The sequence below is a fragment of the Neobacillus sp. 19 genome, assembly GCF_049463095.1.
In the GTDB taxonomy this organism is placed as follows: Bacteria; Bacillota; Bacilli; order Bacillales; family Cytobacillaceae; genus Neobacillus.
Map to the genome: position 1 here is coordinate 1 of NZ_JBMPZU010000027.1, position 57,671 is coordinate 57,671.

The window sequence follows — 57,671 nt, forward strand, 5'->3', positions numbered from 1 at the left end:
TGTTATGTACTTCGTTCAGTTATCAGCCAGCCGATATTAACCCCAAGCCCAACGACACCGATGGCGAACTCGCATTTATCGTGAAACGCTTTCGCGTTTTTCGTGCGCCGCTTCATTCATCCTGTGCCAGGCCATAATCAGCCACAATGCCAGGTTCCAATCTGCTCGGAATATATAATGTAAACGTACTGCCCTTAGCCACTTCGCTCGCCACCTCAAGCGCGCCGCCAAGCAGCCGCGTAAATTCACGGCAAATCGATAGCCCGAGGCCCGTTCCGCCGTATTGACGATTCGTCGTGCCGTCCACCTGTTGAAAGGCTTCAAAAATAATTTGCTGCTTTTCGCGCGGAATCCCGATCCCGGTATCGGTGACAGAAATCGCCAGCACCGTCTCGTTCTCGTCCGCTGGATAGCCGCCGCTTTTTCCGGTGGCGCCAAGTCAATCTGAACAGATACCGAGCCTCTTTCCGTAAATTTGAAGGCATTGGATAGCAGATTTTTCCAAATTTGCTGCAATCGTTGCCCATCCGTCGAGATAACTGCCGGAACACACGGATCAATCACCACGTCAAACGCCAGATTCTTATTGGCCGCTACAGGAGCGAATAAATTCCGCATCATTTGTGGAATTTCGGTCACATTGACTTCATCTGTCAGGATTTCAATTTTTCCTGCTTCAATCTTCGATAAATCGAGAATATCATCAATCAGCCGCAGCAAATCTGCACCGGACGTATTGACGACGCGGGCGTATTCACCGACTTCCGCCCTGTCCATTTCCGCATGATTCTCCATCATCATTTGCGAGAGTATGAGAATGCTATTCAGCGGGGTCCGCAGCTCATGCGACATATTTGCAAGAAAATCCGTCTTGTATTGCGAACTCGCTTGGAGTTTGACTGAATAATCTTCGAGCTCATCCTTCGCAATCTTGAGTTCATGTGCCCGCTGCTCGGCATACTGCTTCTGTTCCTCCAAAAAGTCGTTGGAAATTCTGAGCTGCTCTTGCTGCATTTGCAATTCTTCCGATTGCGCCTGCAGTTCTTCCGATTGCGCCTGCAATTCTTCTGTTAAAATTTGCGATTCGCCAAGCAGCCTTTCCACTTCCATCCGCCCATTCACACTGGAAATGGCCGAACCAAACTTGTCCTGAAGCTGGTCGAGCAATGTCAGATGCTGCGAAAGGAACGGCTGCAGTGCAGCGAATTCCACCACCGCTTCTACCCGGCCCTCAAAAAGAATCGGCGCAACTAATAAATTCGTCGGGGAAGAATCCCCTAAGCCTGACGTCACCTTAAAGTGCTCTTCCGGCAGCTGATCAATCAGAAAGATTCTTTGATCAAGGGCCGCCTGACCGATCAGCCCTTCTCCCAGACGGAAGCTCATCGCCGCGTGGTCCTCATCGGCAATCGCATAGCCGGCTACTTTCACAAAGTCGACATTACCACCTTGCGTTCTGCGCAGATAAACAACCCCAAAAGCCGCGTTAAGCAATGGGGCGAGCTTGGTCACAAACGCCTTCGACAGTTCGGTAATATCGGTCATTCCTTGATACATCATCGAAATCTCTGTCATGCTGTTTTGTACCCAGCTCTGTTTTTCAAGGCTGCTCAAAAGATCGTTCATCGCCTCGGCCAACTCGCGGGTCTCGTCGCGTGTGTTCACTTTCATTCTTGTTGTCAGGTCGACCTCTGAATCTGAATCGGTAATCCCCTTAATCGTCTTAATGACTTGTTTAATCGTATTCACGATAGAATTCGACAGGAACAAAGCAGTGGCTAGCGTAATCACCGTCACCAAAAGGATAATGGTATACAACGTTATTTTTAAATTGGTATTGTTTTGATTCAGCTTTTCAATCCGTTCAGCCGATAATTTTTTCTCAATGGCGAGGAAGGAATCCAATTGTGTACGCAGCTGGTCGGTTATTTTCTTCCCAATGTTTTTATCAAAGTGTTCATTCAGTGCTTTCGTATTGTCCGCCTTTTTTAGATTAATGACGTTCTCTCCGGCATTCGCCTGCCAGTTCATAATCAGCGGTTTAATCTCCTCCAGATTCCGCTGCTGCCGGCCATTGTCCGCTAACATGGAATGGAGTTTATTGTAATTGTCAAGCCAGCTGCGGCTCGCCAGATTGTATGGCTCGAGATAGTCGGCATTGCCTGTGATCACGTAGCCTCGCATGCCGGTTTCCATTTCTAGCACATTTTTTTGAATTAGATTCGCGAGGTCGTGGACTTCAATATCATGCTGTGATACAAAATCAACCTCATTCTGCAAAGCTGTCATTCTATTCATCACGATTAGCAAGGATACCACCAAGCAAATCAGAATCGTTAAATATCCGATAATAATTTTGGCATGGATACTGTACTTCCAACCCTTGATTGTCATCGCCCCCTCGTTATGGCTCTAGTAAATAACCTTATTCTACCATAACCCTATATCCTTTTGAATGAAGGGGACAGCTTTACCTACTATTTACCCATTTTTATAGAATTCCAGAAAACAGGCGGGCAAATGATTCCTTGCTTTTCACCGCCATGTTGCGTTTATAAAACTCCACAGGGCGGATCCGCCGGCAATCCTTTAGGTCCTCCTCAAATTGGTCCACTAAATCACCAATCGAAGTCGTTCCCGTTAAAAACAAATTCACTTCAAAGTTTAAGTGAAAGCTGCGCATATCAACATTCGCCGTTCCAATCGAGGCAAGATCTCCGTCAACAATCACGACTTTTTTATGCAAAAAACCTTTTTCATAGGAATACACTTCAATTCCCGCCCGAAGCAACTCTGGAAAATAGGACTGGGTCGCATATTGCGTGAGAAAACCGTCATTGGTTTCAGGCACCATCAAACGAACTTGAATTCCTTTCCGGGCGGCAACGCGCAGCGCTGTTTGTATCGCTTGATCCGGGATAAAATAGGGGGTAGCAATCCAAATCGACTTTGTGGCACAGGTGCACAGCGCATAATAATGGTCACTCATGTTATCACTTGTTTCCGGGCCTGTCGCCACCACATGAACCAAGCCATCACCATCAACGGGATGTTCCTTGATATAGCGGTCCTGGTCAAACAATGTCTCGCCGCTCACATACTTCCAATCCAAGATAAATATCGCATGGAGGGTCTGCACCGCTTCCCCTTCAAGAACGACATGGGTATCACACCAATAGCCGTAGTCATCATCCTCCCCAAGATATTCAATCCCCACATTGAGGCCGCCGACAAACCCCACTTTGCCGTCAATAATAATAATTTTTCGATGATTGCGGAAGTTAAACTTCTGATTATACCAAGCGGTTTTGATCGGTAAAAAGGGGTATACCTGAATGCCTGCTGCTTCCATTTCTTTCGTGACGGCACGTGATAAAGAATAACTGCCGACTGCATCCACCATTAGCCGAACCTCAACGCCTTCTTGTACCTTGGCAAGTAAAATGTCAATTATCTCCTGCCCAAGACGGTCAGAGCGGAAAATATAATATTCCAAATGGATAAAATCCTTCGCGGCCATCAGGCGCCGCTTAATTTCCTCAAAGGTTTCCGTTCCGTTATGTAACACGGTGGTCGTCGTGTTCTGATTTTGATCAGTTAAGGTCACCCGGTCTAAATATTCGGCAAAACAGCGCTGGTGGTCATTCAGCTGCGACACATCCAGTGCGCGCTGTTTATTACTGAGGGCCTCTAATAATTCCCGGTCACTCCTCCGCTTTGATTTGAACAATTCCCCCTTCACGAGCAGCTGACCGGAGTAGACATAGAAAATATAGCCAATTACCGGCAATAACACTAAGATATAGGTCCATAGTAATGTGTTTTGCGGCGGCCGGTTTTCGAGCCATAATGCCTGCACGGTGGATAGAATAATCAAGCCATAAAGGCCGATCAACAACCCTTTCCACTTAAACGGCAGGCCGGTAAACAAAACCACGCAGCATAAAATAAGCATGACGATAACAAAGAAAAATTCCAGGCGTTTACGTTTCATCACGACGTTCTCCCTACATCTTTTTTAAGATGAAATACCCTTTGTTTAGCATGATGAAACAAAAGTGCCTGACCCCCGATGCATTTTCATTCGCATCAGGGGTCAGGCACTATTCTTTATTTTTTCCGATAGATTCGTTCCGGCCCATTAAATTCTTCGTAGTTCAATCCTTGTGGCATAAACAGAATCGATTCTTTGCTGCCGAGGGCCATGAAGCCGTGGTCTGCCAAGCTATTGTACAGTAAGCGATGGACCTGCTGCTGCAGCTCATTATCAAAATAAATCAGCACATTGCGGCAGAGAATTACATGAAATTCATTAAACGAACCGTCCGTCACCAGATTATGCTGGGCAAAAATCAGCCGTTCCACCAAACACGGCTGAAAATAGGCAGATTGATGATCGGCCGTGTAATATTCTGAAAAGGCTTTTTCCCCGCCGGCTTTCAAATAATTCTTCGTATATTGCTGCATTTTCTTCAGCGGAAATGCTCCCTTTTGGGCAGCTTCCAATGCCTTTTCATTCATATCGGTCGCGTAAATCGTCGTTTTGTCCGCCAGTCCCTCCTCCAGCATCAGGATGGCCATCGAATAAACCTCCTCGCCGGTCGCACAGCCGGCATGCCAAATACGAATTTCCGGCAGCTCCCGTAACAGCGGCACGACTTCCTTGCGGAAGGCAGCGAAAAAGCCGGGGTCCCGGTACATTTCCGTCATTCGAATCGACAAATCATTCAATAAGCGTTCCAAATAGCCTTTCTCGTGCAGCACTTTATCCAATAGGGCCGTGATAGTTGGCAGCCGCTCCGCCCGCAGCCGATTCAGAATCCGTCTGCCGAGCGAAGCCCGCACGTACCCACGGAAATCATAGCCATATGCCTGATATAAACCTTCAAGCAGCAGATTGATTTCCATTTCCTGCAGCTCGCTCAAGCCTTCTTCCTCTATTCCATAGGTAAAGATTTTGTTCACTGTGCTTTCACCTGCTCTGTCAGCCATACCCGCATTAAGGAGAACAACTGATCAATATTTAATGGTTTCATAATATAATCAGACGCACCCGCTTCCATACATTTATCGCGTTCGCCCTTCATCGCTTTCGCAGTCAAGGCGATAATTGGCAGATCATGCATACCAAGGTCAGCACGGATTGCCCGCATCGCCTCATAACCGCCCATAACCGGCATCATAATATCCATAAACACCAAGTCATAATCGGCCTCTTGAAGCATGCGAAGGGCCTGCTTTCCGTTTGCGGCCACTTCCACGACGATTCCTTTACTCACAAGTGCTGTTTCAATGGCAAAAACATTTCGGCCATCGTCCTCCACTAAAAGCACTTTCTTACCTTTAAATATGTGATCACCGGAAACTTCCATTTCACTTTCTTCGAACTCGACTAAAGTCCCCTCTGTTTCCGTTTCCTCTAGCATGTCCTCCACACTTGCGGCTACTTCATCAAAGGCCAAATAGTCAGTTACACATCCATAATCATCCGACTTCTGTCTACTTGGAATATAGACAGTAAACGTGCTTCCCTTATTTGGCTTACTTTGCACCTCAATCGCGCCGCCGAGCAGTTGTGTAAATTCACGGCAAATCGATAATCCTAAGCCGGTTCCGCCAAATTGACGGTTCGTTTTGCCATCGACCTGTTGAAAGGCATCGAAGATAATTTGCTGTTTATCATGTGGAATTCCAATACCCGTATCGGTTACTTCAATGGCCAGCACCACTTCCTCTGTTCCCGGGCCGGCAATTTTTTCAGCAGGCGCCTGGATCACACGAACGGTCACCCCGCCTGTTTCCGTAAATTTAAAGGCATTGGACAGAAGATTCTTCCAAATTTGCTGCAATCGCTGTCCATCGGTAAAAATCACCGCTGGCAGACCTTGATCCAAACGGACATCGAAGGTCAAATTCTTATTTTTTGCCACCGGGTCAAACAGACTGTGCATCATTTGCGGAATTTCTGTCACATTGACCTCATCAATGAGGATTTCAATTTTTCCAGCTTCCACCTTTGACAAATCAAGGATATCATCAATCAACCGCAGTAAATCGCCGCCAGAGCTGTTAACCACTCGTGCATAATCCGCCACTTCCGTTTTGTCCATTTCTTCAATATTCTCCGTCATCATTTGCGAAAGAATGAGGATACTGTTCAATGGTGTCCGCAGCTCATGCGACATATTTGCCAGAAAATCGGTTTTGTATTGCGAACTCAATTTTAGTTTCTCTGAATAATCTTCGAGTTCATCCTTTGCTTGTTTCAGATCAAAGGCACGTTGCTCCGCATATTTCTTTTGCTCTTCCAAAATTTCATTGGAGATCCGCAGCTGTTCTTGCTGCATTTGCAATTCTTCTGATTGCGCTTGGAGTTCTTCTGATTGTGCCTGCAGCTCCTCGGTTAACATTTGCGATTCGCCGAGCAGCCTTTCGACCTCCATTCGTCCTTTCACACTGGTAATCGCTAAGCCAAACTTGTCCTGAAGCTGATTGATTAAGATCACGTGCTCGGGCAAGTTCGGCTGAAAGGAAGCCAGTTCCACTACCGCTTCCACCTGACCTTCAAAAGAGAACGGGGCAATTAAAAGGTTCGTTGGTGAAGAGGCCCCAAAGCCTGAGGTCACTTTATAATGCTCCTCCGGTACCTGATCAAGCTGAAGCAATCGTTGATTCAGTGCTGCCTGGCCAATCAATCCTTCACCTAAGCCAAAACTTTTTTTCACAGAATCTTCATCTGCTATCGCGTAACCGGCCACTTTCACAAAATCTGTCACCCCTTCTTTCGTGCGGCGAAGATAGACGACACCGTAAGATGCACCAAACAACTGCGCCAGCCTAGTCACAAACGATTGCGCGAGGACATTGATATCCGTTATTCCCTGGAACATCATCGAGATCTCAATCCGGCTTTTTTGCACCCAGTTGTGTTTCTCAAGCGTGCCTAATAGATCGTTCATCGCCTCCGCAAGCTCCCTTGTTTCATCCCGGGTATGGACATGAATCCTTGCGGTCAGGTCCACCTCGGATTCGGAATCAGAATCAGTAATATTTTTGATCGCCCCAATGACTTCTTTAATCGTTTTAACGATGGAATTGGAGAGAATAATCGCTGTTGCAAGAGTAATGATTGTCACCAGCACAATGAGGGCATATAAGGTGATTTTTAAATTATTGTTACTTGCGTCTAATTGCCCAATCCGATCAGCTGTTACTTTCTTTTCAGTTGCTAGAAAGGATTCTAGTAGTGTGCGCAGCTGATCGGTTACTTTTTTTCCGGTGTTTTTGTCAAAGTGCTCGTTCAAAGCAGCTGTGTTATCCGCCTTTTTGTGATTGATGACATATTCACCGGAATTCGCCAACCAGCTTATAATAAGCGGTTTCATCTCTTCTAAATTCCGTTGCTGTGCACTGTTAGCTGCTAACATCGAATGCAGTTTATTGTAATTGTCAAGCCAGGTACGGCTTGCTAGATTATACGGCTCCAAATAAGATTCATCGCCGGTAAGGGCGTACCCCCGCATCCCCGTTTCCATATCGAGTATATTTCTCTGAATTTGATTAGCCAAATCATGGACTTCAATATCGTGCTTTGAGACGAAATCGACCTCATCCTGCAAAGCTGTCATTCTATTAAGGACGATGAGCAAGGCTAGCACCAAGCAAACCAAGATTGTTAAATAACCTGTAATGATTTTTGCATGAATATTGAATTTAAACCCTTTGATCGCGACCGCCCCCCTAGTTTTATAAATCTAGTAAATATACCTTATTCTACCATACCCTTTCACTAGCAACCCAACTTTTCCCTCAATTTCCCTTTCAGTTATTCATTTTGGGAAAAAATCCCTAGGTTTCAACCCGGGCAGATGCGGGTACATATTACATATCAAACAATTTTGATGGAGGTATTTACATGGCAAAAACAAAGGAAAAGGAAAAAACCGTTTCATCGTCCGAGCTTCTTGATAAGCAGGTGGCTAATTTCTCTGTATTGTATATGAAGCTGCACCATTTTCATTGGTATGTGAAAGGTGAGAACTTCTTCACGCTGCATGTGAAATTCGAGGAATTGTATACAGAAGCTGGCCTCCATCTGGATACCATCGCGGAACGAATGCTGTCCATTGGCGCCAAACCAACTGCCACGTTGAAGGAACATTTAAAAATGGCCTCAATTCAAGAGGCGGATGGAGATGAATCGGCACGTGAGATGGTCCAGGCATTAACGGATGACTTCGAGACGGTCTGTAACGAGTTGACAGAGGGCATTACGACAGCCGAAGATAATAACGATCAGCCAACAGCCGATATGTTTATAGCGATTCGGACGTCATTAGAAAAACACAGATGGATGCTGAAAGCGTATTTGGCGGAGTAATCGTTAAGATGAAAGTACCAGCAGCGATGCTGCTGGTACTTTTTTGTACGTTTTCCAGTGGACACGAAAAAAAGCACGTAGAATGATTCTACGCTACCTTTTTTGTACCCCATCACTTCGTCGTAATCATTACTAAACAAATATCGTCCTTTTGTGCATCAAGACGTTCCGTACTCAGCTTAAGATTTTGGAATAACACTCCAGGGTCGTCCATCCCGTCCTCGCGCATACAGTTCACAAGCATCCCTTCCACATCCTCATACTCTTCTTCCAGGGATTCTGATAATCCATCGGTATACAGCAAGATCCGCGCATCCTTTTTATAAGGAATAACCCCTTTCGTTACTTCAATTTCATCAAAAAAGCCAACAGCACAGCAGCCTTCCTCGAGCAGCTTCACTTCATCATCGACAATGACAATTCCCGGCGGATGTCCGGCATTCACATACTCGATCGTCTGCTTTTCGGTATCGAGCACCATATAAATCGCTGTAAAATAATAATTAATCAAACTATCAATATGAAGCTGATCCATCCGCCGGTTCAGTTCTTTCAGAACGGCCTCCGGATCACCTATTTCAGTAATTGAATCCTTTAACGCAGAATATATGTACATACAGACAAGGGAGGAAGATATCCCGTGGCCCATCATATCCAACAAAATAATCCCATAGCGGTGCGGACTAATCTTATACCAGGCATACAAATCCCCCGCCAGCTCAAACGAAGGCTTATAGACGGCAGAAATGGTGACATCCTCTTCCTTAAGCGGATCAGAAAGCACACTCAACTGCACCTGCTTGGCCAAATCCATCTCATATTGAATCCGCTTATCCCGTTCCTTCCGCATATCCTTCTCCACTTTTAAGCGCAAAACAGAGCGGATCCGGGCAAGCAGTTCAATCTTATTAATCGGTTTCATCACATAATCAAGGGCACCGGCATCCATCGCCTCGGCCATTTTATTGGAATCACCCATGGCGGTGACAAAAATAATCGGAAGATCTTTATAATGCTCATGAGAAAGGATCCTTCGACAAGCCTCCATGCCATCAATTTCCGGCATCATCAAATCCATGAGGATTAAATCAATGTCATGTTCTGGAGGATTTGGATTATCAAGCTGCAAATAGTCATATAACTCCATGGCGGATGTCATCGGCACCAATCGTTTATAGCCAGCCATTTGCAGGATTTTCCCCACAATCATTAGATTCGTTTTATTATCATCGACAATGATAATTTTCATAGCCATCCTAAATGCCAACCCCTTTTATTGAAAAGGCGCAAGCGCCCTTGTTCCAAGAGCCAGACCCCCACTGTGTTAACGTAATAACGCATTAGTTGCCTAACCGCCAATGTATTTCCTCAGGTAAGGCAGCATTGGCCTACCTGCCAATTGATTAACGCAATAACGCATCGGGGGTCTGACCCCTGATTGCTTTCCGCAGCTTTTCAATCGCTTTCTTCTGCAGCCTTGAAACATGCATCTGAGAGATTCCCAGTTTCTCCCCTGTTTCCTTTTGACTTTTATTCGCGATAAACGTGCAATGGATGATTTCCCTCTCTTTATCTGTTAAAACATGAAGGGCGCTCTCCAGCAACAGTTTTTGATCGACTTTTTCAAAGCCCTCATCATAGGTTCCCACGATATCTAACGTTGTTACTGTGCTACCCTCAGAACCTGTTTCAATCGGAAGATCGACCGATGCAGCCTGATAGCTTTTCCCCATCTCCATCGCTTCCAATACTTCTTCTTCGGAAATCTCCATATAATCGGCAATTTCATGAATTTGGGGTGACCGCTGCAATTGATTCGTCAGCTCGTCGACAACCGTTTTGATCTTTGGCCATGTCTCCTTGATCCGCCTTGGTACATGGACACTCCACGTTTTATCCCGCAAAAACCGCTTGATTTCCCCGATGACAGTCGGAATTAAATACGATTCAAACGACTTCCCCATGCCGGCATCATACCTTCTAATCGCCGACAATAAACCAATCATCGCGACCTGCATGATATCCTCATGGAAACTTTTCCCCTTCGAATATTTTCGCGCCAGGCTCCCAACCAGAGCGGTGTAATGCTCGACCAGGGTCGTTTGCGCTTCCTCGTTCTCATCCTGCTGGAACGCGTTAATCAGGGCATCAATTTCTTCCTTAGTTCGTTTCACGGTTTGAGATGGTTGTGTCATGATTTTCACGCTCCCCACTTCGCTTCTTCACCATGAAGACCGTTACTCCGGATTGATTCAACACCCGGACTTCATCCATTAGCGTTTCTATTAAATATAAACCTAACCCTCCCTCTGAAAGCTGCTCCACCGTACTAGATTCCGTATAAGGGCCTAATTCTTCTTTTGTTTGATAAAAATTAAAGCTTTTTCCGTTGTCGGCAACAACGATTTCCAGCTTGTCATGATAAACTCCAAAGCCGATAACCACTTCGCCGCCCTCGTCCTTGTTGTAGGCGTGCTGGACAGCGTTGGTGCACGCCTCACTTACAGCGATTTTCATATCCTCAATTTCCTCATATGTATACCCCATGCGGCTGGCCACACCTGATAACGTCAATCTGATAACACCGACATAATCCGGCTTGGCCGGAATCTTCATTTCAATATAATCCATCACTTTGCTCATCTTCCCCCACCCTCTGCATTTACAGAAATATTCATGATATGACTTAAACCGGTAATTTGAAACAGCCGCTTCAGCCGATCCGATAACTCTACCAACTGTAATTCGCCGCCATTCTTCTTCATCTGCTTGAACACGCCGACAAAGACACCCAGTCCGGTACTGTCTAAATAGGACACATCCTTCAGATTGACGATGATTGTTTGATTTTCCCCTTCAGCAAGCGAAGCCAATTCGTCTCTTAGCTTCGGCGCCGTAAACGCGTCAATTTCGCCGCCAACCCGCACCACGATTTCCTCACCATTCTGCTGTTTATCTATTTTAATATTCATATCCTCACACCTTTGACATTTTAATTTGTACATACCCACACTATTAAAGAGTTAAACCTCTTTTTTTAAAAAAATATTTTCTCTATTATACCAAAATATGCTAGTTGGCCGAATAGATCTTATGTCCCACTCGGAAACGAGGTTTTATTTTACAATAAATAGGGTACTTCCTATAGAAAAGATCATTCTAAAGGAGTGAGGTTCAATGGATAAAAAGCAGTTTGAGGCGTTAAAAAAGAGCAGTGGTTCAACGAAAGCCGACCGCGAACTCGATGTGAAGGTGGCGACGTCTGACAATAGCTCGATGGCCCAGAATTTAGATGAAGTAAAAGAACTCGGCAAGCAAATGAAAAAGGCCAAAACCGGCACCGAATTGAAGGAAGAACGAAACAAAACGCAGGATCCGCTGCAATAACTAGAAAGTGACCCCGCCAGGCTATTTGCCTGGTTTTTTAGTGGGGAAGGGGGAAGTTATTGATAGAGGTGGAAAAGTTGTTGATAAACTGGTGAAAGTCGTCGATAGACAAGCGGAAGTCGTTGATAAAAGTGCAAAACCGGTTGATAAAAATGTAAGAAAGAAGCTTGCGTTGTTGGCGCAAGCTTCTTCTTTTAAAAGTATATAGCTGGATCGTCAACCTTAATCATCCCTACGTTGTTTACTTCTTGCTTCTCCGCCTTTTTCGCCGATCTCTTGATAAAATTCTTTATCATGATTTTTAGATGTGGCCTCTCCGCCTTTTCGGCCGATCTCTTGATAAAACTCTTTATCATGATTCTCGGCTGTGGCCTCTCCGCCCTTTTGGCCGATCTCTTGATAAAACTCTTTATCATGATTCTCGGCTGTGGCCTCTCCGCCCTTTTGGCCGATCTCTTGATAAAACTCTTTATCATGATTTTCGGCTGTGGCTTCGCCGCCTTTTTGGCCGATCTCTTGATAAAACTCTTTATCATGATTTTCGGCTGTGGCCTCTCCGCCTTTTCGGCCGATTTCTTGATAAAAATCCTTATCATGATTCTTAGCTGTGGCTTCGCCGCCTTTTCGTCCTGCTTCTTCCAAAGTCATTTTCCCGTCATTTTTGTTGTTAGCCATGTCAAATTCCTCCCTAAATTTTTTTAGTGCATGCCTGTCCAACTCGTGACTACACTTTGATTGGCATCATGGTTACGTGTCTCCCATTATCGTTTAGGTCGACTCGTTGTAACCTTAGTTATGTAGTACCACCATCCTGTGCCGCTAAAACTTCTTTTTGCCCATTTAATCGTTTTGAAATAGTTTGTAATAATAAATACAAAAAAACGCGGCAGGCAGCCTAATAAGCTGACGCCCCGTTTCTAATGACTGTTGGTTGTACCCATCACTCTAAAGCCGGCTGCTCTTCGTACATTCTAAATAGCAAAACGTATAACAAAATACTGATTAGTGCAAATGCTAAAATGATACTGAAGACCCCCATCGGCGGCACCCACCCTGACAGGAACACCATCAATGGTGCTAAAAATTTGCCGATTGTGTACTGCAGGCTGTCAGCCCCCATGTACTGTCCTCTGGCATGGTCCGGGGCATAGCGGCTGATGAAGCTCTGTGTCACCGGCGAGCGGACCATTTCGCCAAAGGTGAAGATGATGGTGATAAAAAACAAATACCATATATTCGTGTTCAATCCGACGAAAAAGGTGCCAAATCCGGAAAGCAGCGAGGAAAGAATGAAGACATTGCGCTCCCTCCATTTGCCGAACCATTTCGTGACGGGCAAAACGAACAAGACAAACAACAGACCGTTAAATCCGACGAGCCAGCCAAATACTTCCTTGCTGGACAGCATCAAAGGAGAACCATTCCATGTAAATAGCGCTTGTGTTGGAACATGATTGATGACAAACACCGGCAAATAGAGATCCAGCTGCATAATTGGAATCAGCGCACAGATGCCTGCCAAAATGTAAACCAGGAACACTTTATCACGAAAAATAATGCCATATCCCTTCCATTGTTCCTTCAATACTTCGGTCATTTTTATCGTTGTCCCTTTCGCCGAATTCGGCAATGTTTCATGGACCATGAAATAAATGGCGATGAAATAGACCAGCAGGACCCCTGCGCAGGTCCACAGCAACTCCTGACGGTAATGGAAAAAGAATATCGCTCCAAGTGCCGGCCCAAGCACCGCACCAATGTTATTGGCCGTCGTGAAGGTGGCGAATACCTCGCGAAGGCTTTGTGCCGGAACGAGGTCGGCCACCATCGCGGAGCTTGCGGGCCGGTAGATGGCTCCGCCAATTCCAATCCCAATAAAGGCGGCGTAATCCATCCAAGGGGATGGCGACACCGCAAACATCACAAACATCAACGTTTGGAGCGAAGCCCCCATGAGCATGACGGGCCGCCGTCCTAACCGGTCCGTTAATGCCCCCCCTAGCAAACTCCCAAACATACTGAAGATCGGTGGGACCGTCATCAAGAGACCGGCCATCCCGCTGCCCAACGCCTCACTAAAATAAACCGTAATAAATGGGAAATACATCCAAAACAACATGTTATACAGACCCTCGCCCATTAACCGCACCTTCAAATTGTTATCCCACAAACGAATCTGCATCTGATCCCCCCTTTTCACTGCGCTTTTTCCCCGGCCGGGTATAAAAACTATAAAACAAATTTTTCAAAAAATATAGACTTATAAATTCGAATAGTTTATACTAATAATATGAAGGTCGAGTATAGACCCGTCTATTTGAATTGTCCCACAAAACGAACGTATGTTCCAAAACAGTAATAAAGACGCTCCCATTGGAAGCGTCTTTTTTGGTATACAGCTATTAGGGACAAATTATCCCCCAACCATTAATGGCTGGCCCGTCATCCTTCTACCCCTTCACCAAATCCTCACGGTCATCTGCCTGCGGCGGCTCCTCCAGCCAGCCGTGTTTGATCATGATATTGGCTCCATCCTCCGCGTAAAGGGAAATTTCCGGGATTAATGACGCATATTTCGCACCTAAATCCCTTCTAGGACTTGCAGCCATTGCCAAGCCAAAATTACCGATCCCTGCTGCAATCATTGCTGATACATGAAACATGATCAGCTTGTCGGAAAAAACACGTGTGGTACTATCTGTGACAGCCGAATCCCAACTCATTGGCGCCGGTAAGTCCTCTTTACCCGTGGATTGACATTCTCCTCTGTAAATCCAATCGGTATAGGGAACTTTTCCTTTGTAAAAATGTCTCTCATAATGGAAAGATTGTTATTTGCTGTATCTTTCTTGGATTCGCTCACTGAATGGCAAAATCCGCTCATTAAACATTGAAATGCGCCCATTGAAACTGTAAATTCGCTCATTGAACACCACAATTCGCTCATAGACCGGTTTGACCGTTAAATATATAATGGTTAAAGTATAAATTTACATCGAAAACGAAACATTTATGAGTTTGAATTTGTAAAATGACAACAATGTTTACGAAAACAGCCTTTCTAATAAGCTTTTCTATGCACCATAATAATAAAACGTATGATACAATACCGCAGCTAGTGCTGCAATTTCCTCTGTTATTCCGGTTACTATAATTGTACCTTTTTTAGCCAGAATTTTCGTACCATTCGGCATTGACACAGTGGCTAATTGTTTATTATTGCATTTTAAATAGCCAGCATTTGTATAATCTTTCTCAAAATAATATTCTTGGTTATCCAATCTAAACGAATACGCTTTTTCGATTAATTGAACTCTATGCGAGACAATTGGCACTGTGCTTTGTGATATATATTCAAGCAATTTATAGCGAACGCCAGGAAACGCAGAGTCTATACTGTAAAGGCGCTGCCCGTTCACCTTGGAAATTCGATAACAATAGGGTAAACCATAACGTAATGACGAGTCGATGATGTTGGCAAGAAAACGATGCGGCTGTTTTTGTATCTCAAAAACAGGGTCACCCTGTTTGTTTATCATTGGTATTTTTGTTGTCTTAGCTACCGTGAACGGTACTTGGTAAGTAAACTGTTGCAAAGAAATCCTCCTACATATTTCATCCTTCAAATATTTTGTTATATACTGTGATTTATATACTCCTATTGCGCCGAAGTCACTTTCTACCCTGCGCCTACAGATCCCCCACTCTATTTTTTACTAATTAAGAGCCAGCCTGGGAAAAATAAAAAAATAAAATCCCCAAAAGGCTGTTGATTACATGAAAATAAAGTGGTGTTTCTCCGTCATTATTTTGCTATTGATTACCGTTGTTCCTGTTACTTTTGCTGCGGCTCCATTTAAGGTGTTTGTCAATGGGCAGCCCATCTTCGGCACTTCCATTTACGATACTTCTTCCATCGTCCGGATCATCGGCGGGGCGCCCTTTGTTGCCCTTGAATCGATCAGCAGCGAGCTGAAACTGGATGTAGAATATGATGAGAAAAACAAGACGCTTCATGTTTCGAACAAAGGAGAACCGCAATCAGAAGTGGTCGCCACGCTAAAGAAAGCAAAAGCGGCTCTTTATGCAACAAAAAGAGAAGGACACTTAGAAAAATTCAGGCTGCAGACGGATGAAGGAATCAGATGGTTCCCTTACTGGAGAAGTTCCGATGCTCCTTCGTATGGCCCGAGGTTTTTTTTCGAAGATATCAACCAGGACAGAAAAGAAGAGTTGGTGGTCATCCTAACCACTGAACATGGCACAGGAATACTCGTTACCGAAGCACACGTCCTCCAGAAAACGAAAACAAATATTGGCGAAGTATATGAGGAAATGTTAATTGACGATCCGGAGGCGATTATCAAAAAGAATGTACATACGAAAAAAGTATCCAATGACCAAGTCGAAATCACCATTGGCAAGAAGAAAACCATTGCTACTCTTTATGACTATTTGAAACATGAGGTCATTGATTTTTCTATCTATAAGGGCAAACTAGTAGTTTATATGAGCGGCCAGCTTTCTCCCCCTACCGAGGGCGGCATCCTAATAACTTATCAGTTCAAGGATCATATGTACCAAGCGAAAAAAATTGAATACCTCAAAAAACGGCCGGATTTTATCATGGAGAGCTCGTTTCAATAACATGCTACCCTAACAAGGGCGGCTTTTAAAAAAACCAGGGTTTTAAAAGGGAGAATGTACATGCCGATTATTAAACACGAACTATTTATCGAAGCCCCTTTAGATCTCTGCTTTGACCTTGCCAGAAATGTGAATATCCATACAAAAACCACAAGCAAAACAAAAGAAAAGGCCGTAGATGGAGTGACAGAAGGGTTATTAGAGATAGGAGATACGGTCACTTGGGAAGCCATTCATTTTGGGATACAACAACGCTTAACGGCAAAAGTGACCCAAATGGAAAAGCCGCATGAATTTGTAGATATTATGGTAAAAGGTGCCTTCCATTCTTTCACGCACACACATCAATTTGTAGAAAAAGAGGGCGGGACCATCATGAAAGATACATTTGCATACAGGTCCCCCTTCGGCCTAATCGGCATAGCAGCGGACAAATTATTTTTGGAAAAATATATGAGGAAATTCATCATTACTCGTGCGATCGAACTGAAAAGAATTGCAGAAAACATGTCTTCATGATGTAAAATACGAAAAATCAACGCCCAGAGCACGTCCGGGCGTTGATTTATTATTTTAAATTATGATCCATCGAGACGAACCAGCTTTCAGCTTCATTCCCTGTCTACTTCTTGCCGTTCTCTTTCCTCATGTTTGGCGGGGAATTCTTCTTCCCGATGTCCATATAATTGTTCGATTTCACGTTCCATTGGAATGCCCTCTGGATCCTTTTGCTGCTGACGCTTTATATCGCCCTGCATGGACGTGCCGTCTTCGTACCCTTGCCCGTTTTGCTGCTGGCGCTCAGCTTGACGCTGCCTATCTTGCTGCAGCTCCGGGTCAGCATTCTTAGAAATTTCGTCTCCGTATCTTTGTCCGTTCTGCTGTGTATCATCTCTGTTCCTGGAAGGACCATCCTCTTTGGCTTGCCTATCAGGTTCATTGTTGTTACTTTTGGAAAATGGCGCTTCCTTTTTCAGCTGTTCTTCCATTTCCTTCTGGTCTGCAACATTCTTAGCCATGATTGTTTCCTCCTCCTGAGATTGCTGTCTTTCATCCTTTGCCTAAACACAGGTTTATCGAACAGGCAACCACATATTTACACCACCCTCTTTCTAGTAAAAAGCTGGATTCTTCAGTCAGGTTATCTAATTTATAACCTTAATAGTGTTATACCACGCCCCCCTCCTTCTAAACCTCTATTTGAAAAATGAACCCTTCTTTTTCCCTTTCAACAGGTCGCCGGTCCAGCCCTTGTATCTCAAATAGCCATATAAAAGCAGCGTGGAGATGATGATCATTACAATCGAAAAAATATAGCCGAACCGCCACTCGAGTTCCGGCATTTGTTTGAAATTCATCCCCCATAACGCCCCAAAGGCCATAACCGGGGTAAAGATCGTCGTCATCACCGTCAAAGTTTTCATTATCTCGTTGCCGCGATGAGAAGAAATGACCTCCTCTAAATTGATAATCGAATCGAGCTCATGTTCATACTCGTTCAGCAGCACCATCGCCCGCTCAATCCGTTTGGAGGTACTATTGTAAATTTCCTCACTGCCGCTGCCGTGCAGATTGATTTCCTCAATCGCCATTTTGACCTCTTTAATCGGAATCAACAGATTCTTACACACCAAAAGCTCATGCCTTCGTGTATAGACAAGCTCAAGAATGCTCGTTTCATTCCGCTTACGCACGCTCCAAATCAGCGTTTTGAGGGCCTTCTCAAACTGATCAATCTCCACCAGCATCTCATTCATCAGCTCCCCGAGGAAAAATAAAAAGCCGTCAACGGCATTTTTCGTACGGGCTAATTGTTGAGCAAGCACTTGCTGATCCGTTTGCAATTCAAGATTAATCGTCACCAGCTTTTCCGTCGTCAAATAAAAATGAAATATTTTATTATCCTCCTCCCTGGCAAAATGTTGTTTATAGATAATCGACCCTTTTACCGCCTTTTCCCCATTCTCCAAGCAGTCCACCCGAAGGCAGTTGGTCGTATTCGCCTGAACATGCTCTAGCCAGGATTCCGTATAGTCATCCTGCTCAACCTCCCGCTCGAGATGGTTCATGTCCGTTGGGTTCAGCTGCACCCATTTCCATTTGTTCGTCCCAATCCATTTTTCCATTCCTATCTCTCCCTCTTGTTTACTAGCTGATTCCCCGAAAATATTCGAATTGAAACGTTTAATGACAATGGAGGCAGGGTATTTATAGGGTTAAGGAGGGATTGTGATGAAAGTTTTAAGTATGAACACCTTGTTAGCTGTAGGTGTTGGCGCATCAGCTGCCATGTGGTTATCAAAAAAACCGAATCGCATCAAGGCGGAAAGCTTTTTAAGAGACTTAAAAAGCAAAGTAAAACCGACTGTTTTTGAAAAAACCGAGGAGCTTCCGATTGAAAAGGGCGGCCATCCCCACCCTCACGACTTAGAAGACAACAACATGGTCAGCGAGGGCGCGGGCTATTCTGTTCAGTTTTATAATGAGAAAATGCAATAATGGTTGGGGCGCTTTAGCCCCGGCTATTTTTGTGAAGAGGTGAAATATGCTTCTCTTTTTAAGCATCTATTCGGTTATCATTTGGGCCGTCATTGAAATCTTTGTGATTTTATTTCGCTTAACAGGGCTGAAAGTGGAGGTCTCCCGCTTCCAGGTCATTTCGATGATGACCGGAACCGGCTTTACGACCGGTGAATCCGAGCTGATCTTGGGTCACCCGGTTCGCCGAAGGCTGGCGAGCTTTCTCATTCTGTTTGGCGCCTTTTCCCTCGCGGTAATCATCTCGTCGATTAGTCAGTTTCTTTCCGAAGGGCTTCGGACGAAGGAAATTTTATCAGCCGCCGCCATTGCCATCGCTGTTTTTGCCATTCTAAAGCTGCGCGGCGTCCAACGATTGTTAGAGCGGGGTTTTACAGGAAAAATCACGCGAAAGATCGAGCTTGCCGACCTGCCAATGCGGGATGTTTTTTTGAAAAATAAAGAAGATACCTTACTCGATTTGCATATTTATGAAGATTCAGAGCTTGCTAATCGTACATTAAATGAAGTCGCTGAGGATCATGACAACCTGGGGCTAATCGCCTTGTTGATCAAACGCGGAGATGTGAGGATTGTAAAAAATATCTATGACACCCCCATCCAGGAAGGCGATCAGATTTTGTTATTTGGACCCGAAAAGGTCATTTCCAAAACGTTTGTGCACGATATTCAGCTGATGGAGGAAAAACAGAAAAAGCTGCATCATTCTTCCGAGGAATTGCCTTAGGATGCAGTTTAAAGGGTTTATCGACGACTTTTAATTGTTTATCAACAACTCTCATAATCTTATCAACCCCTTCCCCTCCCCCATAGCCAAAATGCGTATCTAAGCACAGAAACAAGCCCCATCGTGAGGCTTGTTTTCAATCTTTTTTAATTTCCAGATACATAATGTGATAGCCGTCCGCTTCATGGATTTTGAAGGAATACCCTTCCGCATCCACTAACTCCCCCAATTGACTTGCGGTGTTTTGTGTCAGGAACCAGCCTCCGATGGTATCGACATCATCGGCAGTTAACTGCGTGCCGAGCAGCTGGTTTACCTCCGAAATGCTCACTTTCGCATCAACGATATAGTGCTTACCCGCCTCTACAATCCCAGATCCAGCAGTGGAAACCTTGCGAATCTCAGGCACTTCGTCAGCATCAAATTCATCCCGCACCTCGCCGACAATTTCTTCGATGATATCTTCGACCGTCACCAGCCCGGATGTGCCGCCATATTCATCGAGCAGGATCGCCATATGGGTCCGCTCCATTTGCATTCGAATCAACAGGTCGTGAATCGGGATGGTTTCGATGACCCGAATGACAGGCTGGATATAGGATTTAATTTTCCAATTTTGATAGGCACCCTTGTTCATCAGTTTGGAGGTTAAAAACATTTTCACGTTCATTACGCCTATAATATGATCTTTATCCCCCTCCATCACCGGATAGCGGGTGAATTTTTCCTCCTTCATCGTTTGCACGACGTCCTGAATCGAATCTTTAACTGAGAGGCAGCTCATTTCCGTGCGCGGCACCATGATTTCTTTAGCGACGCGCTCGTCAAATTCAAAAATATTGTTGACATATTTCCACTCATTTTTGTTAATCTCCCCGCTTTGATAGCTTTCTGCCAGGAGAATCCGCAGCTCTTCCTCCGAGTGCGCCAATTCATGCTCAGACGCCGGCTTTATACCGAACAGACCGACGAGCACGCGGGCCGAATTGTTTAACGCCCAAATAAACGGATACATGATTTTGTAAAAGAAGATGATCGGTTTGGCGAACAGCAGCGTAATCATTTCCGCTCTCTGGATCGCTACCGTTTTTGGCGCCAATTCTCCGGCGACGACATGGATAAAGGTCACGATGGCGAAGGCTAGCAAAAACGAGACAAGATGAGTAACCGCTTCATTCATTCGCAGTGCTGCAAGCAGCGGATGAAACAATTTTTCCACCGTCGGCTCCCCGAGCCAGCCAAGTCCCAAAGCTGTCACCGTGATGCCAAGCTGGCAGGCTGATAAATATTCATCAAGGTGGGTCACGACCTTTTTCGCCGCGGCAGCGCCCTTCTTCCCTTCCGCAATCAATTGGTCAATTCGCGATGTCCGCACTTTGACAATCGCAAATTCTATCGCAACAAAGAAACCCGTAAAGACAATCAACAATACAATCGCCAGTAAATTGATTAGCAGCAACCTGACAACCTCCTTTCTAAAAATAACAATCCGAAATCAGGTGAGGATTTCGGATTGCTTAGTCTATCAATTTTCCTCTTCTATTTTCTCATCTAATTTGCCTAAATATTTTCGGGCAAACTCTGTTCCGCCGAGACCGAATGCCAGACCAAATGCCAGGGTCAATCCGCCAAGGACGAGGACGAAGGCTGCATTCACGATCGAATGGGCGACACCCAATTGATCTAATGCCATAAATAGCGTAATCGTAAAGATCGCATATTTTGCGATCGCCGCCAAGGTGCGGGAGTAGCGCTGTTTTAAGATATTTTGCAGCATGCGCTCCACTAATTGCCCTAAATATAAGCCAATTCCGAGAATGACAATTGCCGCTAAAAGCATTGGCAGGTATGCGATTACCCCTGTTGCTAACGTAACTAAGAAGTGTAAATGAACAATCTGTAAGGCTTCTGCGGTAAATAAAAGAACCACAATGATTTTTGCCAGCAAGCCGACTAGCTGTGACAGACTATATTTCGATTGCTCCGGCGTTAAGGAACCGATTCCCATGTGGTGGAAAATATTATCGAATCGTAGACGCCATAGCATTTGCGTGACCATTTTTTCAATCCATTTTCCAAGCCATACCCCTGCTAAAATGAATAGAATCGCAGCGATGATGTTTGGAATCAGTGTGACAATTTGCTGAAGCATCGCAATTGCCGGCTCCGAAATGCCTTTTAAGTCTAATTTTTCTAATGCGGTAATAATGGTTGGAATTAAAATCAAGATGAATACGATATTTCCAATCATCGCGGAAATATTGGCTCCTTCAGCCGATTTCATCAGGCCAAAGCGTTCACCGAGCCGGTCTGTCCCAATACTTTTTAAAAAGTTGGTTAAAATATCGCGGACGATTTTCGCAATCAGCCAGCCGATAAACACAATAAGTGCGGCGGCAAATAGCTTCGGAATGAAGCCTATCATCGTTGTTAAGGCATGTGTAAACGGTTCTGAAATTCCTTCAAGCTGCAAAGCCCCCAATACCGCCGGTAAAAACAGCAGAAGTACCAGATAGAAGATGGCTTGAGCCAAGCTGTTCACTGTGCTTGTTGTATTCGCTTCACTGCTCGAAATGTTCCATTTTCCGAGGCGTTGATCTAAATGGAGCATAGCTGCTCCTTTTTTAAAGGCCATTCTTGCTAGGTAAGCAACGACCCATGCTAATAGGAGAATAAGTGCTGCTTTTAATAGATTAGGAATCGCTGCAGTCAATGTCGAAACCATTTGAACAAGCGGTTCGGCTATTAAGCTGAGGTGAAGCATGTTGAAAAAGATAATCCAGACGACCACCAATAACATATAGTAGACAATTTTTCCGACAATTACTTCTGATGGGTATCTTCTTCTTCCAACATTTGAAAACAGCTTATTATCGAGGTTTGTTTTCGATAAAGCCTTTTCGACTGCCTTGCCAATTGCTTTCGCTGCCAGCCAGCCGACAAGTAATACGAGAAGCGCCAGCAGCAGATGAGGAATTTGGTCGGTATATATGTACCAGCCTCTCAGCATATTGTTGAATGTCATGTAACATCTCTCCTTTTCAGTAAGTTTGATAGATGGTTTCCCTCGTTCCTTTCCGTTTAAACATTTTTTATAGATTGTTGTTTTGTTAGATTCGCTCATTGAATGGGGAAATTCGCTCATTAATCGTCGGAATTCGCTCATTAACTTATGAAATTCGCTCATTGAAGCCAGAAATTCGCTCATTGAATGAAAAAGTCCGTAATGATAGAAGAATTCGCGGATGTATAAGAGGTGATTTTTCACAATGTTGAGTTTCCTTGTGGAAAAATAAGTTTCAGCCACCTATTTGGCGGGAATACAGTCACCAGATCGAATCACAAAAAAGGAGGAGTTAACATGAATAAGAAAACACTTCTAACAGGCGGTTTGGCGGCGATTCTGACATTTGGCGGTTTGGCCGGCTGCGGCGACGGGGTCGACCAGGATAACGGCATTAGCGATGGCGAGCAAAAAGATCAGGTTGATAATGATACAAAGAAGGAAGCGAATGACAGCTTCAAAGATGCAAAGGACAATATGGAAGATATCAAGAATGATGTCGAGGATAAATTGAAAGATGAAGGTGTCGGCGATGGCGTCGATCAGGATAACGGTGTCAATGATGGTGAAAACAAGGATGCACCGGATAATCCTTAAAAAGAAGTTTAGCTTGCTATAAATAGGGAAAATACAAAAGTAGAACAAACATTCATAGATTGATAGGAGGAACTAGACATGAACAAGGACAAATTAAAAGGCGGACTGGATCAGGTGAAAGGCGAAGCGAAAGAGCAATGGGGCAAATTAACGGACGACCGTTCAACAGAAGCGGAAGGTAAATGGGATAAAGCAAAGGGTAAAGTGAAGGAAGGCGTCGGGGAAGTGAAGGATAAGGTCAAGGATGAACTCGACTAATCCCGCCCTAAAAACATAAAAACAATGACCTTGCCAGGCTATTCGCCTGGCTTTTAAGCTTGAAAATGGGAACTTGTTGATAAAGGCAGAAAAGTTGTTGATAAACCATCCAAAATTGTCGATAAAACTTCGAAAGTCGTCGATTAACGACAAAAAGACGAGGCTCCCCCAAGCCTCGTCTTTTTTAAAATTACCCCTATTGACCACGAAATTTTTTCCCAAATAATTACTTCAAATTGTTCAAGAAGTCCAGCGCGATGTTTGGCATGATGCCGAACAATACGGAGCCGACGACTGCGACGAGCAGGACGACGACGATGCCGAATGGAATGTTCAGCTTGCGGTCATCAGTTGCCGGACGGAAGAACATTTGCGTCATGACACCGAAGTAATAGAAGTAGGATACGACGGTGGTCGCGATCATAATCGATGCCAGCACATAGTGCGGCGTGCCGTAAAAGGCGCCGACAAAGATGTTTAATTTGCCGATGAAGCCTGCTGTGCCCGGGAAGCCTGCCAAGGAAACAAGTAGAATTCCCATCAGCACGGCAAGGATCGGTGAGCGGCGGTAAAGGCCGGCAAAGTCTGCAATCTTCGCCCCGCCGGAATGCTCGGATACCACTTGGATGATCGCGAATGCACCAAGGTTCATTAACATGTAAGCGAGCAGGTAGAACCAGATGGAATACACCATGTTCGAGCTCATCGTCGTCAATGCGACAAGGATATACCCGGCATGGGCGATGCTGGAGTACGCGAACATTCGTTTAATATTCGATTGCTTCAAGGCAACGACGTTACCGACAATCATTGTCACCGCGGCAATAACCGCGAGATAATCATGCATTTTGAACAGGATGCCCTGTCCAGTAGCCTCTGGTGCCGCATTGTAAAAAACAGCAACAAGGATACGGATGACGATCACAAAGCCGGCTGTCTTCGAAATGACACTTAAGAAAGCCGTAACCGGTGTCGGCGCTCCTTGGTAGACGTCAGGCGCCCACATGTGAAACGGTGCCGCTGCCAATTTGAATGACAAGCCGACGAAAATCATCAAGAACGCAAGGCCGATCAAGTAAGACTGCTGACCGTCAGTAATCGCCGCTAAGGTAGTCGCGATTTCGAACAAGTTGGTCGAGCCGGTCAAGCCGTACACATAGCTCATCCCAAACAAAGTGATCGCTGTGGCAATACTGCCGTTAATGACGTATTTCATCGCGGATTCGTTCGATTGTAAATTGTGCTTGCGGATACCCGCTAATATATAAGAAGAAATAGATAACAATTCTAACCCGATAAATAACGTGATTAAGTCGCCGCTTGACGTCATAATCATTGCACCCAGCAAGGCGGTTAAGAACAAGTAATAAAACTCGCCGCGGTACTCTTCAAGTCCATCCTTTGCCTTATAGCTGATGGCTAAAAACAGGACAAGCCCCGAGCCGGCAAGCAAGATGACTTTAAACGCCTTCCCAAACGCATCAAGCGTGAAGGTATCCTCTAAAATCGACGTCGGCTCCGTGCCAAGCAGGCTGAATACTGCAACGATTGCTGCAGCAACCCCGGCAATGGCAATCCAGCCAAGGATGCGGCGATCTGTTTTTTTCGGCAAAAATAAATCTAACAATGTCAGTAGTGCGGTGACACCAAGGATGATGAACTCTGGTGTCATGACACTCCAGTTAAATGATGTCAATGTCTTTAAATCCATCCTTCATCACCCTCCTAACCCTAGCATGATGGTTTCCAGTGTAGTTTGCAGCGGAGAGCTTAGAACACTTGGATAAACACCGATTAACACGATTAAAACCATAAGAACAACGACAGGCACGAATTCCACACCTTTTAAGTCAAGCACGCCGGTGAATTCACGGTGCGACTTGCCATAGGTGATGCCGAGAACGGCGCGCAGCAAGTAGGCAGCTGTCATAATAATTCCGATCGTTCCGACAGCGGCAACCCACGGCAATTCCTGGAACAAGCCAAGGAAGGCCATAAATTCGCTGACGAATCCGGACATACCAGGAAGTCCGAGTGACGCCATCCCGCCTGCAAGCAGGAAGCCTGCGGCAATCGGCATCCCTTTTGCCATTCCGCCCAGGTTTTCGATTAAAGATGTATCGGTCCGCTCGTACAAGATGCCGACAAGGAAGAACAATAACGCCGAAATCAAGCCATGCGACACCACTTGAAAAATCGCCCCCTGCACCCCGGCCTCGTTTAACGCCGCAAGTCCGATGAGCACAATGCCCATGTGGGAAATCGATGAATAAGCCAAAACCATTTTAAAATCTGTTTGAATGAACGCCAGGAACGCCCCGTAGAGTAGGTTGATGACTCCAAGAATCGCGATCAGCGTCGCAAGGGTTCCAAACTGCTCGGGAAAAATCCCCATTCCAAAACGAATTAAGCCGTACGCACCAATTTTTAATAGAATCCCAGAGTGGATCATAACAACGGATGGCGGTGCCTGAACGTGCACCTTCAGCATCCAGCTGTGCAATGGGAAAATTGGCAGTTTCACACCGAAAGCGATGAGTAAACCGATGAGCAGACCAAGTTTCAGGTCGCTCGAAAGCGGTGCGCTTGGGTCGGCCATCATTTGTGTCAATAAGTCAATATTTGTTGTACCTGTTTTCGCGAACAGAATCATGATCACGATCAAGAGCACAGCGGATCCTAAACCGTTATAAATTAAGAAGCTGTAAGCCGCTTTTTCTTTTTCAAAATAGCCCCATTTTCCGATCAAGAAGAAGGTTGGGATTAATGTTACCTCGAAAAAGATGAAGAACAGGATTAAGTTTTCAGCGGTAAAGACGCCGAGCATGCCGATTTCTAATAGAAGGAAGAGCATAAAGTAGCCTTTCCATTCTTTTTTCACAAATCGTGCAGCGGCAATCGCTGAAAGTGTCGCGACGATGGCTGTCAGCACCACAAGCAGCAGTTGAAAGCCGCTGAGGCCTAGCTCATAATTCACCGCAAAAAATGGCTCTTGAACGCCTAGCCCGCGAAATTGGATCCACGCTTTTGAGACCGTAAAGTCAGCGAGGTCCTTGCCCCATTGGAAATGGAGATAGGCCGCAAGCGCCAAGAATAATGCCGGCAGCGTCGCAAGGAAGCCGACTAGTTTGATTGCCTTTTCTGATTGTTTCGGCATGAAGGCCAAAACGATGATTCCGAGTATTGGGGAGAATACTAGGATTGATAGAACGGAATGTAAATTCATCGTAAGTACCCCCCTGTTAACGCAAAGATGACGGCGAGCAGTGCAAGTCCGATGAAGGCGACTGCCCCATACGTTTGAACCTGGCCGCTCTGCATTTTCGAACCGGTCTGGCCAAGCCCTTGAACAATGCCGACAACGCCTTTGACAAGTCCTTCAACGATGAAGACATCGATGAATTTAGCCAAATAGCTGATCGCTGTCGTTGCTGCGATGACGGTCATTTTATAAAACTCGTCGACATAATATTTGTTCAGTAAAATCGTGTGCAGCGTATCACCCGTGCCGCTCAACCAGTTGCGGGCGATGCTGCGTTTGCTGTACATCAAGTAAGCAAGGTAGATTCCCGCTAAGGAAACAACGGTTGCGGCGATCATAATCCACACCGGTCCTTCAACATGGCCGTGTCCGAGTGCAGGGTTGCCATCGACAAGCCAGTCGCCAAGGAACGAACCGAACCATGGTGTGTTCACATAACCGGCGATGACAGCTAAGATGCCGAGCAGAATCATCGGGTAGGTCATATTGCTTGGTGATTCGTGTACATTTTTGTGCGTGCCTCTTGCTTCTCCGGTAAATACCATGAAGAACAAGCGGAACATATAGAATGCTGTCATGAATGCTGCAATCAGTGCGAGCAGGAAGAGAACAGGATGTCCGCCTTCCCAGGCAGCGATTAAAATTTCATCTTTACTGAAGAATCCGGAAAGCCCCGGCACACCGCTGATGGCGAGTGTTCCGATTAAGAATAGCGGTCCGGTCAGTTTTAATTTTTTCCAAAGTCCGCCCATTTCCTCGATGTTCTGCGTATGGACCGCATGGATCACGGAACCGGCAGCAAGGAACAGGAGCGCCTTAAAGAATGCGTGTGTCATTAAGTGGAACACACCGGCAACATATCCGGCGGAACCGAGTGCCAGCATCATGTAGCCGAGCTGTGAAACCGTTGAGTAAGCGAGTACTCGTTTAATATCCGTTTGCACAAGGCCAATGCTTGCAGCAAAGATAGCGGTGACCGCGCCGATGACGGCGATGGTTAACAGTGCCGTTTTGCTTGCTGCGAACAGCGGGAATAAGGCAGCGACTAAATATACACCGGCAGCAACCATTGTCGCGGCGTGGATGAGGGCCGAAACAGGTGTCGGACCTTCCATCGCATCTGGAAGCCATGTGTGGAGCGGGAACTGACCTGATTTTCCGACGGCTCCGATAAAAATTAAGATGGCCGTTAAGGTAATCATTGTTTGCGATACAGCACCGGCGGCAACAGCTTGGAAAATTTCGCTGTATTCAAATGATTTCGTTTGCCAGAAGAGCAGGATCATGCCGATGAAGAGGCCCACGTCCCCGATACGGGTCATAATGAACGCCTTTTTGGCAGCAGCTTTTGCTTCTTCTTTGTAATAATAAAAACCGATTAATAGGAAGGAACCAACACCAACAAGCTCCCAGAAAATGTAGGTTTGCAAAAGGTTAGGCGAAATCACCAGGCCGAGCATTGCAAACGTAAATAATCCTAAATAAGCATAGAATACTGGGAACCGCTCATCTCCATGCATGTACCCTTTGGAGTAGGTATGTACTAAGAAACTTACGAGCGATACGATAAACAGCATCAATGCATTTAATTGATTCACTTCAAAGCCCGCTGTTAGATGCAGATCTCCTATCGTGAGCCAGTCAAACTTTATACTGTATGTTGGCTCTGAAAAGCGCTCAAATAACACCAAAATCGAATAGATAAGCGATGCCAGCGTGAGAAGAATCCCCACATAAGCACTCGCCTCCTTCAGTCGCTTACCGAATAGAAGAAGGATCAAAAACGATAATAGCGGGAAAAGCGGTATGAGCCATGCATTTTCCATCATTATCACTATCCCCTTTATCCAGGAGGTGACATGGGCGGCAGCAAAGAAGCATGCCTGTCACGACCCGAATTTTGTCGATTATGGTGCCTGACACCCTTTACCACTCTCGCGTAGGAGTAATGGTGCCTGACACCCAAAGTTGTCTGTCTACGTTTAGTTTTTCATTGTGTTCATTTCGTCGATGTTGACGGTTTTCTTGCTGCGGTATAGCGAAATTAAAATCGCAAGTCCGACAGCTGCTTCGGCTGCTGCCACACAGATGGCAAACAGGGCGAAGATTTGTCCTGTGATTGACGGGTTCAACCCGTATTTGCTGAAGGTCACCAAGTTAATGTTAACGGCGTTCAGCATCAATTCGACCGAAATCAAGATGATGACGGTGTTTTTTTCGTCAATGCACCGTACAACCCGATGCAGAATAATATCAGTGCAAGTGCCAGGAAGGCTGAAGCGGGAACTGAACTCATTCCTCATCCGCCTCCTTCTTCTTCTCATTTTTTGCTAAGATAATCGAACCGACTAGTGCGACTAAGAGTAATACCGATGTTAACTCAAACGGAATCACATATTTTGAGTAAAGGACCTCTCCAATTTGGAAGGTATTGTTTTCATGCAGCTGGGTCGGTACTTGTTCAATATTAAAATTGTAAATGCCGATGTAGACGGCAAAAGCAAAGCCTAAGATTCCTAAAAACACCAGGATCTTTCGCCATTTGCCTGTCTTTGGTTCACTTTCATCATCATGCTTCGTTAACATGATTCCGAACAGCATGATGATCGTGATCGCGCCTGAATATATCAGGATTTGCACGGCTGCCACAAACTCGGCAGACAGCAGTACATAAATGCCGGCGATGGCGACGAAAGTGAAGATGAGGGCAACGACCATATGAACAACCTTATTAAGGTTCAATAGAAGCACGCCGCCGATGATCGCAACAAGTGCGATTCCCATAAAAGCGAGGAATTCGCCTGAAAATGTCATGCTTTATTCACCTGCCGTATGTTTTCGTCGTTTTCATCTAACCATTCCAGGTTCTTAAATAACATGTCCCGGCTGTATTCGGCGAGCTCAAAGTTATTCGTCATGATGATGGCTTCTGTTGGGCACACCTCTGTACACAGGTCACAAAGGATGCAGATTTCAAAGTTAATGTCGTACGTGTCAATGATTTTCCCTTTTTTCGTCGGGTCCGGGTGCTTTTTACCCGTTAATTGAATACAATCCGTCGGGCAAATCTGTGCACACTGATTACATACGATACATTTCTCCGGATAAAACTTTTGGATCCCGCGAAAGCGGTCTGGCAGCGGAAGCGGCTTATTTGGATAATCGTACGTAACCTTCTCCCGCGATAATTGTTTCAGGGTATATTTCAAGCCTTTAAATACTCCAAGCACGTTTTTCACCCCTTTTACAGTTTAAAAATTGTTATCGGTGTCAGGCACCATTCTTACCACTTACACAGTGGGAATGCTTGTATTGGTGTGAGGCACCATTTTGATGGTTCTAGTTGTTCACCTATTAGAAGAATAGTGATTTGAGTATGGCGGTTAGGAAGATGTTGGCCAAGGCGATTGGCAGCAATACTTTCCAGCCAAATTCCATGAGTCTGTCAGCGCGGAAACGCGGCAGCGTGCTGCGGATCCAGAAATACATAAAGACGACGGCACAGAATTTAAGAGCAAACCATACGGCCCCAGGAATAAAGCCAAGGAATGCGAATGGCGGCAGCCAGCCCCCAAGGAACACAACCGTTGTCAGAGCCGACATTCCAAATACATACACATACTCGGAAAGCATGAAGAATGCCCAGCGGAATCCGGCATATTCAACGAAGTAGCCGGCAACAAGTTCGTTCTCCGACTCCGGCAAGTCAAACGGTGTCCGGTTTAATTCCGCAATCGATGCGATAAAAAAGACGATAAAGCCAATTGGCTGCAATAAAATAAACCAGCCATGCTCTTGTTGTGCGACTATTGTATTTAGATTTAAACTTCCGGACAACAGAATAACTCCAATAACGGACATCACAAGCGGGATTTCATAGGAAATCATCTGTGCCGCTGCCCGCATGCCGCCTAAAAGGGCGTACTTGTTATTCGAAGCCCAGCCGCCGAGCACCATTCCAAAGACGGTTAACCCGGATACGGAAATGTAATAAAGCAAGCCGACACCAATATCGGCAAACTGAAACTTATCGGTAAACGGCAATGTTGCCAATACCATGAATGATGGCGCAAACGCAACAATCGGTGCCAGAATAAATAATGGCCGGTCAGCTGCCTTCGGAATAATATCCTCTTTTAGTAAAAGCTTCAAAACGTCGGCAACGGTTTGCAGCAAACCGAATCTACCGCCCAATTGGTTTGGACCGTGGCGGAGCTGCATGTACCCCATAACCTTCCGCTCTGCTAAAATTCCGTAGGTAACGAAGCCTAATACGACTAAAAGCAAGACCACTCCCATTAAAAAGAAGATCCCAAAATTCACCCAGCCGGGACTTGAATGGAGCAACTCTTCCATCATTAGCCGTCCACCTCCCCAAGGACAATATCAATTGCCCCTAAAATAGCAATCAGATTTGCAATATTTTCGCCTACTAAAAGTTTCGGGAGAATTTGCAGATTATAGAATGATGGTCTTCTAAACTTTAAGCGATATGGTTCTTTTTTGCCGTCACTGGCAATATAGCAGCCAATTTCGCCGCGCGGTGATTCAATGCGGACAAAGGCTTCCCCTTTTGGCGCCTTAATGATTTTCGGCACCTTCGCCAAAATTTCTCCTTCTGCTGGAAACTGTTCCACTGCCTGCTCCAGGATTCTCAGCGATTGTTCAATCTCAGCTAGACGAAGATTATAACGGGCCAGGCAATCCCCTTCCTCCGCTGTCGGAACATCAAACTCAAAGCGATCATAAATCGAATAAGGCTCATCTTTCCTTAGGTCCCATTTCACGCCGGTACAGCGCAGATTCGGTCCGCTCAGGGAGTATTGAAGCGCCTCTTCTTTCGTATAGCGGCCAATCCCTTTTACCCTGTCCAAAAAGATTTCGTTGCCGCTGACAAGCTCATGATAGCCTGCAAGCTGCTCACGCATATATGGGATAAAATCTCTCAGCCTGTCAATCCAGCCTTCAGGTGCATCCCACTTCACGCCGCCGACACGCATATAGTTGAACGTCAACCGTGCGCCTGATAACTCGTTCAGCATATTGATAATCATTTCACGATCACGGAAAGCATAGATGAACGGACTAGTCGCCCCAAGGTCAAGGATGTATGTGCCCCAGGCCACAAGATGGCTCGCAACGCGTCCAAGCTCCATCGCAATTACACGCAGATACTCTGCCCGTTCCGGCACTTGAGTCCCCATCATTGTTTCAACCGCATGACAAATCACATAGTTATTGGTCATCGCTGACAAATAATCCATCCGGTCAGTATAAGGAATAATCTGTGTATACTGCAGATTCTCAGCCAATTTTTCAGTTCCGCGGTGCAGATACCCGATAACTGGTGTTGCCTCGGTAATGATTTCTCCATCAATTTTAATGACAAGCCGGAATACTCCGTGCGTACTAGGGTGCTGAGGACCGACGTTTAGTAACATTTCTTCTGTTCTGATCACCCTCTACACCTCCACATCGTACTGTTCATAATCTTTGCGCAGTGGATGGCCAACCCAATCTTCGCCCAGCAGAATCCGATGCAAGTTCGGATGTCCTGTAAACTTAATTCCCAGTAAATCATAGGCTTCACATTCAGGCCAGTTCGCTCCGGCCCAAATTGGCTGCAAGGACTCGATTGTTGGTTCATCGCGGTCAATCTTCACTTTTAACGCCACTGTTTGACGATTTTTGTATGAGTATAAGTGAACATAGACTTCCATGTGTGTTTCAAAATCCGTCCCATGCAGCTCAGATAGATAGTCAAACCCTAGCAGCTCATTGTATTTTAAAAATTGAGCCACTTTAAAATATGTATCACGCTTTGCCACAAGTGTCGGAACATCTTTGGATAGTTTATTAATATAAGAGTCTTCTAAAACATCTGCACCCAGGTTTTCAGCAATCACCTTTACATACTTATCTAAATAAGGCTGATTGGGTGATGGCGCTGCCGCCGTTTCCGCTGCTGCTGTGTCGGCTGCTTTGCCGCCGGCTGCTGCTTTCGCTTTGGCCGCTGCCGCTGCCTTCGCCTTGGCTTTCGCCGCCGCAATGGCCTTCGCTTTCTCATCATCGCCGCCTGCCGCTGCATCCGACCCAGCTCCTGCTCCGGCCGCTTTGGCCTTGGCCGCCGCTGCTGCCTTTGCCTTTGCTGCCGCCGCTGCTTTTGCTTTGGCTGCTGCCGCTGCTTTCGCTTTCGCATCGTCACCTGCTGGCGCACTTTCTTCTGCTGGTGCGTCGCCTCCGGCTAATTCCATCGCTTTGCGCTTTGCCGCTGCCGCCGCTTTTGCTTTGGCGACCGCTGCTGCTTTTTTCTTCGCTAAATCGTCGGCATCGCCGCTGCTGTCTGCCGCACTGCTTGCCTCTGCAGCCGGTGCTTCATCGCCAGCCTGTACGGGCGCGCTGCCTCCTGCCAGTTCCATTGCCTTCCGCTTTGCTGCTGCTGCCGCTTTTGCCTTTGCAACCGCTGCTGCCTTTTTCTTCGCCAGGTCATCCGCATCGCCCGCTGCCGGTACTTCTTCAGCTGGCGGTGCAGATTCCGCCGCAGGTGCAGGTTCATCGGCAATGCCTTCGCGTTTCTTCTTCGCCAGCGCCGCAGCCTTCGCCTTCGCGGCCGCTGCTGCCTTTTTCTTTGCTATATCAGCATCATCGCCAGCTGCTGCTGGTGTTTCAGCCGCTTTCTGTTCGGACGGCTTCGGCTTCGGTGCTTCCGGCTTAGGTTCGGCAGCTCCCGCTTCCTTCGCCTTACGCTTCGCTAACGCCGCAGCTTTAGCCTTCTCAGCGGCTTCTCTCTTTAATTGATCGAGATCTTTTTCCCCGCTCATTGCTTAAATCACCTTCTTCCCAGTCTTCGCTTCGTAACGAATTTTTCCTTTTAATTTATTAATCCCATAAATTAATGCGGCCGGGTTTGGCGGGCATCCAGGAATATAGACATCAACAGGTACGATTTGATCGACACCCTTTACAACCGAATACGACTTGACATACGGTCCACCGGCAGTCGCGCAGGAACCCATGGCAATCACCCATTTCGGCTCCGGCATTTGGTCATATAACCGGCGCAGGATTGGCGCCATTTTTTTCGTAACCGTACCGGAAACAATCATACAATCCGACTGCCGCGGTGACGTACGGAAAATCGTCCCAAAACGGTCAAGGTCATAGTTTGCGCCACCGGTACCCATCATTTCAATCGCACAACAAGCCAGACCAAATGTCATTGGCCACAAGGAATTACTCCGTGCCCAACCCTTAATTTGCTCCAGCGTGGCAAAAAATACATTTCTTTCTAACTCTTTGATTTCCGCAGGTGATAAGTTTTCTAGTTTTAAATCCATCGTAGCACCTTCTTTTTCCAAGCATACACTAGGCCAATTAACAGCATCGCTACGAAAATTAGCATTTCGACGAGCGCAAAAATGCCCAGTTTATCATAAGCGACCGCCCATGGATATAAAAACACCGTTTCTACATCAAAAATAACAAACATCAGGGCAAAAATATAATAGCGGACATTGAACTGCACACGGGAATCGTGAAATGGCTCAATACCGCTCTCATATGTGGTATACTTCGCATCACTCGGATTAAACGGACGCAGAAGTTTACCCAAATATAACGCCACCACAGGCAGCAGCACCCCAAGACATAGAAACACAAAAACTATCAGATAGTTATTCTGATATACATTTAGAAGTTCCATGTCTATCCCCTCCAATGTTGTAAATTTTCATACTAATGAATATTGTAACCGAATTCATTATAGCATTGTTACAAACCCCTGTCGACAAGCCAATCTAATATAAATTGGAAATTCCATCGCCGCGAAAATCTTGATAAAAAGCCGCTGGAGAGCTTGCTTTCCAAAGTGGCTTTTTATCAAGATTTTTGCAAGCTTCGGTGATCTTCCGAAGCGCAGGTGCGACAGCACTGGCGATGGATTTCCAATTAACAGCTGACTGGTACGTCGACAGGGGGGCCCCTCTCCTGAGCTTTTGCGTGATCTCGCTGAAAGGCTTCCTGAATTCACTTCAGAGATGACGCAAAAGCGAACCGGCAATACCCATTCTAGAGAACAGGTACAAGTGCACGTGATCTGGAACGTCAGCGGAAGATGACGTGCCTGGATAACCGCCAAGCTACATTAAAAATTCGCCAACAACCCCTATTTAATATCATAATCCTACCAATGTCAGTGAGATTTGTCATTAATTGTTCACTTTCCATCCTCCCATTAAAAAAATAACAGGGCATCATCACACCATTACTACACTCAATATGTATCAGCACTCATGTTAACTTATATCAAAATACTAATCGACTGGTATTAAGTTATTTACCCTACCATCATATGCAGAATTGTCCTTATCATGCCGTTTACAGATAAACTAGCCCTTTCCTACCATTAAATAGCCAGACAAAAGGCTGGCAGTGGGGTAATTGTTGGACCTTTTCACACAAAATTCCTCTTATCAACGACTTTGAACCATTTATCGACGACTTTTGCTCTTCTATCAACAACTTTCCGCTTCTTATCAACAACTTTTACACTTTTATCAACAAATTTGAACACTTAATCAACCACTCACTACTGCTACACCTTTCTTACTTTCCATTTCGAACAATTTACTTTCCGCTTTGCAACATTTACTTTCCACTTTGACCAGTTTACTGTCCGCTTGCCTCCATTTACTTTCCACTTTTACTATATTACTTTCCATCTCCCCTCAAACCACCTTTTTCAGACACTTAAACATATTGAATATGGTAAAAACCACACCACACCACTAAAAAAACCCCTCCAACTTTACCGGGAGGGGTTCTGCTTTTATATAAATTCTAAAATCTATGTTCCGATACGGCGAGGCGGTTGATGGCACGGCGCATCGCAAGCTCTGCACGTTTGAAATCAATATGCTCAAGCTTCTGATCTCTCATCCGCTGCTCTGCACGTTCCTTCGCTCTCGTGGCACGTTCCACATCAATATCAGATGCTTTCTCTGCCGATTGGGCAAGAATCGTCACTTGATCAGGACGAACCTCTAAAAATCCGCCGCTGACGGCAACAAATTCTGTTTTGCCGCCATTCTTCAGACGCACAGCACCAATTTCGAGCGGAGCCACCATCGGAATGTGTCCAGGTAAAATGCCCAGCTCACCACTTTGAGCCTTCGTACTAACCATTTCCACATCTGATTCATACACCGGGCCATCGGGAGTAACAACATTGACTTTAATCGTCTTCATTTTTTACCCTCCTGGCGCCCTTAGGCTTCTACGCCCATGCGTTTTGCGGACTCAACAACCTCTTCAATACGTCCAACAAGACGGAACGCATCTTCTGGAAGATGGTCATATTTACCTTCAAGGATTTCCTTGAACCCTTTAACCGTTTCTTTAACTGGTACGTATGATCCCGGCTGACCAGTGAACTGTTCAGCAACGTGGAAGTTTTGTGATAAGAAGAACTGGATACGGCGCGCACGTTGAACGATTAACTTGTCCTCATCGGAAAGTTCGTCCATACCAAGAATCGCGATGATATCCTGTAATTCACGATATTTTTGCAATGTTTGCTGTACTTGACGAGCAACATCGTAATGCTCTTCGCCAACAATCTCAGGTGACAAGGCACGAGAAGTTGAAGCAAGTGGATCCACCGCAGGATAGATACCCATTTCAGAAAGCTTACGCTCAAGGTTTGTTGTCGCATCTAAGTGAGCGAAAGTTGTTGCCGGAGCCGGGTCAGTGTAGTCATCGGCTGGAACGTAAATCGCTTGGATCGATGTAACAGAACCTTTATTAGTTGAAGTGATACGTTCTTGTAATTTACCCATTTCCGTAGCAAGTGTCGGCTGGTAACCAACGGCAGATGGCATACGGCCAAGAAGCGCTGAAACCTCAGAACCTGCTTGCGTGAAACGGAAGATATTGTCGATGAACAATAACACGTCTTGCCCTTGCTCATCACGGAAATATTCAGCCATCGTCAAACCAGTCAAGGCAACACGCATACGTGCACCTGGCGGCTCGTTCATTTGTCCGAATACCATCGCTGTTTGCTTGATAACGCCGGAATCCGTCATTTCGTGGAAAAGGTCGTTCCCTTCACGAGTACGCTCCCCAACACCAGCGAAAACGGAAATACCGCTGTGCTCTTGCGCGATGTTATTGATTAATTCCTGGATTAATACGGTTTTACCTACACCGGCACCACCGAACAGACCAATCTTACCACCCTTAATATATGGAGCTAAGAGGTCAACTACCTTAATACCAGTCTCTAAAATTTCTACCTCAGTTGAAAGATTTTCATACGTTGGTGCTTCGCGGTGAATCGAATCACGGCGGGCACTAGCAGGAATGTCCTCTTTCAAGTCAATTGCTTCACCTAGTACGTTAAACACACGGCCTAACGTTGGCTCGCCTACCGGTACGGAAATTGGCTTACCAGTATCTTCTACTTCCAAACCGCGGGTCACACCATCAGTAGATGCCATCGCGATTGTACGAACTGTATCATCACCTAAATGAAGGGCTACTTCAAGGGTTAAGTTGATATCCACTTCAGATGCATTTTGCGCTTTTCTTACGACTTTCAGCGCATTGTAAATCTCAGGAAGCTGGCCATTATCGAACTTAACGTCAACAACCGGACCCATAACCTGAAGAATATGTCCTTTGCTCATCATTTTTCCCTCCTTACATACTGTTCCGAAACAAGCATAGTTGGTTCATTTTTTGCAAAATGAACCTTGTCTTAAGACACTATACCCGTATCTGTTTTAGGAATAGAGTCCCAACTGCTGACCCGTATCCGTAAACAAAACTTATCAAGCACCCGTAACCGGGGTTCATTTTTAAAAAATAATCTTACTCCAGCGCTGCGGCACCGCCGACGATTTCAGTGATTTCCTGTGTAATCGCCGCTTGACGCGCACGGTTGTAGATTAGTGTGTAGGAATTGATTAATTCCTTGGCATTGTCGGTTGCGTTCTTCATTGCGGTCATCCGCGCCGCATGTTCACTTGATTTGCTGTCTAATAGCGCACCGTAAATCAAGCTTTCTGCGTATTGCGGGAGAAGAACTTCTAGTATTTCTTCTGCATTTGGCTCAAATTCATAGGAAATAAGCTTGTGGGAAGTCGTTAAATCCGTTAACGGAAGCAGCTTCTTCTCGGTTACCTCCTGCGAAATGGCACTGATATAGTGACTGTAAGTTAAATATATTTCATCTATTGTTCCGTCTGTAAACATGCCTACTGTAGCGTTTGCGATATCCTTGATATCTGCAAAGCTCGGCTGGTCAGAAACACCAGCGATTTCAAGGACAACGTTATACCCGCGTTTCGCAAAAAAGTCACGCCCTACCCGGCCAATCGCAATAATCGCAAATTCATCATTGGATTTATGACGGCTTAGGATGGTTTGATGGACACGGCGGATGACGTTACTATTGAATGCACCTGCAAGACCACGGTCAGAGGTCATGACGATATAACCCGTTTTCTTTACCGGACGATGTGTCAGCATCGGATGGATCACGCCGCCTGCACCTAATGCAATCGATGTTGTTACCTCCTGGATTTTTTCCATATAAGGAACGAACGCTTTCGCATTCATAACACCGCGGTTCCACTTTGCTGCAGACGTCATTTCCATCGCCTTTGTAATTTGACTCGTCTTTTTCGTCGAATTAATCCGCGTTTTAATATCGCGTAATGAAGCCATTGGTTCTCACCACCCTCATTCAAAGAATGTTCTTTTTCAAGGGGTCTGACCCTTCAATCCCATTTCAATTACTATTGAATGGTGAAAGAGGGGTCAGGCACCTTCGAACTATATTAGACCTTATTGTTCAGAAGCGGCAAACGTCTTTTTGAAGGCGTTGATGGCTGATGCCATATCTTCGTCAGCTGGAAGATCCTTCGTTGTTACGATTTGGTCTAACAAGTCTTTGCGGTTGTGGTCTAACCAGTTATGGAATTCTCCTTCAAAACGGCGGATATCCTGTACTGGAACATCATCAAGGAAGCCGCGTGTTAATGCGTAAAGAATCATAACTTGCTTTTCTACTGAAAGCGGCTTGTTAAGATCTTGTTTTAACACCTCAACTGTACGCGCACCACGGGCAAGCTTTGCTTGTGTTGCTTTATCAAGGTCTGAACCGAACTGAGCAAATGCTTCTAATTCACGGTAGGAAGCAAGGTCAAGACGCAGTGTACCTGCAACCTTTTTCATTGCTTTGATTTGGGCAGAGCCCCCTACACGGGATACTGAAAGACCTGCGTTGATCGCCGGACGAACACCGGAGAAGAATAGGTCGGATTGTAAGAAAATCTGTCCATCTGTGATGGAGATAACGTTTGTTGGGATATAAGCAGATACGTCCCCTGCTTGTGTTTCAATAAATGGCAGCGCAGTGATCGAACCGGCACCAAGTGAATCATTTAATTTCGCTGCACGCTCTAATAAACGGCTGTGCAAGTAGAATACATCCCCTGGATAGGCTTCACGGCCTGGAGGACGGCGAAGTAACAAGGAAAGCTCACGGTAAGCAGATGCCTGCTTTGTTAAATCATCATATACGATTAACACGTGTTTGCCGTTGAACATAAATTCTTCACCCATCGCAACACCTGCATATGGTGCTAAGAATAGCATTGGAGCAGGCTGTGATGCAGATGCAGATACAACGATTGAGTATTCTAATGCGCCATTTTTACGAAGTGTTTCAACAGCGTTACGTACTGTTGATTCTTTTTGTCCAATGGCAACATAGATACAAATCATGTCTTGGCCTTTTTGGTTAATGATTGTATCGATGGCAACAGATGTTTTACCTGTTTGACGGTCACCGATGATTAACTCACGCTGTCCGCGTCCGATTGGCACAAGTGCGTCAATCGCTTTGATACCTGTTTGCAGCGGCTCATGAACGGATTTACGAGCCATAACGCCTGTAGCAACTTGCTCAACAGGGCGGGTTTTTGTTGCATTGATTGGTCCCATGCCGTCAATTGGCTGACCTAGTGAGTTTACCACACGTCCAATTAGTTCCTCACCAACGGGAACCTCCATGATGCGGCCTGTACGGCGAACCTCGTCACCCTCACGAATTTCAGTGAAAGGTCCAAGGATGATAATACCGACGTTATTTTCTTCAAGGTTTTGTGCCATACCCATAACGCCGTTTGAAAATTCAACAAGTTCTCCAGCCATGACATTGTCAAGGCCGTGAACACGAGCGATACCGTCACCAACGGAGATAACTGTACCGACATCAGTCACTTGAATTTCCGCCTGATAGTTTTCAATCTGCTTTTTTATCAGGGCACTGATTTCTTCAGCTTTGATGCTCATGAGTTTCACCCCTAATCTTTCGAATCTTAACTTATCTTAGCTTAACAATTTACGTTCTAAACGATCGAGTTTGCCGCGCAAACTGCCGTCATATATACGATTTCCAATGCGAAGCTTCACGCCTCCGAGCAAATTGGAATCAACGATATTTTCAATTCTAAGTGATTTCTTGCCAATTTTCGCAGCAAATACGGAAGAGATGGCGCTGCGCTCAGCATCTGTCAATGCACGTGTGCTTGTGACTACCGCTTCGGCAATTCCCATTTCCTCATTTGCCAATTGTAAAAATTCATTTGCCACGTTCACGATTTCATCTTCGCGGTGGCGGTCGATTAAGATCAACAGTGTATTGCGTACATTTACATTTACTGAAGCGAAAGCCTGAGTGACAATCTCCTTCTTCTTCTCAAGTGAAAGCTTAGAAGATTTCAAAACAGCCTTTATTTCAGGGTTGTATTGTACAACTTCCTTCACTACACGAAGTTCCTCTTCTATTACTCCAAGAAGCTGTTGTTCTCTTGCAATTTGCAGAAGAGCCAGCGCGTAGCGTTTTGCTACCATAGAGCTGCTCATCGGCTTTCTCCTGCCTCTTGAATGTATTCGTTAATAAGTTTTTCTTGATCCGCTGCACTCAATTCCTTCTCAATTACTTTAGAAGCAATTAAGACTGATAGGCTTGCAACCTGTTCACGAATAGCGGCAACCGCTTTTTCTTTTTGCTGCTCGATTTCAAGCTTGGCTGATTCTTTAATGCGCTCAGCTTCGCCGCGGGCTGTAGAGATGATTTCCTCACGCTGCAAGTCACCTTGCTTTTTCGCTGATTCAATCAAACCTTGTGCATCCGTACGAGCTTCTTTTAATAGTGTACGTTGTTCTTCTAATAGTTTCTTCGCTTCCTGACGGCTGTTTTCCGCTGCAGCAATTTCATTTGCAACGTGTGTTTCCCGTTCTTTCATAATGCCCATTAATGGACCCCATGCGAACTTCTTCAGCAATGCCATCAAGACGATAAACATGATCAATTGGAATATAATATCACCAGTATTAATAAACTGATGTCCAGCCGCTGCGCCTAGTACAAGACTGCTTGTTAACACCTCGCACTTCACTCCCTTCAAGAGTCGTCCAAAACAAATATATCAATCAAATAAATTTCAACATCATCACGGTGCAAACCCACTAAATGGTGCCTGACACCCTTACGGCTATTGCCATAATGTTTATATGCATAAGCATATACATAATAATCATAGGCATAAACGAATGGCGAAGGTTCTCATGGAAATGATCTTCGCCATTTTGGAACGTTTATTGGTTGGAAACTAAAATTATTTACCTTGAACCATGAACGCGATAACAACCGCGATGATAGGAATCGCCTCAACTAACGCAACCCCGATGAACATTGTTGTTTGAAGCATACCACGTGCTTCTGGTTGACGAGCGATACCCTCAACTGTACGAGATACGATAAGACCGTTACCGATACCGGCACCTAATGCCGCTAAACCGATTGCAATTGCTGCTGCTAAAAGACCCATTTGAAATTTTCCTCCTTGGAATGTATAAAAATTTTTATTTTTTGTTCAATAAATGAACGGTTATTATATTAATGGTCGCTGCTCACTTTGTGAGACAAGTACACCATTGTTAACATGGTAAAGATAAATGCCTGGATGGCGCCGACAAAGACTGAGAAGCCTTGCCATGCGAGCATCGGTAAGATAGCGGCTAAGTGACCGCCGACACCAGTTGCCAGCCCGCCTGCGAGCAATCCTAAAAGAATTTCACCCGCGTAAATGTTTCCGTAAAGACGGAGACCAAGAGTCAGAGTATTGGCAAACTCTTCGATAATTTTGATTGGGAACATGAACCAGAACGGTTTAAAGAATTCCTTCCCGTATGCAGCTGTTCCCCGCATTTTTACCCCATAAAAATGTGATAAACCTACTACTAAAATGGCTAATGTTAATGTGACAGCCGGATCGGCAGTTGGTGATTTCCACCAAAGCTCACCATTGATAACGACTGAAAACGGCAATCCCACCATATTGGCTACAAAGACATACATCATAATGGTAATCCCGAGAACATGGAATCGTCCGCCGTCTTTCCAATCCATCGTGCTGTTAATAATATTCTTAACAAAGTCCATGACCCATTCCATAAAGTTCTGGATGCCTGTCGGCTTCATGGCAAGCTTACGAGTAGATAGGACCGCAATGAGAAAAACTATGACAGAGGCAACAGTGATCATCAACACGTTCCCCATGTTAAAATACAGCCCCATAAATTCAACTATATGTGCTCCGTGTTCCAACAATTTTCACCTCGCTTCCCCGTTACTTATGTATTTGCAAAGAGTGTATAAAAAAATCTATCATAATGACAATATAGGATGTCATTAACCCTATAACTACGCTGATGAGGTTGAGATGTTCCGGATACCTCATCGAAACCACGACAGCCAGCGCCGCCGTCGCAAACCTTGAAAAAGATCCGAGCGATCGTACCCTTCTCCCTTGTGAGAGCGAATGATCAAACTGCTTCATCTTTCGGACCATTAACCACAAATTAAAAAGGCTCAAACTCGTCCCAAAAACCAATCCCATAAAGATAGATTGGTAAGACGTGAACCCCCAGCCGAGTACATAAATAGCTAATAAAAAGAACATCCATCTTTTCTGTCTTGCAAATAGTAATTGAAATTCCGGCATGGTTGGCTAATCTCCTGAAAAGAAATGACGGATCCGAGTACATCATCGAATAAACACCTGCAGCACGTCCTGCGAACAATCCGAGTATTAAGAAAATTGGTTCCGTGCCCCCATCATGATCCAACCATCTTCCTGAATAAATAGTGATTGAGTGGCTCCCGCAAAGACTGCGAGAAAATTGCGGACATTTGGGCCAAGAGCCTTAAATGAATTGCGGTCTATTTCTCTCCTTGATTACCGAGAGAAACTGCACCGGACTTGAGGTATTTTGGGAAAGTGATAGAGGTATTTTTTAACCACTAAATTCTATTTGGAAATAATGAAAACCCTACCATCCACACCCTTTGTTAGCATACAATAGGCACCAGTCAATGTCAATGAGTTTACGTGAATTAATCCACAAACAAGCTCCGAAATTTCTTCCATATAAAATTTTTAGTTTACACTATCATTGTAGTGGAAATTTTGAACGATTTTAGACAACTTTGTGTCAATTTTGTGAACTTTCGTACAAAATTGGTAGATGGTACCAATTGGCACAGAGGGGGCAAGAGGCCCCCGTACCTTACTCCGTATTCTCATCAATCACAATCATCGTTTCGATAAAATCTTCCTTACCAGCCATTTTGGCAAAAACCTTCACGAGATACCTGCCTTCAGCCGGCAGCTTCTCAGCAGCAAGGTTCTGGCGCAGCATCCCCTTTTTCACATTTGTTAACGTATCCAAAAAGCCGACAAAACGATAATCCTCCGGATGAAACAAAGCGATGCCAAATTCCTCCGCCCCGCCTGGCAAATACACCTCATAGCGATACTCACCCGGCCTGTCCCCCGGCTGAAAATCAAATCCCATCACCCGTGGATACCCCGGCTCCTCAAGCACATACAAATACGGTATCTGAATCATCTTCGCACCCGCCTGTAATTGTAAAAAGCCGTCATGAATCTTGCCCTTAAAAACAAGGGGATCGACCATAAGCTCCACCGTCATCTCCTTTGACTGCTTCGGTTCCAAAGTAAACGATAGCGGGAACCGCCACGTGAGCCCATCCGTCCGTTTCGGAATCGAAAAAGAATACCGCTGCGCTTTTTCACCCTTATTTTCAACATGCAACTGTACTTTATGACTGCCACCCGTACCGGTAAACTTACCAAACCGGATACTGCTCGGCGACACGAGCGACGTCGCTTGTATCGCCTCATTCACCTGGATTCTCCCGGCACCCTGCTCATACGTGCGGTAAAACGACGACGCGGCACTGTTCCTGTTCACAAAAGCAGCACTGCCGTCGGAATGACCAGCCGTACGGTTCGAATTCCCAGCCCCCTCGCCAGGAGTGCCGTTCACCAGCGGTTTCGCCGTATTCATCAACGCCGCCTTAATCTGCTCCGGCGTCCAATCCGGATGGGCCTGCTTGATCAGCGCACACGCACCCGCCACATGCGGCGCCGCCATACTCGTCCCCTGCAGACTCAAGTATCCGCCCGGAATCGTCGAATGAATCGCCACCCCCGGTGCCACCAGGTCCGGCTTAATCTCCCACGTCCCCGTCACCGGCCCCCGCGAACTAAAATCCGCCAGCCGGTCCCGCTCTTCACGCACCGAGACCCGTGCCGTCACACTTCGCTTTTTTAATTCCTTTTGTAAAATCACTCCGTCACTCTTCGAGAGCGAGCTAACAGGGATGTTCATTTGGTGATCGAGGTTTCCCATGAACCCGCCGCTCATATTATTATAGATCAGCACCGCTTTAGCGCCCGCTTCCAGTGCATTTTTCGCCTTTTCCGAAAAGGTCAATGTTCCCCTTTGCATCAGCACGATTTTCCCTTGAACCTGCTTTAGCTCACTTTTCCTGCCGATGCCGCCATCCACCAGCTCCAGAGAGCGGTCAATCGCCCATTGATCAGAGCCTTCCATCGGCTGGAGCTGAATTTTTTCCCGCGTTCCTTCTATTAATAATGAGGGAATTGCCATCGTCGGGGTGGAGGCGCCGACGGAAATAGCCTTCGAGGCTGTTCCTGGTGAGCCGACTGTCCAGATATTCGGCCCGGAATTGCCGGAAGCCGCCACCGCGACCACTCCTTTATCGACAGCACGGTTGAGGGCAAGGCTGATCGGCAGGTCCGGCCCGTTAATACTATTCCCGAGTGACAAATTGACAATATCAACCTTGTCTTTAATGGCCTGGTCAATGGCCGCGAGCACCTGCTCGGTTGTTCCGCCGCCGCCGGGACCTAGTGCACGATAGGCGACAATTTTGGCCTCCGGTGCAACGCCTTTTATTTTTCCATTCGCCGCAATGATGCCGGCGACATGGGTGCCATGAATGGTCGCCTTTCCTTTAGCAAGAGTTTCCATCGGATCGCGGTCGTTATCGACAAGGTCATGGCCGCCGGCATAATTCCTTTGCAGGTCGGGATGGGTGTAATCGACGCCGGTATCGATAACCCCAACCGTCACGCCCTTCCCGGTAAGCCGTTCATTTTTTTGATCAAAAAAACCGCGGACCTCTTCTCCGCCAATGATTTTGACACTTTCCTCTGTTTGCACCTGGTATTGGTTAACCGGCGAGACGTTGAGAATGTGCTTTTGGTTGGCGAGCCGCGCGATTGCTTCCGGGCTGCCTTCAATCGAAAAGCCATCAATCGCCTCCTGGAACACCCGGCGCAGCTTCACCTCTTTATAGGGGGAGAGGAGCTGCCCAATTTCCTGTTCTGTCTGCGGCTTTTCGAGGACAACAATCGCGACATCGGGCGTAGGAATCGGTGGGTGGACCAGTATTTTGGGCGTTTGAATCGCGAGAAGAATGGCAAGCAGTAATTTCATGTAAGAATTCCCCTTTTTCTAACTAGGTTTTTCCTTTGACGGGGAAAGTATACAAAAACGGGCAGCCCCTTTGATTAGGGCCGCCCGCCATCAACCATATTATTTAATCCATGCTCCATCCTTACCTAATTTATAGCCGTCAACAATTGTGCTGTACGCCATTTTACCAGATGTAGGATTCAGGTAATACCATTTGCCGCCGATGAGTTTCCAGCCGGTATCCATCGCACCGCTATTGCTTAAGTGGTACCATTCGCCGCCAGTCTTCACCCAGCCGGTCTGCATCGCACCGCTAGTGTTCAGGAAGTACCATTTACCGCTATCAAGCACCCAGCCGGTTTGCATTGCACCGCTTTTATTCAAGTAGTACCATTTGCCGGCATCAAGCACCCAGCCAGTCTTCATCGAACCGTCTTTATTCAGGTAATACCATTTCGTGCCGTCAAGAAGCCAGCCGGTCTTTTTCACATCTTTTACATAGTAGAACCATGTGTTGTTTTCCCATTTCCAGCCATTTTTCACGACTGGAGCCGGTGTTGGATCCACTGGATCTGGAGTTGGGTCAACTGGATCCGGATCCTTTGTTTCCGAACGGACAATCACAATATCCTTCTTCGTTACATTGCCGCCAAAGTCAGAAAGACTTACGCTTACCTTGTTTTCACCATGCTTTAAGGCAACATCAAACTCATATGGAGTATTTGCCGGTGTCATGATGTCCACTGGGCTTGTGTATGGCTGCAGGAACACTGGCTCGCCATTAACAGATAAGGATAAATAGTTAAAGTTATCCTTCAATGTTAATTTAACCTTTGCCGTATCCACATCGTAGCCCACTTTTTCAGGCGCATCGACAACGATTTCACCTGCTGTGGTGTCGACATAAACAATTCTTGAAATACTGAATTCCTTCCCAGCAACGTCTGTTACCGAAATTGGAATTTTGTACTTGCCGTCTTTTTCAAACTTAACAGTTGTGGAGAATTTGTATTGCTTTTTCGCTTCATCATACGTAAGAGCAACATCTTTGCCATTTACTTGAACTTTGTCCACGCCAAGGTCATCGGTTGCATAGCCTGAAACCGGTACCTCAAGACTTCTGTATGTTGCATTGGCAGATGGAGCGCTCATGTACACAAGCGGAAGCTCGTTGTCGCCAGCCGCCGTTTTTGAACCGCCTACGTTTGAAGCGTAATCAACCGCAAATACTTCAACTTTTGCTTTTGCAGCAAGCGGCGTATCAAATTTATAGCTTGTTGCATTAGCAGCCACTTCGTTGGTTATCAATTTGTCATCAACATAGATTGCGTAATTGCTTACGCCTACACCATTTTCTTCTGTTGTCCAGCTGACAGTAGAAGTGGCATTATCATAGGCTGCCTTCACTTTTGGAGCCGTTGTATCCACGTATACCGGAATTTTCTTCGATTGATATTCGGCACCTTTGTAATCTACGACAGATTTAATTTCGTAGTAGTACAAGCCGTCTTCAACCTTCTTAGAATTAACCGTACCGTCCCATGCACGGGTAGATTTTAAGGAATACGTACTAGAACCGGAATTGCCGGAATTGAAGTAACTCTTCCGTACATCCTTTTCCAATGCCACACGGCGAAGCAGCTTTCCGTCCTTATCAAGAACGTTAAATTGAGCTTCTGCTGCATTTCGCAAGAATGTTGGCAGCGGGAACGCATTATCATACAGACCATCGCCATTTGGAGAAACCGCATAGTATCCCTTTCCAGGAACCGGTGCTTGTGTGTAGATTGATGCCCCTCTGGTAAACAGCATTTCGTTCAGGCCATGGTTGTAGAACTTCGTTTCGCCTAAATCCTTAAAGCCATCCAGGATGCTCGGACGATCCCATTTGCCGTAGAATCCAACATACGGAATATTTAACGTTGGCTCTACCTTGTTGTTCACGTCGGTAAGTGTCACGAAACCTTCAACGAAAATATCTTCCTTCAAGTCAAGCGCAATCTTTTTGCCGGCTTGATCAAGACCAGGAATTTTCGCATTTGTTAAATCCACTTTGACGGAAAAATCAACCGATTGCCCCGCAGGCACTTCCAGTGTTTTCGGGGCATCGATTACTGCACCTTCCATATTACCGGCAATTAACGCGTTCGTATCCGGTTTGCCAGTTGTTTGCTTAATGGTGTCTGTTAATACGTCTGTATTTACCGTATATGTTACTTTTTTCGTTGAAATATTTTTAGCCGTAAAGTTCATGGTAAATTGCTTGCTTTGGAAATCTTTTAACGCCACTTTGCCTTCGTTTGATCCTTTATCCACTACTAAAACAGGTGTGGAAACCGCATTGAATGTCTGCATCATCCCAGCACCTTGACGGCGTGGAGAGAATGGCTGGCCATTCAAATCAACAATTTTGCTCGACGTATTCATTAAAAGAAGCTTCGCAAGATGTGTACGCTCACCGGCTGTTAAGCCTTTGAAACGGTCATCCTTTTTCAAGTACTGCTGTACAAGTGCGGAACCGCCTGCTACGTGCGGAGCTGCCATTGATGTACCGCTCATGACTTCGTATTGATCGTTATTTACTGTTGAATAAATTTTTCCACCCGGAGCTGTGATTTCCGGCTTGAAATCTAAGGATGGCGTCACACCCCAAGAAGTGAAGTCAGTCATCCGGCCCATTTCAGGATCATCTGTTTTCTTCGTTTGGGCCACATGAAGTGTCGTATGACCGGCTTTAATCGCTTCTTCAAGCGCTAACCCTTGAGCGCGTTGAATCTTCATGAACGGAATTTGCCAGCCGCCTTGGTTTTCGTAGAATACAGGATTGTCACTGTTATAAACAATGATGCCGGCTGCACCTGCTGCTGCTGCGTTCTTTGTTTTATCTGCAAACGCTAATTCACCACGCGGCATAACCACGACTTTCCCTTTTACATCTAATCCGGCATAGTCAGCTGGAGCCCCAAGCTTGCCGCCAAGGCTCACAAGCTCCAATGTTTGCGATTTTGCCAGCTCCATCCAATCATCAATACCAAATCCAGTGGCAGTGAACCCTTCCGCACCATCCACTGTGATGCCGTGCTGATACAGATAGCTTTCGTTACCGGCTGCAGCCACTTGAATCGTATCCGCATTTAATCCCGGGGCGCCAACTACCCCGATATCCGGGTTGCTTGCATATGGATTTGGATTTGCTCCATAACCGTATGCGATATGTCCGGAGTTACCGGCAGAAACGGCACAGACAATGCCGTTTTCCACGGCGCGGGTAATCGCTAAATCTTCAGCACTTTTTTCATCATAGAAGGAAGCCGTTGAGCCCAAGCTCATGTTTAATACATCTGCACCAAGCTTGAATGGAGTCATCAATGGCCGCCAAATAGACATCGGAAGAAGTAGAAGCATAGTTTGGATCATTACTGAATACCTTCATGCCCAGCACCTGTGCTTCAGGAGCTACCCCTTTAATTCCGCCTTTTGCCTCATCACCGTTCGCCGCTACTGTACCGGCAACGTGCATACCGTGCATCGAAGCGCCTGGTCCAAGGTCAAGAATCGTGCTGTTTTCATCATAGTAGTTGTAGCCATAAGGAACTTTATCTGTGAAAAATTTACCTTTCAACCCTGCTTCACTTACAGCTTTGTTCACTTTATCTTTCGTTAATGAATCCTTTGAAGCATCCGTGATCTTGAAGTCGCGGTGAGATGGGTCAACACCCGTATCGATGACAGCCACAACCATGCCTTCTCCTTTAAGGTGGGCATCGCCCCATGATTTCTGGGATTGAATGAAGTTGTGACTTGTCTTCATATCAGGTGTTTCTTCCGGACGATTGTATTCGTTTGCAATATAGACATTTTTTACGCCTGAGACCGCTTCAATTTTTGCAATCTGGCCATACTCAACATCACCGCTGAAGCCGTTAAAGGCAGTGGTGAAGTTCTTTTTATATGCTAGTTTCACGCCATTGGCGGAAATCTTTTCTTTTACGCTTGTTTGCTGTTTTACTAGAGTTGCTGCCAGCGAGCTCTTCTTGCTATCAGATAATTCTTTGTACAGTTTCCCTTGCTCGGTTGCATATTCAACTGGAGTTTGTCCATCCAGTTCCACGATGACACGGACCTTGTCAGATGCCTTTAGGTTCGCTGTTGCTTTAATATCCTTGGAGTCAATCTCCTTTAACTCCTTGCCAGCCAAGTCTTGAAGCTGTTTTACCTTTGCTTCGAAATCATTTTGCGGTGTGCTGCCTTCTGCTGAAACCGCCCCTGCGAATCCAAGATTGGATAGGACTAATGCAGACGCCAGCGCATATGTAGCCGTCTTTTTCTGTCTCTTTTTCTTCACTTTTGTTTCCCCCTCCTATTTATCTATCAAATTTTGATTTCCATAAATTTTCAAAAAAATCAAAATAGGTAAAATCTATAATAACTTTACAAATTCATTTGGTTAATATAGTTTTTCAATTATCAGAAAAATATTTTTCGACACATACGACTCAGGAATTCCATTGGCAGTAAAAGGAAGTCTCCCCCTTATTCGACAAACTGAATATTATTATATTTTTAGGCAATAAAAAAAGCCGAGTAGGGTTCTACTCGACTTTTTCAAAAACTGATTTTTTTCCAACCTGCCGGCTGCCTCACCCAACAAGGGCCTATTTCGTTCCAAATAACCGGTCGCCGGCATCGCCTAGGCCCGGTACGATGTAGCCATGGTCATTCAATTTCTCATCCAAGGCGGCGATGTAAATATCGACATCCGGATGCTCGGCCTTTACTGCTTCAACGCCCTCTGGTGCGGCAATCAAGCACATGAATTTGATATGCTTCGCGCCGCGCTTTTTCAAGGCATGAATCGCATCAATCGCGGAACCGCCTGTTGCCAGCATCGGATCGACCACGATGAAATCGCGCTCCTCTACATCCGTTGGAAGCTTCACATAGTATTCCACCGGCTTTAATGTTTCCGGGTCACGGTATAAGCCGACGTGGCCTACCTTCGCCGCCGGCATGAGCTTCAACACTCCATCAACCATGCCGATCCCTGCCCGTAATATCGGCACCAGACCGATTTTCTTCCCAGACAATACCTTTGATTTTGTCTTGCATACCGGTGTTTCAATCTCGATATCTTCAAGCGGCATATCCCTTGTGATTTCAAACGCCATCAATGTTGCCACTTCGTCAACGAGCTCGCGGAACTCCTTCGTTCCCGTATTTATATCACGTATGTAAGTCAGCTTGTGTTGGATTAGTGGATGGTCGAAGACGTATACTTTTGCCACAATAATCGCCCCTTTTTTAAAAATTTATCATGCATTCGTCTCATTTTACAGAAAAAAAAGCCATAGAGCAACTCACGGCCCAGCCAAGATATAAAAAACTTGCCGACCATGCCGGCAAGTTTCATTTATGCGGCCCGAACGGGACCAATCAGCTTAACGCCTTTAACACTAAATTTTTCCAGGTTCCTCATGCCTCTTATACTGTCTGTCGTATTCCTGTAAATTGGCTTGGGCCCGAGTGAAGCGATTGTACGCATAGGAGCCAAAATCTTCTCCGCCTGCTTCCTTCATCAGCGCCCAGATCGTCCAGAGGAAATCAAGGAAGATCTTATTTAGTAACAGTTGCTGCAGGTTCTCACGCGTCACCGTTCCATTGAAGTACTGCAGTAAGAACAGCTTTTCCTCTTCCGGCGACAATTCGGCCTCAATAATATAGGCGGCGACATCCCATAGCGGGTCGTTCATGCCGGAAAATTCCCAGTCAATCAGGAACATTTTCTCTTCACCGCTTTTGACGAAGTTTTCAGCCAGCGGATCATTATGGCAAGGAACGAGCGGTACGTTTAACGATTTGTAGTAGGACTCAAGCTCAAGAACCTGCTGTTTTACAGCCTCGTGGCCATCAAACACTTCCCCGTTTAAATTCGCTAAAATCGTTTCATATTCAGTAATCTTTTCAAACACATTAAACCTGGCATTGAAGGTTTCACCAGATGTATGGAGACGGTTAAAAATTCCGGCAACCTGGATTAGGTTATCTTCCCTTGTCCCCGTCTTCGAATTCAGCGTTTCGGCATCCGGGATAAATCGGACAATCTTCAGGCCGGTATGTTCATTAAAATAAATGACCTCCGGATTAATCCCAAGCCTGCTGGTGATTTCCGAGTTGATTTTTTCATCGTGACGATTGATGTAATGTTCCGTGCCTTTCCCCGGGATCCTTGCAGCGAATTCTTGACTGCCGATAGTGACTTTAAAGTTGCGGTTCGTCAGGCCGCCAAGTGCTTCAATCGATGTAATCTCATCAATCGGTATCTCCAAGGCGGTTGCGATTACCTGCTTTAATTCGCGTTCCTTAAAGTCCGCTTCTTTCCGCATCAGCATCGGGTAGAACCTATCGACTACTTTAAAGTGATGCTCATAGCTATCAATTTCCGCCCACACTAAGTCAGGAATTTTATAAAAACCAACATTGATAATCCTGGATACATCGAGGAGGACATATTCGTAATTTACATACGGGTTTTTATTTTTCGCAAATAATTGCAGCATTTCCTTATACATATCGTAAGAAAATTTCGTGATACCCGTCATTTCTCCGTCAATTCGATTTAGTTGATGAATATCCTTGGAGATTTTATAAATATAATTGTTTTGAAGTTCAATAAAGGCTTCATCGCCTGAGCCGCTTTCTTTTGTTATCAGCAGGCAGTCGCGTTTCTCATGGTTCAGCAACTCAGTGATCGCTCTTTCCTCTACGAGAATATCATCCTCTACCAGAATAAAATCATCGGTGATTAGTTGCGACGCGGCCGCAAGGGAAGCCATGCTTCCGGTCCAATGGTATTTAGGATTTTCTACAAAATGAATGGCCTTGTTTTCCTTGAGAGACTTCATCTCGTCAAATACCTCTTTTTTATAGCCGGTGACGATGATTATTTTTTCAATCCCATTGTTTTCAAGGATGCTGATGGTTCTTTCCAAAAGGGTCGTGTCCTTGATTGGCAGCAAACAAACGGGAGTATCAAATTCCGTTTTTGCCCCAGCTGCGAGAATAACAGCCTGCTTCACTACTTTTCTCTCATGGTTATGAAGAATCACTTTTGACTCATGAAGTTGGTCCAGTTCCTCTTTTAAGAATTCCCTGCCCTTTTCGGTAACTTCATAATGATAGGTTCTTCCTTCTTTTTTTATGATGATCATATTTTCATCTGCTAGTTGATTGAGGGTGTAATTTACTTTTCCCACGGAAAGATGACTAATTTCCGCCAAAGATCTTTGGGAGATGGTTGGATTTTGTGTCAATACTTCTATTAATTGAAATCGATCCATAATTCGCCGCAGCTCCTCACTGTTCAATTATTGAACAGTCGAATCGTACCATATCGCCACCATTCTGTATAGTGGGAATTTTTTAAAAATAATGCTCAGGGGGCGCACCACACTTCATCTTTTTCAAAAAAAAAATCGACCCCCGTTGGACAGGAGGTCGATTTGCTTGAATTAATATTCTGGATATAGTGTAAATTTGCTTGTTAATGCTTCAACGCGTCCACGGGCTTCTTCAAGTTTCGCTTCGTCTTCGTGATTCTTCAATGTGAAAGCGATGATGGATGCGATTTCGTCCATATCTTCCAAACCGAAGCCGCGGCTTGTAACAGCTGCCGTTCCGATCCGGACACCGCTAGTGACAAACGGGCTTAGTGTTTCGTACGGAATCGTATTTTTATTAACCGTAATGCCGACTTCATCAAGTACCTTCTCAGCCACTTTTCCTGTAAGGCCAAGTGGCGTTACATCCACAAGCAATAAGTGGTTGTCCGTTCCGCCGGAAACAAGCTTAAGTCCTTCTTTTTGCAAACCTTCTGCAAGGCGCTTGGCGTTGTCAATAATATGCCCGGCATATACTTTAAAGTCATCCTGCAATGCTTCACCAAATGCTACTGCTTTTGCAGCAATCACGTGCATTAATGGACCGCCTTGAATACCAGGGAAGATCGATTTATCAATTTTCTTGCCGAATTCCTCTTTACACAGGATCATCCCGCCGCGAGGACCGCGCAATGTTTTATGTGTTGTTGTTGTGACAAAATGTGCATATGGTACTGGATTTGGATGCAGTCCAGCCGCAACAAGTCCGGCGATGTGTGCCATATCGACCATAAAGTAGGCACCGACTTCATCTGCAATTTCGCGGAATTTCGCAAAATCAATTTCACGCGGGTAGGCGCTGGCACCGGCAACGATTAACTTCGGCTTGTGTGTGAGTGCTTTTTCGCGAACATCTTCATAATTAATGCGGTGGGTCGTTTCATCGACACCATATTCAACAAAGTTATATTGAATACCGCTGAAGTTGACTGGGCTGCCGTGTGTTAAATGGCCGCCATGGGAGAGGTTCATACCGAGAACGGTATCGCCTTGCTCAAGGATGGTGAAGTAGACAGCCATATTAGCTTGTGCCCCTGAATGCGGCTGCACGTTCACATATTCCGCACCGAAAATTTCCTTCGCACGGTCGCGAGCGAGGTCTTCAACGATATCAACATATTCACAGCCGCCATAATAACGGCGTCCTGGATAGCCTTCTGCATATTTATTAGTTAACACAGATCCTTGTGCTTCCATTACTGCTTCACTGACAAAGTTCTCTGAGGCAATCAATTCGATTTTCGAGCGCTGACGACCTAATTCTTTCTGAATCGCTTTAAAAACGAGCTCGTCCGCTTGAGACAAATGCTTCATAATTCCTTCCCCCTTGTTATGTATGAAAAAGCAAGATTTTAGAAAATTCCCTTTTCATTTTAGCACGAAACAGATAGAAAAGGTATCGTTTTTCGTATTTTCCAGAACAAACAATAAAAACCGGTTTAGCAATCGGTTAATGTCCGGCGATTTCCGAACAATAATTTGGTTGTTGGTCGTAATGTTCGTATATAATCCAAAGCCAACTCTCACCCTGAAATGGTGCCTGACACCCTTTGCAACCCTCAGATAGGAGTATTGGTGCCTGACACCCTTTCCACTATGTGCAGCTGAGATTCTCGGTGTCTTTTTCGTAGATGGCTCTGGCGCCGCCGATTAGTTTGGGCCGTACTTTTGCTAAGGTGACATAGGCGTGGCCGACGGTTTTTTGCTTGACGCGGACCGGCACGGCGACATGCTTCAAGTGCATGCCGATTAAGGTGTGGCCAATATCAATTCCCGCGTCCGCCTTCACGAACTCTACTACGACGGCATCGTCCATATTCGCGAAAGCGAAGGTTGCCATGGCTCCTCCCGCTTTCCGGACAGGCACGACAGAAACTTCATCAAAACCGCGCTGTACGGCGACGGAGCGTTCGACAACCAATGCCCTGTTTAAGTGCTCACAGCATTGGAACGCCAAATGGATGCCTGTTTCTGCTTGTAGTTTTTTCAATTGGCGGAAAATCATTTCGGCTACCTCAAGAGTTCCAGAGGTTCCGATTCGTTCACCCATAACCTCGCTTGTACTGCAGCCGACGACCAGCAGCTGCCCCGGCTTCAAAGCTGCCTGCTCTTGAAAGTCTGATAAAATTGCCTCAAGTTCATTTTTCCAGTCTTGAATCATAAGCTTTGCCCTTCTTTCAAAGATGCTTATTCTCGTACTCCGTTACTTTTCCAACACGGCCGGCATGTCGTCCGCCTTCAAATTCCCCTTTTAGCCAAATTTCTGCGATATCACGAGCCAGCCCAGGGCCGATGACACGCTCGCCCAGTGCAAGCATATTTGAATCATTGTGCGCACGCGTTGCTTTGGCACTAAATGTATCATGGACAAGAGCACAGCGGATGCCTTTCACTTTGTTAGCGGCAATGCTCATGCCGATTCCCGTTCCACAAACCAAAATGCCGCGATCAAACTCACCGCTTGCTACCTTTTCAGCAACTGGCAGTGCGTAATCTGGAAAATCCACGGATGTTTCGCAATCACAGCCGAAATCCACATATTCAATCTGTAATTCATCTAATAATTCAGCGATAACTTTGCGAATATTGATACCGCCATGGTCTGAAGCTAATGCAACTTTCATTCTAAAAATCCTCCTAATCTGTTCAGTAAATTCTGCTTTCATTTTGACACATTGGCAAAAAGTTTTAAAGCTTTAAAGCAAAAGAAATGCTCCCTTTTTGAAGAGAGCTTGGATTGTTCAAAAATTTATTATTTTGCGTTTTACCTCAATGTTTGAAGGACCTTCCGCATTAGATCTCTTCCTACTGTTTTAGTTTTTCAATTGCCTTCTCAATTAATTCATTTAATTCGCGGTATGTGGCCTCATACATCCCAAGACTCCCGCCGTATGGATCGACGACATCAGGATCGAACGTTTCCTCGCTGCTGTATTCCTTTAACGTAAAGACCTTCACGACTGCCTGTGGGTATTGCTGCTGAATCGCGAACTTATGGGAGGCAGTCATCGTTAAAATCAGATCAGCCCATTCGACCTCAACATCCGTTAACAGGCTCGAACGATGGTTGTGTGAAAGCTTGTTATCGGTAAGCACCTGTTTTGCATGCGGCGATGCCTCATTGCCGGCTGCTGCATAAATTCCAGCCGATTTTACTTCGATTCCGGCGAGGTGCTTATTTTTCAAAATTGCCTCAGCCATTGGACTCCTACACGTATTTCCTGTACAAACAAACAAAACGCGCGGCACTTGTATGCCCCCTTTCCCTTAATTCCGAATTAACAGGTGCAAGCCCTGATGATAACCTTCACTATACTACAGAGATCCCCCACATTCAAAAAAAAGCCTCCCCCCGAACAAGTCGAATGAAAGCAAAAACTTGGTGCCTGACACCGTTAACCACACAGCGATAGGAGTATTGGTGCCTGACACCGTTAACCACTCCTCGATAGGAATAATGGTGTCAGGCACCGTCTACCAAAGCACCATCTACAAGGGCACGGTTTACCATTTAGCGATAGGTGATCGCTTGTTTGCCCATTTGTTCCCAGCCGCGATTGAAGGCGCTGATGGCTACTTTGCGGTTTTTGGTGGACAGTGGATCGTTGAAGTAAATATATTGGCTGTCATAGCCAGTGATCAGGACACTGTGTTCTTTATACGTAATGGAAATTTTCCCAGTCGGAGTGTTCCATGTCTGCCAATACTGTGATGGCACGGTATCGTACCATGAAGTGACAATCACCCATACTGGTTTTCCGTTATTTAAATGTTTGTATATCTCTTCAAAGTTCGAGCCGGTCAAATCCACCATCCGATTCGGCAAGTACTTTTCCCCCAGTTCCGCAATCGGACCGTGATAAACGCCGAGCCCCGGGCGGCTAAAGGAATACATATCGCCAACAAAGCCCGTATACGGGTTGCCGAAGTAAATTTGTCCATTTGTATTAGAATAAGGTGTCGGGTCTCTCCGCACCTGAGAAGCCAACGTCATTTTATTAGCCTTCACACCGGCATCCTGCAGCAGCATCGCAAGCGACGTCACTTCACAGCCGCGCGGCAGCTCCGGCATTTGCGCGATATGCGGTGCATCCAGTTCTACTGCTGAAACAGCCCCGCTTCCGCCAAGGTAGTACCAATCCCAGCCGCTCTTCATCCAGCCGGTTTTCATTGAACCATCAGCATTCAAGTAGTACCAATTTCCCCGGTCAAGTACCCAGCCGGTGGCCATATCCCCGTTCTGATTCAGGAAATACCATTTACCTCCAGACCAAATCCAGCCCGTCTTCATCGCCCCGCTGCCGTTTAAGTAATACCAGCGATTCGAGCTTTTCACCCAGCCGGTCAGCATCGCGCCGGACCCATTGAGATAATACCACTTGCCTTTGTCCAGCGCCCAGCCGGTGGCCATGACGCCATTCTGCTGAAGATAATACCATTTGCCGCCGGACCAAACCCAGCCCGTCTGCATCGCTCCACTGCTTTTTAAA

At 45.6% G+C, this 57,671-nt stretch carries 55 protein-coding genes and 1 pseudogene (1 of these 56 running past the window's edge); 9 read left to right on the forward strand and 47 right to left on the reverse strand.

Features of this window, described 5'->3' with window-relative positions; translation table 11 throughout:
- Positions 1 to 75 precede the first annotated feature (75 nt).
- The 4 genes from ACO1D1_RS06155 to ACO1D1_RS06170 all read right to left on the reverse strand — a co-directional run bounded on the left by ACO1D1_RS06155 (position 76) and on the right by ACO1D1_RS06170 (position 7,628).
- Positions 76 to 2,394 carry a CHASE3 domain-containing protein gene (locus tag ACO1D1_RS06155; RefSeq protein WP_423335276.1) on the reverse strand — a complete coding sequence of 773 codons (2,319 nt, stop codon included), beginning with the start codon at positions 2,392 to 2,394 and terminating at the stop codon, positions 76 to 78.
- A gap of 97 nt (positions 2,395 to 2,491) precedes the next feature.
- The gene (gene cls, locus ACO1D1_RS06160) at positions 2,492 to 3,994 is read right to left on the reverse strand and encodes a cardiolipin synthase (protein WP_423335277.1); all 1,503 of its coding nucleotides are present in this window, start codon (positions 3,992 to 3,994) and stop codon (positions 2,492 to 2,494) included.
- 116 nt (positions 3,995 to 4,110) lie between these two features.
- Complete coding sequence (locus ACO1D1_RS06165) at positions 4,111 to 4,908, reverse strand: CheR family methyltransferase (protein WP_423335306.1); 798 nt, start codon at positions 4,906 to 4,908, stop codon at positions 4,111 to 4,113.
- A 53-nt stretch (positions 4,909 to 4,961) separates the two neighbouring features.
- Complete coding sequence (locus tag ACO1D1_RS06170; protein WP_423335278.1) at positions 4,962 to 7,628, reverse strand: CHASE3 domain-containing protein; 2,667 nt, start codon at positions 7,626 to 7,628, stop codon at positions 4,962 to 4,964.
- Positions 7,629 to 7,915: 287 nt separating this feature from the next.
- Between ACO1D1_RS06170 and ACO1D1_RS06175 the strand changes: the two genes are divergently transcribed.
- Positions 7,916 to 8,380, forward strand: coding sequence for a Dps family protein (locus ACO1D1_RS06175; protein WP_423335279.1), 465 nt, complete (start codon positions 7,916 to 7,918; stop codon positions 8,378 to 8,380).
- A 112-nt stretch (positions 8,381 to 8,492) separates the two neighbouring features.
- On the opposite strand, the gene ACO1D1_RS06180 is transcribed toward ACO1D1_RS06175, so the two are convergent.
- The 4 genes from ACO1D1_RS06180 to ACO1D1_RS06195 form a co-directional block, all read right to left on the reverse strand.
- Positions 8,493 to 9,629 carry a PP2C family protein-serine/threonine phosphatase gene (locus tag ACO1D1_RS06180; protein ID WP_423335307.1) on the reverse strand — a complete coding sequence of 379 codons (1,137 nt, stop codon included), beginning with the start codon at positions 9,627 to 9,629 and terminating at the stop codon, positions 8,493 to 8,495.
- Between the two features lie 154 nt (positions 9,630 to 9,783).
- A complete protein-coding gene (sigB, locus tag ACO1D1_RS06185; protein WP_423335280.1) occupies positions 9,784 to 10,575 on the reverse strand; it encodes an RNA polymerase sigma factor SigB in 792 nt (263 codons plus the stop codon).
- Positions 10,541 to 11,023 carry an anti-sigma B factor RsbW gene (rsbW, locus tag ACO1D1_RS06190; protein ID WP_423335281.1) on the reverse strand — a complete coding sequence of 161 codons (483 nt, stop codon included), beginning with the start codon at positions 11,021 to 11,023 and terminating at the stop codon, positions 10,541 to 10,543. Before rsbW ends, sigB begins: the two co-directional genes overlap by 35 nt.
- Entirely contained in the window at positions 11,020 to 11,352 is a 333-nt protein-coding gene (locus ACO1D1_RS06195; RefSeq protein WP_149872337.1) for an anti-sigma factor antagonist, read from the reverse strand. The genes rsbW and ACO1D1_RS06195 overlap by 4 nt, the downstream gene beginning before the upstream one ends.
- A gap of 205 nt (positions 11,353 to 11,557) precedes the next feature.
- Between ACO1D1_RS06195 and ACO1D1_RS06200 the strand changes: the two genes are divergently transcribed.
- Both ACO1D1_RS06200 and ACO1D1_RS06205 read left to right on the forward strand, forming a co-directional pair.
- A complete protein-coding gene (locus ACO1D1_RS06200; protein ID WP_149872338.1) occupies positions 11,558 to 11,767 on the forward strand; it encodes a hypothetical protein in 210 nt (69 codons plus the stop codon).
- A 7-nt stretch (positions 11,768 to 11,774) separates the two neighbouring features.
- Complete coding sequence (locus ACO1D1_RS06205) at positions 11,775 to 11,975, forward strand: hypothetical protein (protein WP_423335282.1); 201 nt, start codon at positions 11,775 to 11,777, stop codon at positions 11,973 to 11,975.
- A 14-nt stretch (positions 11,976 to 11,989) separates the two neighbouring features.
- On the opposite strand, the gene ACO1D1_RS06210 is transcribed toward ACO1D1_RS06205, so the two are convergent.
- The 4 genes from ACO1D1_RS06210 to ACO1D1_RS06225 all read right to left on the reverse strand — a co-directional run bounded on the left by ACO1D1_RS06210 (position 11,990) and on the right by ACO1D1_RS06225 (position 15,363).
- Positions 11,990 to 12,442 (reverse strand): KGG domain-containing protein, encoded by a 453-nt coding sequence (locus ACO1D1_RS06210; RefSeq protein ID WP_423335283.1) that lies wholly within the window; start codon positions 12,440 to 12,442, stop codon positions 11,990 to 11,992.
- A 265-nt stretch (positions 12,443 to 12,707) separates the two neighbouring features.
- Positions 12,708 to 13,949, reverse strand: coding sequence for an MDR family MFS transporter (locus ACO1D1_RS06215; RefSeq protein ID WP_423335284.1), 1,242 nt, complete (start codon positions 13,947 to 13,949; stop codon positions 12,708 to 12,710).
- 268 nt (positions 13,950 to 14,217) lie between these two features.
- The gene (locus tag ACO1D1_RS06220; RefSeq protein ID WP_423335308.1) at positions 14,218 to 14,541 is read right to left on the reverse strand and encodes a DUF3231 family protein; all 324 of its coding nucleotides are present in this window, start codon (positions 14,539 to 14,541) and stop codon (positions 14,218 to 14,220) included.
- 300 nt (positions 14,542 to 14,841) lie between these two features.
- Positions 14,842 to 15,363: a tubby C-terminal domain-like protein gene (locus ACO1D1_RS06225; protein WP_423335285.1), complete on the reverse strand. Its 522-nt coding sequence runs from the start codon at positions 15,361 to 15,363 to the stop codon at positions 14,842 to 14,844.
- Positions 15,364 to 15,544: 181 nt separating this feature from the next.
- Between ACO1D1_RS06225 and ACO1D1_RS06230 the strand changes: the two genes are divergently transcribed.
- A complete protein-coding gene (locus ACO1D1_RS06230) occupies positions 15,545 to 16,414 on the forward strand; it encodes a hypothetical protein (RefSeq protein ID WP_423335286.1) in 870 nt (289 codons plus the stop codon).
- Between the two features lie 60 nt (positions 16,415 to 16,474).
- The gene (locus ACO1D1_RS06235) at positions 16,475 to 16,933 is read left to right on the forward strand and encodes an SRPBCC family protein (protein ID WP_423335287.1); all 459 of its coding nucleotides are present in this window, start codon (positions 16,475 to 16,477) and stop codon (positions 16,931 to 16,933) included.
- Between the two features lie 92 nt (positions 16,934 to 17,025).
- Here the strand turns inward: ACO1D1_RS06235 and ACO1D1_RS06240 are convergent, their stop codons facing one another.
- Together ACO1D1_RS06240 and ACO1D1_RS06245 are read right to left on the reverse strand one after the other, a co-directional pair.
- The gene (locus ACO1D1_RS06240; protein ID WP_423335288.1) at positions 17,026 to 17,433 is read right to left on the reverse strand and encodes a hypothetical protein; all 408 of its coding nucleotides are present in this window, start codon (positions 17,431 to 17,433) and stop codon (positions 17,026 to 17,028) included.
- Positions 17,434 to 17,610: 177 nt separating this feature from the next.
- Positions 17,611 to 18,540: a magnesium transporter CorA family protein gene (locus tag ACO1D1_RS06245; RefSeq protein ID WP_423335289.1), complete on the reverse strand. Its 930-nt coding sequence runs from the start codon at positions 18,538 to 18,540 to the stop codon at positions 17,611 to 17,613.
- Positions 18,541 to 18,646: 106 nt separating this feature from the next.
- Between ACO1D1_RS06245 and ACO1D1_RS06250 the strand changes: the two genes are divergently transcribed.
- Together ACO1D1_RS06250 and ACO1D1_RS06255 are read left to right on the forward strand one after the other, a co-directional pair.
- The gene (locus ACO1D1_RS06250; protein ID WP_423335290.1) at positions 18,647 to 18,913 is read left to right on the forward strand and encodes a hypothetical protein; all 267 of its coding nucleotides are present in this window, start codon (positions 18,647 to 18,649) and stop codon (positions 18,911 to 18,913) included.
- A gap of 46 nt (positions 18,914 to 18,959) precedes the next feature.
- On the forward strand, positions 18,960 to 19,679 hold the full coding sequence (locus tag ACO1D1_RS06255) for a TrkA C-terminal domain-containing protein (protein ID WP_423335291.1): 720 nt from the start codon (positions 18,960 to 18,962) through the stop codon (positions 19,677 to 19,679).
- Between the two features lie 136 nt (positions 19,680 to 19,815).
- On the opposite strand, the gene ACO1D1_RS06260 is transcribed toward ACO1D1_RS06255, so the two are convergent.
- Both ACO1D1_RS06260 and ACO1D1_RS06265 read right to left on the reverse strand, forming a co-directional pair.
- The gene (locus ACO1D1_RS06260; RefSeq protein ID WP_423335292.1) at positions 19,816 to 21,138 is read right to left on the reverse strand and encodes a hemolysin family protein; all 1,323 of its coding nucleotides are present in this window, start codon (positions 21,136 to 21,138) and stop codon (positions 19,816 to 19,818) included.
- Positions 21,139 to 21,204: 66 nt separating this feature from the next.
- Positions 21,205 to 22,704 (reverse strand): mechanosensitive ion channel, encoded by a 1,500-nt coding sequence (locus ACO1D1_RS06265; RefSeq protein ID WP_423335293.1) that lies wholly within the window; start codon positions 22,702 to 22,704, stop codon positions 21,205 to 21,207.
- Between the two features lie 336 nt (positions 22,705 to 23,040).
- Here ACO1D1_RS06265 and ACO1D1_RS06270 point away from each other — a divergent pair, with 336 nt between their 5' ends.
- Both ACO1D1_RS06270 and ACO1D1_RS06275 read left to right on the forward strand, forming a co-directional pair.
- Positions 23,041 to 23,340, forward strand: a complete 300-nt coding sequence (locus ACO1D1_RS06270) for a hypothetical protein (RefSeq protein WP_149872351.1) — start codon at positions 23,041 to 23,043, stop codon at positions 23,338 to 23,340.
- A gap of 78 nt (positions 23,341 to 23,418) precedes the next feature.
- Positions 23,419 to 23,598 (forward strand): CsbD family protein, encoded by a 180-nt coding sequence (locus ACO1D1_RS06275; protein WP_423335294.1) that lies wholly within the window; start codon positions 23,419 to 23,421, stop codon positions 23,596 to 23,598.
- Positions 23,599 to 23,824: 226 nt separating this feature from the next.
- Here the strand turns inward: ACO1D1_RS06275 and nuoN are convergent, their stop codons facing one another.
- The 31 genes and pseudogenes from nuoN to ACO1D1_RS06430 all read right to left on the reverse strand — a co-directional run.
- Entirely contained in the window at positions 23,825 to 25,309 is a 1,485-nt protein-coding gene (gene nuoN, locus ACO1D1_RS06280; protein ID WP_423335295.1) for an NADH-quinone oxidoreductase subunit NuoN, read from the reverse strand.
- 6 nt (positions 25,310 to 25,315) lie between these two features.
- Positions 25,316 to 26,824 (reverse strand): NADH-quinone oxidoreductase subunit M, encoded by a 1,509-nt coding sequence (locus tag ACO1D1_RS06285; protein ID WP_423335296.1) that lies wholly within the window; start codon positions 26,822 to 26,824, stop codon positions 25,316 to 25,318.
- Positions 26,821 to 28,689 (reverse strand): NADH-quinone oxidoreductase subunit L, encoded by a 1,869-nt coding sequence (gene nuoL / locus ACO1D1_RS06290; RefSeq protein WP_423335297.1) that lies wholly within the window; start codon positions 28,687 to 28,689, stop codon positions 26,821 to 26,823. Before nuoL ends, ACO1D1_RS06285 begins: the two co-directional genes overlap by 4 nt.
- Before the next feature lie 153 nt (positions 28,690 to 28,842).
- Positions 28,843 to 29,156 (reverse strand): annotated as a pseudogene (nuoK, locus tag ACO1D1_RS06295) (NADH-quinone oxidoreductase subunit NuoK).
- Complete coding sequence (locus ACO1D1_RS06300) at positions 29,153 to 29,674, reverse strand: NADH-quinone oxidoreductase subunit J (protein WP_149872357.1); 522 nt, start codon at positions 29,672 to 29,674, stop codon at positions 29,153 to 29,155. The pseudogene nuoK and the gene ACO1D1_RS06300 overlap by 4 nt, the downstream one beginning before the upstream one ends.
- The gene (nuoI, locus tag ACO1D1_RS06305) at positions 29,671 to 30,090 is read right to left on the reverse strand and encodes an NADH-quinone oxidoreductase subunit NuoI (protein ID WP_149872358.1); all 420 of its coding nucleotides are present in this window, start codon (positions 30,088 to 30,090) and stop codon (positions 29,671 to 29,673) included. Before nuoI ends, ACO1D1_RS06300 begins: the two co-directional genes overlap by 4 nt.
- 124 nt (positions 30,091 to 30,214) lie before the next feature.
- Positions 30,215 to 31,219 (reverse strand): NADH-quinone oxidoreductase subunit NuoH, encoded by a 1,005-nt coding sequence (gene nuoH / locus ACO1D1_RS06310; RefSeq protein WP_149872359.1) that lies wholly within the window; start codon positions 31,217 to 31,219, stop codon positions 30,215 to 30,217.
- Positions 31,219 to 32,319, reverse strand: a complete 1,101-nt coding sequence (locus ACO1D1_RS06315; RefSeq protein WP_149872360.1) for an NADH-quinone oxidoreductase subunit D — start codon at positions 32,317 to 32,319, stop codon at positions 31,219 to 31,221. The genes nuoH and ACO1D1_RS06315 overlap by 1 nt, the downstream gene beginning before the upstream one ends.
- A gap of 3 nt (positions 32,320 to 32,322) precedes the next feature.
- On the reverse strand, positions 32,323 to 33,681 hold the full coding sequence (locus tag ACO1D1_RS06320) for an NADH-quinone oxidoreductase subunit C (RefSeq protein WP_423335298.1): 1,359 nt from the start codon (positions 33,679 to 33,681) through the stop codon (positions 32,323 to 32,325).
- Positions 33,682 to 33,684: 3 nt separating this feature from the next.
- Positions 33,685 to 34,197, reverse strand: coding sequence for a NuoB/complex I 20 kDa subunit family protein (locus tag ACO1D1_RS06325; protein ID WP_149872362.1), 513 nt, complete (start codon positions 34,195 to 34,197; stop codon positions 33,685 to 33,687).
- Positions 34,188 to 34,562, reverse strand: coding sequence for an NADH-quinone oxidoreductase subunit A (locus ACO1D1_RS06330; protein WP_149872363.1), 375 nt, complete (start codon positions 34,560 to 34,562; stop codon positions 34,188 to 34,190). Before ACO1D1_RS06330 ends, ACO1D1_RS06325 begins: the two co-directional genes overlap by 10 nt.
- A 1,136-nt stretch (positions 34,563 to 35,698) precedes the next feature.
- Positions 35,699 to 36,106: a F0F1 ATP synthase subunit epsilon gene (locus ACO1D1_RS06335; protein WP_149872364.1), complete on the reverse strand. Its 408-nt coding sequence runs from the start codon at positions 36,104 to 36,106 to the stop codon at positions 35,699 to 35,701.
- Between the two features lie 20 nt (positions 36,107 to 36,126).
- A complete protein-coding gene (gene atpD, locus ACO1D1_RS06340) occupies positions 36,127 to 37,548 on the reverse strand; it encodes a F0F1 ATP synthase subunit beta (protein ID WP_423335309.1) in 1,422 nt (473 codons plus the stop codon).
- 184 nt (positions 37,549 to 37,732) lie between these two features.
- The gene (atpG, locus tag ACO1D1_RS06345) at positions 37,733 to 38,590 is read right to left on the reverse strand and encodes an ATP synthase F1 subunit gamma (RefSeq protein ID WP_149872366.1); all 858 of its coding nucleotides are present in this window, start codon (positions 38,588 to 38,590) and stop codon (positions 37,733 to 37,735) included.
- A gap of 120 nt (positions 38,591 to 38,710) precedes the next feature.
- On the reverse strand, positions 38,711 to 40,222 hold the full coding sequence (atpA, locus tag ACO1D1_RS06350; RefSeq protein WP_149872367.1) for a F0F1 ATP synthase subunit alpha: 1,512 nt from the start codon (positions 40,220 to 40,222) through the stop codon (positions 38,711 to 38,713).
- A 36-nt stretch (positions 40,223 to 40,258) separates the two neighbouring features.
- The gene (locus ACO1D1_RS06355; RefSeq protein WP_149872368.1) at positions 40,259 to 40,795 is read right to left on the reverse strand and encodes a F0F1 ATP synthase subunit delta; all 537 of its coding nucleotides are present in this window, start codon (positions 40,793 to 40,795) and stop codon (positions 40,259 to 40,261) included.
- On the reverse strand, positions 40,792 to 41,319 hold the full coding sequence (locus ACO1D1_RS06360) for a F0F1 ATP synthase subunit B (RefSeq protein WP_149872867.1): 528 nt from the start codon (positions 41,317 to 41,319) through the stop codon (positions 40,792 to 40,794). The genes ACO1D1_RS06355 and ACO1D1_RS06360 overlap by 4 nt, the downstream gene beginning before the upstream one ends.
- Before the next feature lie 231 nt (positions 41,320 to 41,550).
- Positions 41,551 to 41,763, reverse strand: a complete 213-nt coding sequence (gene atpE / locus ACO1D1_RS06365; protein WP_007086158.1) for a F0F1 ATP synthase subunit C — start codon at positions 41,761 to 41,763, stop codon at positions 41,551 to 41,553.
- A gap of 68 nt (positions 41,764 to 41,831) precedes the next feature.
- Complete coding sequence (atpB, locus tag ACO1D1_RS06370; RefSeq protein WP_149872369.1) at positions 41,832 to 42,542, reverse strand: F0F1 ATP synthase subunit A; 711 nt, start codon at positions 42,540 to 42,542, stop codon at positions 41,832 to 41,834.
- Positions 42,543 to 42,564: 22 nt separating this feature from the next.
- Complete coding sequence (locus ACO1D1_RS06375) at positions 42,565 to 42,897, reverse strand: ATP synthase subunit I (protein ID WP_223821034.1); 333 nt, start codon at positions 42,895 to 42,897, stop codon at positions 42,565 to 42,567.
- Positions 42,797 to 43,087 carry an AtpZ/AtpI family protein gene (locus tag ACO1D1_RS06380; protein WP_423335310.1) on the reverse strand — a complete coding sequence of 97 codons (291 nt, stop codon included), beginning with the start codon at positions 43,085 to 43,087 and terminating at the stop codon, positions 42,797 to 42,799. Before ACO1D1_RS06380 ends, ACO1D1_RS06375 begins: the two co-directional genes overlap by 101 nt.
- Before the next feature lie 417 nt (positions 43,088 to 43,504).
- Positions 43,505 to 45,766: a S8 family serine peptidase gene (locus ACO1D1_RS06385; protein ID WP_423335299.1), complete on the reverse strand. Its 2,262-nt coding sequence runs from the start codon at positions 45,764 to 45,766 to the stop codon at positions 43,505 to 43,507.
- Positions 45,767 to 45,865: 99 nt separating this feature from the next.
- Positions 45,866 to 49,162 carry a S8 family serine peptidase gene (locus ACO1D1_RS06390; protein WP_423335300.1) on the reverse strand — a complete coding sequence of 1,099 codons (3,297 nt, stop codon included), beginning with the start codon at positions 49,160 to 49,162 and terminating at the stop codon, positions 45,866 to 45,868.
- Positions 49,044 to 50,090 (reverse strand): S8 family serine peptidase, encoded by a 1,047-nt coding sequence (locus ACO1D1_RS06395; RefSeq protein WP_423335301.1) that lies wholly within the window; start codon positions 50,088 to 50,090, stop codon positions 49,044 to 49,046. Before ACO1D1_RS06395 ends, ACO1D1_RS06390 begins: the two co-directional genes overlap by 119 nt.
- Before the next feature lie 310 nt (positions 50,091 to 50,400).
- Positions 50,401 to 51,030 carry a uracil phosphoribosyltransferase gene (gene upp, locus ACO1D1_RS06400; RefSeq protein ID WP_423335302.1) on the reverse strand — a complete coding sequence of 210 codons (630 nt, stop codon included), beginning with the start codon at positions 51,028 to 51,030 and terminating at the stop codon, positions 50,401 to 50,403.
- Between the two features lie 168 nt (positions 51,031 to 51,198).
- On the reverse strand, positions 51,199 to 53,082 hold the full coding sequence (locus tag ACO1D1_RS06405) for an NTP transferase domain-containing protein (RefSeq protein ID WP_423335303.1): 1,884 nt from the start codon (positions 53,080 to 53,082) through the stop codon (positions 51,199 to 51,201).
- 171 nt (positions 53,083 to 53,253) lie between these two features.
- Positions 53,254 to 54,495: a serine hydroxymethyltransferase gene (gene glyA, locus ACO1D1_RS06410; RefSeq protein ID WP_149872375.1), complete on the reverse strand. Its 1,242-nt coding sequence runs from the start codon at positions 54,493 to 54,495 to the stop codon at positions 53,254 to 53,256.
- Between the two features lie 280 nt (positions 54,496 to 54,775).
- Positions 54,776 to 55,342 carry a TIGR01440 family protein gene (locus ACO1D1_RS06415; RefSeq protein WP_149872376.1) on the reverse strand — a complete coding sequence of 189 codons (567 nt, stop codon included), beginning with the start codon at positions 55,340 to 55,342 and terminating at the stop codon, positions 54,776 to 54,778.
- Positions 55,343 to 55,358: 16 nt separating this feature from the next.
- Positions 55,359 to 55,805 carry a ribose 5-phosphate isomerase B gene (gene rpiB, locus ACO1D1_RS06420; protein ID WP_149872377.1) on the reverse strand — a complete coding sequence of 149 codons (447 nt, stop codon included), beginning with the start codon at positions 55,803 to 55,805 and terminating at the stop codon, positions 55,359 to 55,361.
- A 181-nt stretch (positions 55,806 to 55,986) separates the two neighbouring features.
- The gene (locus ACO1D1_RS06425; RefSeq protein WP_423335304.1) at positions 55,987 to 56,430 is read right to left on the reverse strand and encodes a low molecular weight protein arginine phosphatase; all 444 of its coding nucleotides are present in this window, start codon (positions 56,428 to 56,430) and stop codon (positions 55,987 to 55,989) included.
- Between the two features lie 262 nt (positions 56,431 to 56,692).
- On the reverse strand, positions 56,693 to 57,671 hold the 3' portion of the coding sequence (locus ACO1D1_RS06430) for a C39 family peptidase (protein WP_423335305.1). It continues 512 nt past the right edge of the window; 979 of the gene's 1,491 nt are visible here — the last part of the coding sequence; its start codon lies beyond the right edge, outside the window; its stop codon occupies positions 56,693 to 56,695.

Coding starts and splice junctions, on each gene's coding strand:
- ACO1D1_RS06155 (WP_423335276.1), bottom strand. CDS start 2,394: ATGACAATCAAGGGTTGGAAGTACAGTATCCATGCCAAAATTATTATC.
- cls (WP_423335277.1), bottom strand. CDS start 3,994: ATGAAACGTAAACGCCTGGAATTTTTCTTTGTTATCGTCATGCTTATT.
- ACO1D1_RS06165 (WP_423335306.1), bottom strand. CDS start 4,908: ATGGAAATCAATCTGCTGCTTGAAGGTTTATATCAGGCATATGGCTAT.
- ACO1D1_RS06170 (WP_423335278.1), bottom strand. CDS start 7,628: ATGACAGCTTTGCAGGATGAGGTCGATTTCGTCTCAAAGCACGATATT.
- ACO1D1_RS06175 (WP_423335279.1), top strand. CDS start 7,916: ATGGCAAAAACAAAGGAAAAGGAAAAAACCGTTTCATCGTCCGAGCTT.
- ACO1D1_RS06180 (WP_423335307.1), bottom strand. CDS start 9,629: ATGAAAATTATCATTGTCGATGATAATAAAACGAATCTAATGATTGTG.
- sigB (WP_423335280.1), bottom strand. CDS start 10,575: ATGACACAACCATCTCAAACCGTGAAACGAACTAAGGAAGAAATTGAT.
- rsbW (WP_423335281.1), bottom strand. CDS start 11,023: ATGAGCAAAGTGATGGATTATATTGAAATGAAGATTCCGGCCAAGCCG.
- ACO1D1_RS06195 (WP_149872337.1), bottom strand. CDS start 11,352: ATGAATATTAAAATAGATAAACAGCAGAATGGTGAGGAAATCGTGGTG.
- ACO1D1_RS06200 (WP_149872338.1), top strand. CDS start 11,558: ATGGATAAAAAGCAGTTTGAGGCGTTAAAAAAGAGCAGTGGTTCAACG.
- ACO1D1_RS06210 (WP_423335283.1), bottom strand. CDS start 12,442: ATGGCTAACAACAAAAATGACGGGAAAATGACTTTGGAAGAAGCAGGA.
- ACO1D1_RS06215 (WP_423335284.1), bottom strand. CDS start 13,949: ATGCAGATTCGTTTGTGGGATAACAATTTGAAGGTGCGGTTAATGGGC.
- ACO1D1_RS06230 (WP_423335286.1), top strand. CDS start 15,545: ATGAAAATAAAGTGGTGTTTCTCCGTCATTATTTTGCTATTGATTACC.
- ACO1D1_RS06235 (WP_423335287.1), top strand. CDS start 16,475: ATGCCGATTATTAAACACGAACTATTTATCGAAGCCCCTTTAGATCTC.
- ACO1D1_RS06240 (WP_423335288.1), bottom strand. CDS start 17,433: ATGGCTAAGAATGTTGCAGACCAGAAGGAAATGGAAGAACAGCTGAAA.
- ACO1D1_RS06245 (WP_423335289.1), bottom strand. CDS start 18,540: ATGGAAAAATGGATTGGGACGAACAAATGGAAATGGGTGCAGCTGAAC.
- ACO1D1_RS06250 (WP_423335290.1), top strand. CDS start 18,647: ATGAAAGTTTTAAGTATGAACACCTTGTTAGCTGTAGGTGTTGGCGCA.
- ACO1D1_RS06255 (WP_423335291.1), top strand. CDS start 18,960: ATGCTTCTCTTTTTAAGCATCTATTCGGTTATCATTTGGGCCGTCATT.
- ACO1D1_RS06265 (WP_423335293.1), bottom strand. CDS start 22,704: ATGACATTCAACAATATGCTGAGAGGCTGGTACATATATACCGACCAA.
- ACO1D1_RS06270 (WP_149872351.1), top strand. CDS start 23,041: ATGAATAAGAAAACACTTCTAACAGGCGGTTTGGCGGCGATTCTGACA.
- ACO1D1_RS06275 (WP_423335294.1), top strand. CDS start 23,419: ATGAACAAGGACAAATTAAAAGGCGGACTGGATCAGGTGAAAGGCGAA.
- nuoN (WP_423335295.1), bottom strand. CDS start 25,309: ATGGATTTAAAGACATTGACATCATTTAACTGGAGTGTCATGACACCA.
- ACO1D1_RS06285 (WP_423335296.1), bottom strand. CDS start 26,824: ATGAATTTACATTCCGTTCTATCAATCCTAGTATTCTCCCCAATACTC.
- nuoL (WP_423335297.1), bottom strand. CDS start 28,689: ATGATGGAAAATGCATGGCTCATACCGCTTTTCCCGCTATTATCGTTT.
- ACO1D1_RS06300 (WP_149872357.1), bottom strand. CDS start 29,674: ATGACATTTTCAGGCGAATTCCTCGCTTTTATGGGAATCGCACTTGTT.
- nuoH (WP_149872359.1), bottom strand. CDS start 31,219: ATGATGGAAGAGTTGCTCCATTCAAGTCCCGGCTGGGTGAATTTTGGG.
- ACO1D1_RS06320 (WP_423335298.1), bottom strand. CDS start 33,681: ATGAGCGGGGAAAAAGATCTCGATCAATTAAAGAGAGAAGCCGCTGAG.
- ACO1D1_RS06325 (WP_149872362.1), bottom strand. CDS start 34,197: ATGGATTTAAAACTAGAAAACTTATCACCTGCGGAAATCAAAGAGTTA.
- ACO1D1_RS06330 (WP_149872363.1), bottom strand. CDS start 34,562: ATGGAACTTCTAAATGTATATCAGAATAACTATCTGATAGTTTTTGTG.
- ACO1D1_RS06335 (WP_149872364.1), bottom strand. CDS start 36,106: ATGAAGACGATTAAAGTCAATGTTGTTACTCCCGATGGCCCGGTGTAT.
- atpD (WP_423335309.1), bottom strand. CDS start 37,548: ATGAGCAAAGGACATATTCTTCAGGTTATGGGTCCGGTTGTTGACGTT.
- atpG (WP_149872366.1), bottom strand. CDS start 38,590: ATGGCTTCATTACGCGATATTAAAACGCGGATTAATTCGACGAAAAAG.
- atpA (WP_149872367.1), bottom strand. CDS start 40,222: ATGAGCATCAAAGCTGAAGAAATCAGTGCCCTGATAAAAAAGCAGATT.
- ACO1D1_RS06355 (WP_149872368.1), bottom strand. CDS start 40,795: ATGAGCAGCTCTATGGTAGCAAAACGCTACGCGCTGGCTCTTCTGCAA.
- atpE (WP_007086158.1), bottom strand. CDS start 41,763: ATGGGTCTTTTAGCAGCAGCAATTGCAATCGGTTTAGCGGCATTAGGT.
- ACO1D1_RS06375 (WP_223821034.1), bottom strand. CDS start 42,897: ATGTTCTTTTTATTAGCTATTTATGTACTCGGCTGGGGGTTCACGTCT.
- ACO1D1_RS06385 (WP_423335299.1), bottom strand. CDS start 45,766: ATGAAATTACTGCTTGCCATTCTTCTCGCGATTCAAACGCCCAAAATA.
- ACO1D1_RS06390 (WP_423335300.1), bottom strand. CDS start 49,162: ATGATCCAAACTATGCTTCTACTTCTTCCGATGTCTATTTGGCGGCCA.
- ACO1D1_RS06405 (WP_423335303.1), bottom strand. CDS start 53,082: ATGGATCGATTTCAATTAATAGAAGTATTGACACAAAATCCAACCATC.
- glyA (WP_149872375.1), bottom strand. CDS start 54,495: ATGAAGCATTTGTCTCAAGCGGACGAGCTCGTTTTTAAAGCGATTCAG.
- ACO1D1_RS06415 (WP_149872376.1), bottom strand. CDS start 55,342: ATGATTCAAGACTGGAAAAATGAACTTGAGGCAATTTTATCAGACTTT.
- rpiB (WP_149872377.1), bottom strand. CDS start 55,805: ATGAAAGTTGCATTAGCTTCAGACCATGGCGGTATCAATATTCGCAAA.